At 36.6% G+C, this 57,671-nt stretch carries 51 protein-coding genes (2 of these 51 only partly in view); 33 read left to right on the plus strand and 18 right to left on the minus strand.

Going from position 1 to position 57,671, the window contains the following annotated elements:
• The 12 genes from ACK1I8_RS07595 to ACK1I8_RS07650 form a co-directional block, all read left to right on the plus strand.
• A protein-coding gene (locus ACK1I8_RS07595) for a hypothetical protein (protein WP_412468729.1) crosses the window boundary here: on the plus strand, positions 1-2,561 show its 3' portion. The gene continues 1,045 nt to the left of window position 1, outside the view; the window shows 2,561 of its 3,606 coding nt (coding positions 1,046-3,606); its start codon lies off the left edge, out of view; its stop codon occupies positions 2,559-2,561.
• Positions 2,562-2,573: 12 nt separating this feature from the next.
• On the plus strand, positions 2,574-5,915 hold the full coding sequence (locus ACK1I8_RS07600; RefSeq protein ID WP_412468730.1) for a DUF6443 domain-containing protein: 3,342 nt from the start codon (positions 2,574-2,576) through the stop codon (positions 5,913-5,915).
• A gap of 10 nt (positions 5,916-5,925) precedes the next feature.
• Entirely contained in the window at positions 5,926-6,345 is a 420-nt protein-coding gene (locus ACK1I8_RS07605) for a DUF3805 domain-containing protein (RefSeq protein WP_412468731.1), read from the plus strand.
• 119 nt (positions 6,346-6,464) lie between these two features.
• Positions 6,465-6,917: a DUF4265 domain-containing protein gene (locus tag ACK1I8_RS07610; protein ID WP_412468732.1), complete on the plus strand. Its 453-nt coding sequence runs from the start codon at positions 6,465-6,467 to the stop codon at positions 6,915-6,917.
• A gap of 60 nt (positions 6,918-6,977) precedes the next feature.
• The gene (locus ACK1I8_RS07615) at positions 6,978-7,574 is read left to right on the plus strand and encodes a suppressor of fused domain protein (protein WP_412468733.1); all 597 of its coding nucleotides are present in this window, start codon (positions 6,978-6,980) and stop codon (positions 7,572-7,574) included.
• The gene (locus tag ACK1I8_RS07620; RefSeq protein WP_412468734.1) at positions 7,555-8,325 is read left to right on the plus strand and encodes a DUF2314 domain-containing protein; all 771 of its coding nucleotides are present in this window, start codon (positions 7,555-7,557) and stop codon (positions 8,323-8,325) included. Before ACK1I8_RS07615 ends, ACK1I8_RS07620 begins: the two co-directional genes overlap by 20 nt.
• A gap of 30 nt (positions 8,326-8,355) precedes the next feature.
• Positions 8,356-8,793 carry a hypothetical protein gene (locus ACK1I8_RS07625; protein ID WP_412468735.1) on the plus strand — a complete coding sequence of 146 codons (438 nt, stop codon included), beginning with the start codon at positions 8,356-8,358 and terminating at the stop codon, positions 8,791-8,793.
• A gap of 40 nt (positions 8,794-8,833) precedes the next feature.
• On the plus strand, positions 8,834-9,763 hold the full coding sequence (locus ACK1I8_RS07630; RefSeq protein WP_412468736.1) for a tetratricopeptide repeat protein: 930 nt from the start codon (positions 8,834-8,836) through the stop codon (positions 9,761-9,763).
• 22 nt (positions 9,764-9,785) lie between these two features.
• The gene (locus ACK1I8_RS07635) at positions 9,786-10,472 is read left to right on the plus strand and encodes a hypothetical protein (RefSeq protein WP_412468737.1); all 687 of its coding nucleotides are present in this window, start codon (positions 9,786-9,788) and stop codon (positions 10,470-10,472) included.
• A gap of 325 nt (positions 10,473-10,797) precedes the next feature.
• On the plus strand, positions 10,798-11,448 hold the full coding sequence (locus ACK1I8_RS07640) for a helix-turn-helix domain-containing protein (protein WP_412468738.1): 651 nt from the start codon (positions 10,798-10,800) through the stop codon (positions 11,446-11,448).
• Positions 11,449-11,594: 146 nt separating this feature from the next.
• A complete protein-coding gene (locus ACK1I8_RS07645; RefSeq protein WP_412468739.1) occupies positions 11,595-13,076 on the plus strand; it encodes a MauE/DoxX family redox-associated membrane protein in 1,482 nt (493 codons plus the stop codon).
• 61 nt (positions 13,077-13,137) lie between these two features.
• The gene (locus tag ACK1I8_RS07650; protein ID WP_412468740.1) at positions 13,138-13,395 is read left to right on the plus strand and encodes a DUF6520 family protein; all 258 of its coding nucleotides are present in this window, start codon (positions 13,138-13,140) and stop codon (positions 13,393-13,395) included.
• A 36-nt stretch (positions 13,396-13,431) separates the two neighbouring features.
• Here ACK1I8_RS07650 and ACK1I8_RS07655 read toward each other — a convergent pair whose 3' ends face one another.
• From ACK1I8_RS07655 to ACK1I8_RS07695, 9 genes are all read right to left on the minus strand, one after another.
• On the minus strand, positions 13,432-15,927 hold the full coding sequence (locus tag ACK1I8_RS07655) for a S9 family peptidase (RefSeq protein WP_412468741.1): 2,496 nt from the start codon (positions 15,925-15,927) through the stop codon (positions 13,432-13,434).
• Between the two features lie 2 nt (positions 15,928-15,929).
• Entirely contained in the window at positions 15,930-17,303 is a 1,374-nt protein-coding gene (locus tag ACK1I8_RS07660; protein ID WP_412468742.1) for a RagB/SusD family nutrient uptake outer membrane protein, read from the minus strand.
• Between the two features lie 11 nt (positions 17,304-17,314).
• Positions 17,315-20,401 carry a SusC/RagA family TonB-linked outer membrane protein gene (locus ACK1I8_RS07665; protein ID WP_412468743.1) on the minus strand — a complete coding sequence of 1,029 codons (3,087 nt, stop codon included), beginning with the start codon at positions 20,399-20,401 and terminating at the stop codon, positions 17,315-17,317.
• A 144-nt stretch (positions 20,402-20,545) separates the two neighbouring features.
• Positions 20,546-21,346: a FecR family protein gene (locus ACK1I8_RS07670; RefSeq protein ID WP_412468744.1), complete on the minus strand. Its 801-nt coding sequence runs from the start codon at positions 21,344-21,346 to the stop codon at positions 20,546-20,548.
• A gap of 18 nt (positions 21,347-21,364) precedes the next feature.
• Positions 21,365-22,273 (minus strand): phage integrase SAM-like domain-containing protein, encoded by a 909-nt coding sequence (locus tag ACK1I8_RS07675; RefSeq protein ID WP_412468745.1) that lies wholly within the window; start codon positions 22,271-22,273, stop codon positions 21,365-21,367.
• A gap of 191 nt (positions 22,274-22,464) precedes the next feature.
• A complete protein-coding gene (locus tag ACK1I8_RS07680; RefSeq protein WP_412468746.1) occupies positions 22,465-22,977 on the minus strand; it encodes a sigma-70 family RNA polymerase sigma factor in 513 nt (170 codons plus the stop codon).
• A 524-nt stretch (positions 22,978-23,501) separates the two neighbouring features.
• Complete coding sequence (locus ACK1I8_RS07685) at positions 23,502-23,921, minus strand: DUF1573 domain-containing protein (RefSeq protein ID WP_412468747.1); 420 nt, start codon at positions 23,919-23,921, stop codon at positions 23,502-23,504.
• Positions 23,914-24,588, minus strand: coding sequence for a hypothetical protein (locus ACK1I8_RS07690; protein ID WP_412468748.1), 675 nt, complete (start codon positions 24,586-24,588; stop codon positions 23,914-23,916). The genes ACK1I8_RS07685 and ACK1I8_RS07690 overlap by 8 nt, the downstream gene beginning before the upstream one ends.
• Positions 24,589-24,638: 50 nt before the next feature.
• Positions 24,639-24,845, minus strand: coding sequence for a hypothetical protein (locus ACK1I8_RS07695; protein WP_412468749.1), 207 nt, complete (start codon positions 24,843-24,845; stop codon positions 24,639-24,641).
• Positions 24,846-25,296: 451 nt separating this feature from the next.
• Between ACK1I8_RS07695 and ACK1I8_RS07700 the strand changes: the two genes are divergently transcribed.
• Positions 25,297-25,602 (plus strand): molybdenum ABC transporter permease, encoded by a 306-nt coding sequence (locus ACK1I8_RS07700; RefSeq protein WP_412468750.1) that lies wholly within the window; start codon positions 25,297-25,299, stop codon positions 25,600-25,602.
• Between the two features lie 254 nt (positions 25,603-25,856).
• On the opposite strand, the gene ACK1I8_RS07705 is transcribed toward ACK1I8_RS07700, so the two are convergent.
• From ACK1I8_RS07705 to ACK1I8_RS07715, 3 genes are all read right to left on the minus strand, one after another.
• The gene (locus ACK1I8_RS07705; RefSeq protein ID WP_412468751.1) at positions 25,857-26,528 is read right to left on the minus strand and encodes a DUF6615 family protein; all 672 of its coding nucleotides are present in this window, start codon (positions 26,526-26,528) and stop codon (positions 25,857-25,859) included.
• 22 nt (positions 26,529-26,550) lie between these two features.
• Positions 26,551-27,573, minus strand: coding sequence for a hypothetical protein (locus ACK1I8_RS07710; protein WP_412468752.1), 1,023 nt, complete (start codon positions 27,571-27,573; stop codon positions 26,551-26,553).
• Positions 27,574-27,652: 79 nt separating this feature from the next.
• Positions 27,653-28,453, minus strand: coding sequence for a TIGR02391 family protein (locus ACK1I8_RS07715; RefSeq protein WP_412468753.1), 801 nt, complete (start codon positions 28,451-28,453; stop codon positions 27,653-27,655).
• Between the two features lie 342 nt (positions 28,454-28,795).
• On the opposite strand from ACK1I8_RS07715, the gene ACK1I8_RS07720 reads away from it, so the two are divergent.
• Positions 28,796-29,638 carry a Hachiman antiphage defense system protein HamA gene (locus tag ACK1I8_RS07720; RefSeq protein WP_412468754.1) on the plus strand — a complete coding sequence of 281 codons (843 nt, stop codon included), beginning with the start codon at positions 28,796-28,798 and terminating at the stop codon, positions 29,636-29,638.
• A complete protein-coding gene (locus ACK1I8_RS07725; protein ID WP_412468755.1) occupies positions 29,635-33,015 on the plus strand; it encodes a DEAD/DEAH box helicase in 3,381 nt (1,126 codons plus the stop codon). Before ACK1I8_RS07720 ends, ACK1I8_RS07725 begins: the two co-directional genes overlap by 4 nt.
• A gap of 14 nt (positions 33,016-33,029) precedes the next feature.
• Here the strand turns inward: ACK1I8_RS07725 and ACK1I8_RS07730 are convergent, their stop codons facing one another.
• Positions 33,030-33,815, minus strand: a complete 786-nt coding sequence (locus ACK1I8_RS07730; protein WP_412468756.1) for an XRE family transcriptional regulator — start codon at positions 33,813-33,815, stop codon at positions 33,030-33,032.
• Positions 33,816-33,878: 63 nt separating this feature from the next.
• On the opposite strand from ACK1I8_RS07730, the gene dinB reads away from it, so the two are divergent.
• Positions 33,879-35,030: a DNA polymerase IV gene (dinB, locus tag ACK1I8_RS07735; protein WP_412468757.1), complete on the plus strand. Its 1,152-nt coding sequence runs from the start codon at positions 33,879-33,881 to the stop codon at positions 35,028-35,030.
• A gap of 10 nt (positions 35,031-35,040) precedes the next feature.
• Positions 35,041-38,091 (plus strand): DNA polymerase III subunit alpha, encoded by a 3,051-nt coding sequence (locus ACK1I8_RS07740; protein WP_412468758.1) that lies wholly within the window; start codon positions 35,041-35,043, stop codon positions 38,089-38,091.
• A gap of 12 nt (positions 38,092-38,103) precedes the next feature.
• On the opposite strand, the gene ACK1I8_RS07745 is transcribed toward ACK1I8_RS07740, so the two are convergent.
• Complete coding sequence (locus tag ACK1I8_RS07745) at positions 38,104-39,015, minus strand: LysR family transcriptional regulator (protein ID WP_412468759.1); 912 nt, start codon at positions 39,013-39,015, stop codon at positions 38,104-38,106.
• A gap of 95 nt (positions 39,016-39,110) precedes the next feature.
• Between ACK1I8_RS07745 and ACK1I8_RS07750 the strand changes: the two genes are divergently transcribed.
• The 7 genes from ACK1I8_RS07750 (at position 39,111) to ACK1I8_RS07780 (ending at position 45,045) form a co-directional block, all read left to right on the plus strand.
• Positions 39,111-40,013 carry an NAD(P)H-dependent oxidoreductase gene (locus tag ACK1I8_RS07750; RefSeq protein WP_412468760.1) on the plus strand — a complete coding sequence of 301 codons (903 nt, stop codon included), beginning with the start codon at positions 39,111-39,113 and terminating at the stop codon, positions 40,011-40,013.
• Between the two features lie 2 nt (positions 40,014-40,015).
• Entirely contained in the window at positions 40,016-41,017 is a 1,002-nt protein-coding gene (locus ACK1I8_RS07755) for a zinc-binding dehydrogenase (protein WP_412468761.1), read from the plus strand.
• Positions 41,018-41,258: 241 nt separating this feature from the next.
• Entirely contained in the window at positions 41,259-42,263 is a 1,005-nt protein-coding gene (locus ACK1I8_RS07760; protein WP_412468762.1) for a PDDEXK nuclease domain-containing protein, read from the plus strand.
• Positions 42,264-42,560: 297 nt separating this feature from the next.
• Positions 42,561-43,112 (plus strand): hypothetical protein, encoded by a 552-nt coding sequence (locus ACK1I8_RS07765; RefSeq protein WP_412468763.1) that lies wholly within the window; start codon positions 42,561-42,563, stop codon positions 43,110-43,112.
• A 13-nt stretch (positions 43,113-43,125) separates the two neighbouring features.
• Positions 43,126-44,289: a DUF3289 family protein gene (locus ACK1I8_RS07770; protein ID WP_412468764.1), complete on the plus strand. Its 1,164-nt coding sequence runs from the start codon at positions 43,126-43,128 to the stop codon at positions 44,287-44,289.
• A gap of 32 nt (positions 44,290-44,321) precedes the next feature.
• Entirely contained in the window at positions 44,322-44,804 is a 483-nt protein-coding gene (locus ACK1I8_RS07775; RefSeq protein ID WP_412468765.1) for a hypothetical protein, read from the plus strand.
• Positions 44,805-44,916: 112 nt separating this feature from the next.
• Positions 44,917-45,045 (plus strand): hypothetical protein, encoded by a 129-nt coding sequence (locus ACK1I8_RS07780; RefSeq protein WP_412468766.1) that lies wholly within the window; start codon positions 44,917-44,919, stop codon positions 45,043-45,045.
• Between the two features lie 406 nt (positions 45,046-45,451).
• Here ACK1I8_RS07780 and ACK1I8_RS07785 read toward each other — a convergent pair whose 3' ends face one another.
• Entirely contained in the window at positions 45,452-45,964 is a 513-nt protein-coding gene (locus ACK1I8_RS07785) for a hypothetical protein (RefSeq protein ID WP_412468767.1), read from the minus strand.
• A 205-nt stretch (positions 45,965-46,169) separates the two neighbouring features.
• On the opposite strand from ACK1I8_RS07785, the gene ACK1I8_RS07790 reads away from it, so the two are divergent.
• The 7 genes from ACK1I8_RS07790 (at position 46,170) to ACK1I8_RS07820 (ending at position 54,993) form a co-directional block, all read left to right on the plus strand.
• The gene (locus ACK1I8_RS07790) at positions 46,170-46,757 is read left to right on the plus strand and encodes an RNA polymerase sigma-70 factor (RefSeq protein WP_412468768.1); all 588 of its coding nucleotides are present in this window, start codon (positions 46,170-46,172) and stop codon (positions 46,755-46,757) included.
• Between the two features lie 10 nt (positions 46,758-46,767).
• On the plus strand, positions 46,768-47,730 hold the full coding sequence (locus ACK1I8_RS07795; protein WP_412468769.1) for a FecR family protein: 963 nt from the start codon (positions 46,768-46,770) through the stop codon (positions 47,728-47,730).
• A gap of 100 nt (positions 47,731-47,830) precedes the next feature.
• Complete coding sequence (locus tag ACK1I8_RS07800; RefSeq protein WP_412468770.1) at positions 47,831-49,885, plus strand: hypothetical protein; 2,055 nt, start codon at positions 47,831-47,833, stop codon at positions 49,883-49,885.
• 954 nt (positions 49,886-50,839) lie between these two features.
• Positions 50,840-51,712 (plus strand): DUF1963 domain-containing protein, encoded by an 873-nt coding sequence (locus ACK1I8_RS07805; RefSeq protein WP_412468771.1) that lies wholly within the window; start codon positions 50,840-50,842, stop codon positions 51,710-51,712.
• 354 nt (positions 51,713-52,066) lie between these two features.
• Positions 52,067-53,164 (plus strand): M91 family zinc metallopeptidase, encoded by a 1,098-nt coding sequence (locus tag ACK1I8_RS07810; RefSeq protein ID WP_412468772.1) that lies wholly within the window; start codon positions 52,067-52,069, stop codon positions 53,162-53,164.
• A 15-nt stretch (positions 53,165-53,179) separates the two neighbouring features.
• Positions 53,180-53,764, plus strand: a complete 585-nt coding sequence (locus ACK1I8_RS07815; RefSeq protein ID WP_412468773.1) for a hypothetical protein — start codon at positions 53,180-53,182, stop codon at positions 53,762-53,764.
• A gap of 104 nt (positions 53,765-53,868) precedes the next feature.
• A complete protein-coding gene (locus ACK1I8_RS07820) occupies positions 53,869-54,993 on the plus strand; it encodes a Mur ligase family protein (RefSeq protein ID WP_412468774.1) in 1,125 nt (374 codons plus the stop codon).
• A gap of 42 nt (positions 54,994-55,035) precedes the next feature.
• Here the strand turns inward: ACK1I8_RS07820 and ACK1I8_RS07825 are convergent, their stop codons facing one another.
• The 3 genes from ACK1I8_RS07825 to ACK1I8_RS07835 all read right to left on the minus strand — a co-directional run bounded on the left by ACK1I8_RS07825 (position 55,036) and on the right by ACK1I8_RS07835 (position 56,362).
• Positions 55,036-55,164 carry a hypothetical protein gene (locus ACK1I8_RS07825; RefSeq protein WP_412468775.1) on the minus strand — a complete coding sequence of 43 codons (129 nt, stop codon included), beginning with the start codon at positions 55,162-55,164 and terminating at the stop codon, positions 55,036-55,038.
• Between the two features lie 13 nt (positions 55,165-55,177).
• The gene (locus tag ACK1I8_RS07830) at positions 55,178-55,726 is read right to left on the minus strand and encodes a DUF6252 family protein (RefSeq protein WP_412468776.1); all 549 of its coding nucleotides are present in this window, start codon (positions 55,724-55,726) and stop codon (positions 55,178-55,180) included.
• Between the two features lie 81 nt (positions 55,727-55,807).
• Positions 55,808-56,362: a DUF6252 family protein gene (locus ACK1I8_RS07835; RefSeq protein ID WP_412468777.1), complete on the minus strand. Its 555-nt coding sequence runs from the start codon at positions 56,360-56,362 to the stop codon at positions 55,808-55,810.
• A gap of 140 nt (positions 56,363-56,502) precedes the next feature.
• Here ACK1I8_RS07835 and ACK1I8_RS07840 point away from each other — a divergent pair, with 140 nt between their 5' ends.
• Positions 56,503-57,093, plus strand: a complete 591-nt coding sequence (locus ACK1I8_RS07840) for an RNA polymerase sigma factor (protein ID WP_412468778.1) — start codon at positions 56,503-56,505, stop codon at positions 57,091-57,093.
• A gap of 234 nt (positions 57,094-57,327) precedes the next feature.
• Positions 57,328-57,671: the start of an NADP-dependent oxidoreductase gene (locus ACK1I8_RS07845; RefSeq protein WP_412468779.1), read on the plus strand. The gene runs 637 nt beyond the window's last position; the window shows 344 of its 981 coding nt (coding positions 1-344); the start codon lies at positions 57,328-57,330; its stop codon lies beyond the right edge, outside the window.

Here is a 57,671-nt window from a genome sequence, read left to right on the forward strand (position 1 = left end):
CCAAAAAATTGACATCAATCAAGGTTTTTAGCAATCAGCAATTAATCAAAGAATACGATTTCAACTACGATTATTTTATTGCGACTGATAATTTAGAAACCAGCTCAGTCGCCACTTGGTTAGGCGCACCCAACAATAAAATATTTACCCATAGGCTCAAGTTAACGGGAATTAAAAATCCGCTGACTAATGAAAATTATTCTTTCGGATATAATACCAATTATAATCTTCCGAATAAACTGAGTTTTTCAGCTGACTTCTGGGGATATTATAACGGCCAACCCAATAGTGATACATTTATTCCAAGTCCGGATAAATATGTCAAAGGCCAAAATGTTTTTAATGTTACTTCTTTTAGTAAAGATTTAAATAATTATTGGTATGAAGCAACAGGAGTAAGCGCGCAATACGGTGACGGGCACTTCAGGATTTATAAGGACTATTCACCTGATGGTAAACACTTTCTTTCAGATCGAAGGGCATCCATGTATTCTCTGGCAGGTATGCTCACCACCATTACTTATCCTACAGGTGGGAAAGTAGAATATGAGTTTGAGCCCAATACCTTTTCCAATTTTCCATTGCAGTCGCTAGTAAATGATAACACCAACCGTCAGGTAGCTACAAACTCTTCAATCAATAATATTAATGGAACCATATATTTCAATAATAATCCTACTAATTTTAGTGTCTCAGGAAATAATGTGAATATCAGACTGTATGGTCATTTTGGATTCTATTATTTATCCACAGCCTCAGATAATGTTAAAAATTCCTATTGGATTTATATCAAGGATAAATCCACAGGTCAGACTATAAAAAAAATATTCAACCCAAACGTTGGATCATTACAAAATAATCTAATTGCTGAGACCATCATTTTGCAAGCAGGCTCTTATGAGATGGGTACGTCCAATAACGGTGATTTTGATTTCGGCAAGATAAACTCTAGCGGAAGCAATGCAGTATTGAATTCCTGTAGCGCAAAATACAATGAGGAGAAAAGCATTATTAACGGTGTAGAACATAATTACAGTTCTGGTGGGGGTATAAGGATCAAAAGCATAAAGGCAATAGAGAAAGATGGTACACCGCCAATTATTAAAAATTATATCTATGACGAAATAACGGATAATGGCACTAAAATAACATCCAATGGGAATTTAGCGGATTTCCCAAAATTCTATGAGATTGAGAATAGATGCTTCGAGGAAAATGTTTACGGAGGCGCCTCTACCCAGTTTCGATATAAATCGAATCCAAACTGTACCCTTACCCCAACAAACTCAAATTCAACACCATTCAAAGTATCAGTGTATGAGGCTACACAATCTCAGGGAGCCTCAACTCTTCCACAAGGAACCCATGTAGGCTATTCCAAAGTCACAGAGCAACAGACAGGAAGAGGAAAAACGGAAAGTTTTTTCCTTAATAATTATACCCAAAGTTGTATTAACATGGCAGCTAGAGGAAATGCCCTACTTATTGGAGATGGAGACATTTTAAAACAGGTCATTTATGACAACGATAATAATAAGGTAAAAGAGACTACTTATTCTTACAAATACAATTATCCGGATAATTTAAATACCTATTCTATTCCATCTTATATTTTAGATCCGATTACTAATTATGTAACTGAATTTAACGGAACTGTTTCCAATGAGTTCGGAAACCTTTCCTATCCACTATTTGGCGGAATTATCCATAATTATTCGATTAATTTGTATAGATCATTATTGGAGGCTACCTTAATCAGAGAATATTTCCCTTCAGGTTCAAATTCATATACGGAGACGAAGATCAATAACTCCTACAGTAATAAATATCTTCTGACCAAACAGTCAACTCTTTTTCCAAACAATATTCAGCAAAGCACAAATTATAGCTATGCCCACGAGAAAGGAAACCAGCTAATGATAGATAGGAATATGGTTGAAATACCGTTAGAGAAATTGATTTCGCAGACATCAGGTAACAATACACAGACCTTATCGCACTATGAAACATTTTATCCTACATCCATACCAACACCACAATCAGGAAATTTAGTCGTTCCATTATCTGAGAAATTGTATGATAAGCTCGGAAATGCTTCTTACATAGACATGACCTATGATAAATATGATACGAAGGGCAACCTTCTTCAATACACGACAGATGATGGCACACCGGTAAGCTTTATTTACGGATACAATGATACCGAAGTCATTGCAAAGGTAGAGGGAATGAAATATGATGACCTGGTTGCAGCGGTATCACCGGCTACCATAATTTCCGCTTCCAATGATGATGCATCAGACCCAACCAAAGAAAATCTTTTACTTGATGCTTTGAGTAATTTTAGAAAAGATGATACACTGAAAGGAAAACTGGTTACTACCTATACCCACGACCCTTTGATCGGGGTAACATCTGTTACTCCGCCATCCGGCATCAGGGAAGTCTATCAGTACGATGATTTTGGCAGGCTGAAAGAGGTAAAAGTCCGGGAAAAAGATACAACCGGAAACTATGTGCTGCGCACTATTAAAAACTACAATTACAACTATAAACAATAACGGAAGCATACGATGAGAAAACATATTATCACAACAGTTTTATCTGTATTCAGCTTTTTTTGGGCGGGTGCTGCCTTTGCGCAGACTTCTGCCGAGAACTATGTGCAGTCGAAAACCTGTCTGAACGCAGATTGTTCGAAGATATCCGAGACGATCACATACTTTGATGGCCTGGGCAGGCCAAAGCAGGTCGTTAGTGTCAAAACTACCCCAACCGGAAAAGATCTGGTGACTCCTATTACCTACGATGGATTCGGAAGGCAGGTCAAAGATATTCTTCCTGTTCCGGTAACGACCCAAAATTCAAACATACACAGCAGTATTACTAGCGAAAATGCTGCTAATACTTACTACGGTGTTTCCAATGCGTTTGCGGAAAAGGAGATTGAAAACTCACCGCTGGACCGGGTTAAGCAGGTTGCTGCTCCCGGTGAACCGTGGAAGCTTCAGTCCGGCCATACCAGGAAATACCAGTATGAAGCCAACGCAGCCAATGAAGTAAGGAAATTTGTTACATCTACGTCTGTTAATACCGTAAATGGTGTTTCCAATACCGTATCTGCGCTGTCCATTTCTTCTGACAATAGTGGCTATTATCCTGCGGCGGTACTTTATAAAAATACGGAAACGGATGAAGACGGCAATCCTGTGGTGACCTTCAGGAACGGAAACGACCAGACGCTTTTAATCCGCAGGAACGATGGCAGCCAGAATATCGATACGTACTATGTGTACAATGAATATGACCAGCTTGCGTTCATTATTCCCCCAAAAGCAGTAGAACAGATCTCTCAGAATGGAAACAGCATCGCATCTTCCGTTTTAGATGAGCTGTGCTACCAGTACCGTTATGATGGCAAAGACAGGGAGGTGGAAAAGCATATACCGGGTAAAGACTGGGAATATACCGTTTATGACAAACAGGACAGGGTGGTTCTTACACAGGACGGTGTACTAAGAGGGACTGCCAATAACTTTGGCTCTAAAGGTTGGATCTTCACGAAGTATGATCAATTCGGGAGAGTGGTGTATACAGGATTCTTCTCCAATACGGCTAGTAGACAGGCAATGCAGAATGCCTTGAACAGTATGGCCGCCAATCCATACAATAATGAAAAGAGAAGCAGCAGTTCGTTTACGCTCCAGGGCCAGCAGGTGTTTTATGATAAGCAGGCTTTTCCTACCGGGAGCATGACCTTACTTACGGTTAATTATTATGACACCTACCCGAGGGAAATCAATACTATCCCTGCACAGGTTCTTGGAGAGTATACCCTTCAACAATCATTAACTAGCAGTGAAGATCCATCTACCAAAAGCCTTTTGACAGCATCATTCGTCAAAAATATAGAAGATGACAACTGGACCAGAACGTATCACTTCTACGATACCCGGGGAAGAATTATCCGGACGATAGCCAATAACCACCTTGGCGGTCATACCAATTACGAGTATAGGCTCAATTTCTCCGGACAGCCTTTAGTAAAATTTACCTATCATCAAAGATCGGCCACTTCTCCTGAAGTGCTGGTGAAGGAACGCTTTATCTATGACGATCAGGAAAGATTGGTGCAGCAATATCACCAGTTCGGAAACAACCCTGAAGAACTCATCGCCGACAATACTTATAATGATCTTGGGCAGCTGGTCAACAAGAAGACAAGCAACCAGTCCGGGACCCCGCTTCAGTCAGTAGACTATACCTACAATATCCGGGGATGGCTGTCTTCAATGAATAATCCAAACACAGCGGCTGGGAACGGGAAACTTTTCGGTTTTGAACTGAAGTTTGAAAATCCATCAAGCAGCAACTTTGCAGCGGCAAGATATAACGGAAATATCTCTGAATTTGACTGGAGGACTACCAACGATAATATACTGAAGAGATATGCCTACCAATATGACAGGCTGGACAGGATGAAAAGCGCCAGCTATCTGGAACCATTAGCAACCGCTCCTATAAACGATGCTTTTTCCGAATTGTTAACATACGATACAGGTGGAAATATCAAGACGCTTAAACGGTATCAGAAGTACGGCACAACTCCGGTGATGATTGACGACCTGGATTACCAGGTCTACCAGGGTAACCGTTTAATGAAGGTTATTGATAATACAGGTAATGGTTCAGGTTATGCCGTAGGTGGAAATACCATCGCCTATGACGTCAACGGCAATATGACGAGCCATCTGGATAAAGGCATCGAAAACATAAGCTATAATTTCCTAAATTTACCAAAGAAGGTAGTTTTCCAGCAAAGCGTTCCTAATATTACCAACAGCCTGGATTTCCTATACCGCGCGGATGGCGTAAAAGTTAAAAAGGCTTATACCTACTACGAACCGAGATCGGGAGGGGTGCGTACGGAGGGTACGGATTACCTGGATGGCTTTCAGTACGTAGATGAACAGCTTCAGTTTGTACCGACAAGTGAAGGGTACTTTGATGCAGTATGGAACCGTTATGTCTATAACTACCAGGATCAGGTAGGAAACGTAAGGCTGGCGTATTACAGGGATGGTTTTAACGCGACAGCCGTTGACCGTGTAACTGATTACTATCCTTTTGGGTTGGAATATCCGGCAAGTGGAGTTTGGACACAGCAGTATTATTATCGCTATGGCTTCCAGGGACAGGAGAAACAGTTTGAAACCGGATGGAGTTCTTTTAAATGGCGAAACAGCATCCCCGAGCTGGGTAGGTTTTTTAATATAGACCCGCTAAGTGAGCAGTATGCGTACCAATCCCATTATAACTTCTCTGAAAATGCAGTAGTTGCCCACAGGGAACTGGAAGGTCTTGAAAAGCGATATGTTTTGTATACGCCATTTGGTGTTATAACATACACATCAGCAGCGGCCGGAAGCCGAAGCCAGGCAGGAATTTATGAAACCGCCAAAAGTAATGCGATCAGCAACTATAATGGTTTAGTAAGAATTGCGGGCAATAATTACAACATCATTAAAGGAAGTATTGTTGCTGGTGTAGCGCTAACTGAAAGAGTGTTAAACAGTGAAGGTGAGAGCAAAAAAGAAAACGGAAATAGTGACAGTAAGAAAGTTAGAAATCCAAATGGCGCAAAGGGAAAGCCAGATCATCAAGCCAAAGTAAAAGAACTTGAAGAAAAGGCTAGAGCAGAACATCCCGATAAGGATGTTGTCACTGAAAAAAAGATTAAAAAAGAGGGTTCAAATAGACGTCCAGATGTTCAAGTAGTTAACCGCGAAACCAAAGAGACAGAGCAAATCTATGAGGCAGAAAGAAAGCCTAACAGTGCCAGAAATAAAAAACGTGAAGCGGAATATAAAAGATTAAACATTCCTAACGAAACTCATCCTGTAGGAGGAAACTAAAAATAATATTATGAATTATAAAAAATTTAAATCCAATCAAGGTTGGCTATCATTTGAATATCCTTCTAGCATGATCCAAATTGAAGAAGATGAAGGTACCTATTTATTTTATACTGAAGATACAGGAAGTTTTAGAATTACTCCGCTATTATTGGAAGGCAAAGGAAATTTTGATACTGATCAGTTTTTACGTAATCGTCAGCGAGAGTATGGAGGAGTAATTAAATTAAATGGTGCTCAAAATGAATATTTATATTACAAATCGCTTGATGAAGATGACGATCTGATCATCTATAATTGGATTTTTGCCAAAAATGATAAAATCATCTATTGTAGCTACACTATTGACGTTGACACGGAAGAACAGGAAAAAATTATTATTGAAAAACGCGAAGTGCTGACAATTATAGAGAATCTGAATTTTGTATAACGAAAGCTAGAATTAAAGGATAAAAAATTTAAAAATATCAGGAAAGAGATATATAATATTAGAACTACTGTAATCCCTTTAAATGTACAACCTGTAACAGAATCCATAATCAATTAAATATGGAAAACGAAATTAAAAGTATAAAAGTAGCCTTTGTGCAAAAAGTAGGAGACGATCAATACGAAACAGAAACAATGTGGTGTGACATTGTAGATAATAATAACTATAAGATTGCTAATATTCCGGCTATCGTAAAAAATGTTTCATTGGGAGATATAATCGAGGTCGAGTACGATACTGATGAAGAACGTTTTTATTTTGAGAGCCTTATTTTGGCATCTGGTAATTCAACTGTACACATATTCGTCTATAGAGATGAAGATGTAGACCCGGCAAAAATATGGTTAGAGGATAATAAATGTGAAACAGAAATATTGCGACAACGCAATATTATTGCGGTAAACATTCCAAAACAGATTAATTATTCTCCTATTAAAAAATACCTACATGAGGGAGAGGAAAAAGAAATTTGGACTTATGAGGAATCTTGCTTAGAACATGACTATAATTAATTCTGAGTAATTGCACTGTCACACAATATTTTTCGTATTTCCAAGGATATTTGATAGAAAATGGAATTAGTAGAACACATAGAGAAATACTTAGGTATAATCAATAAGGGAGAATCAATAAGCAATGAGGAAGACCAAAAATTTCTATTTGCAAAGTTTAGAGATCGACCTATTGAGAATGTTACAACATATACATCTTTAGGGTTAAGCAATCATGTACTTGCCTTTAAAGATGATAAAAATGTAAGAATCGAAATCCTATTTAGTATTTATACTGAGCAGGAAAGTGAGCGAGTAACTGACCTTTTATTTTATGTAGCGAATAAAATAATCGATAAACATAAGTCTCCTTTACGTGGTCAGATTATTGATATACCGGAAAGTATTCTAGAAGATAGCTCTCTAACGTCATTATATGTTAGCATACCCGTGTTTTTTGACGAAAATTTTGCTGTGCTAAAAGGTACAAATCCAGATACTGTTTTTGCTTGGCAGTTTCCAATTTATAAAGAGGAAAAGGATTTTATAGTACAACATGGATGGTCTAAGTTTGAAGATATCTTAGAGAATGTAGAATGCGACTTCTGGGACCTAAAAAGAGAAAAAATAGATTTATATAAAAGAGGTGGATCTCATAATGGAAACCAAAAGCATTAATATAAACAGGGAATACTTGTATTACCTATATAAGGCAGAAAAAAGTAAATGGTTCTTTATTGAGGCATTGGCTAATAGAACAAACAATTATAAGTCTGTAAAAATTTTAAACAGTGATAACGTCTTAATATGGTTAGAAGATCTTACCATAGATGACAACACAATTCAGGGTTACGGCAGTGAAGATCATCAATTAATGAGGGTTGAAATAAAGGATATAGTAGATTGGATGATTGTTGATAACAATAAGCTAATTGGAGGATATACAATCCGATACTATAGGCAAACTTTAAATGATGATGATCGTACTAATTTTGATATCGAATTTGGTTTAAAGATTGATGATGGCAACGATTTTTTCTATCCTGACTTTTCAACACCTGAAGGAGTAATAATTCAATTGGAGATGGCTTACAATGCTAAGTCAATTGAAGGTATTTTAGAATGTAAAGACTTGATAATGGAAGCTAAAAACGTCTTGAACTATACTAATTATGAAATAAGCGATGACCTATTATCTGAAACTGCTGATCTTCTTAAAACGTCTATAATTGAAAATATAAATCATTATGGTTTTCCTGAATTTACAGATGTGGAAAGGAGTTTTACATTGCTTGATGTAAAAGATTCAGGTAAACAAAAATTAATTTCTGAAAAATTAATTTTTTCAGATGGAACCAGCAAGACCAATAGATTTTGGGTTGGTTTGAATAAGAATGATGAGTGGAAAGTATTGGACTTAGTTGAATAGAAATTATAATGGAAATTAAACTTTAAGTATATGAGTTATGATCGAATAGATTGGCATTACCATGGAGAAGGCTTTCCTCCAAATGCTGGACCTGAACAGGGAGGGACGCACATAGGGATGTTTTTAGCTTGGATTATCGACAATGATTTAATTGGACAACTTTACAAAGAATTATCGATGGATTCAATACATAAAGTTAGAAGCCGGGAAATAACAGGAAGGGATTTTTTGATCGAAGAGTGTGATGGTAAATTTTATGATGAAATTGTAAATGAAGACGGAAATGAATTTATAAAATATTATTACGATGTGGAGGATAGCATTTATTTTGGTGACTATGTTGATGTGTTCGATTATTATGAAGGTATTTACGATGTCGAAAATTCATGGGAAAATTATGATAAAATAAAACCTGTCATCGATATGCGGTATCAGGAATGGAAAAATAATAGGCGTAAATCTTATTGATGAGACTCTATCTGAATTGAAAAATAAAATCAACTAATGGATGAAAAGTAAAATTCTAATTTTTTTGAGTATCCTAAATGTATTAACGGCTTGCGCACAAGACAAAATGGAACAGAAATATTTTACCTGGCAAATGTTTAGCGATGGTTTTGGCAAAGAAATGGTCGCTGCTGATGACGTTTTTAATAAGATGCTTAAAAGCGGTCTAAGGGATAATTGCCTTACGAGAATGGACTTTACATTTATTTCTGATAAAAAGGAAAATTTGCAGAAACTTGGGGAATTTATAAGGGCTCATTATCCATATGATATTAAAGAAATTGAAAGATCTGAAGGACTTTGGGAGATAAACGGTGAAACTAATGAAATTCCTATTACCAGGGAGAACTTACTTTATTGGTGTTTAGATATGTATAAGCGTGGTTATGAGTTTGATTCTAAGCTTGATGCTTATGGCGGGCCTTTTGACCCTAAAGACCAGCAATTTCCCGAATTGAATATCTCAAAAGCCAATGTTTATTTTGATAAGGGACTTGAGTGTTATAACAATGAAGATTTGAGCGGCGCTTTAATTAATTGGACATTAAGCATTCAGATTGATCCTGCAAATCCTGACGCATACTATTCGAGAGCAATAGTGAAAAATGAACTTTATACCTGGAAATCTGCACTTAGAGATTACGACAAAGCGATAGAAATCGCTCCGGACTTTTCCAGCGCCCTGCTGAATCGTGGGAGTGTTAAAGATGAAAATGGTGATTATGCCGGCGCAGTTGAAGATTACAAGAAAGTGCTTACTTTAAAAAATGTTGATTTGGAAGATGAGCAAAAAGCCTATTACAATCTTGGAAATACTAAATACAACTTAGGAGATAAAGATGACGCATGCCGGAGTTGGAAAAAATCTTTTGATCTAGGTGCTGATTATGCATACGAGCGTATTCAAAATCATTGTGAAAATTATCGATAAATTTAAATTATCTTGAAGAGGCATGGCAATAGATATTGAAACTAAAAAGAAACTAGCAGAAGACTGGCAGAACGCATTTCCACATTTATCATTGTATAGCAGAAATAAGTTGTATAAGGTTGTTGGACCAATAGTTATTGGGCTGGAACTTATTAAATTGCCATATGATGATGAATATAGACCTCATTTTGTAGCATACCCACTTTGGGAGAAGAATTTAAAAGAATGTTTTGATTATCCTTTTATTTTACAAGAGTTTCATAATGATAAGAATCTGCAATATAATATTCCTTATAAAGAGGCAGGTAAAACATTATTGGGCGACGTTGTAGAAAAAATTAATATACAGTCTCCAATAAAGTTCAATGGTGATGTGTCTATACATTTTCTACTTCATCGATTAAACCAGTATGCAGAAAAAGCTCCAATGCTATCAAATAAAAATACACTGTCATTTGGTCATTTCCTTGAGGCAAAAATGAAAATAGCATTATATGTAAATAATGAAGTAGCCAATGAGATTCTGACAAAGATAAAAAATCACCGTTGGGATGGTGATCATTTCAAAGTATTCAATATTGATGTAGAAACTTGGTTAGCTGAGCTTTCAGAAGAGGCCAAAAATCCGGAATCTTTTTTTCAGAAAATTCAGATGAATAAAGCAGAGAGAAAAATCAGCAAGCTGAAGTCCTCAGGGATTATGATTTAGATAGATAAAAAGTCAAATTTTGAGGCTAGCAAAAAAAATAAAGTTAAATTTTGTTATGAATGAGTGACCATGTGTTGCCCCGAAGCGGTTGAATAATTCAGCCGCTTCTTTTTTAGGTAGGCAGAAATCAGATTTCGATTAATATGTTTTATTACCAAAGTTTTTTTTTACATTGGCTTTTGACCTAACCTATAACAACGCTCTCATGACCGCCTACCTTTTAAAAATTATTAACAACAGCATTGAAAATGCTATCATTAGATTTTCAATCTTGGGGTCAAATACCTCCCTCTTCACCCAGAGTAGTACGATAAGGCTTTGCAAATTGACTACACTTCTGCTATCTACTTACGATAGATTCTTTAAGAAAACAGGTTTCGGGTTCAATGGCTATGAATTTGTACAAGAGCCGATTTGCCTGGAGCAAAACGAACCAATTATTGGTGGTTCTGACTATACTACACTAAATACGTATCTTCATAACATCAGTTCAGAAATTACCGAAACCACTATCATACCTATAAAAATCCGCTATAATCAATCTGGGAACACGTCCTTTTACGTTGGCATAGGATACCAATTAGCGTGTACGAATTGCTATTACATGCATCACCTGTGCTTACCGGATTGCAAATTAAAATTCACGCCACTTTATTATCAATATTTGGATGAGCTAATGAACGCTGATCAATTACAACATTGCAAATCGGTTAGAGAGTTGGCTTCAGACTGTGCTATAGGTTATCAACGGTTCCAGGATGACTGTAAATTCTACTTCAGAGATACTTTTCACCAGTTCCTGAATAAATTGAGAATGCTGAAGGCATTAGAAGACATAGTGCTAAGTGATCTATCGCTTAAAGAGATTGCATATCATAACCATTTTACAGGATATAACAACATGAGCTTCCTATACCGCAGGTACCAACTGAGTCTTCCGACGATACCAAGAATATTCGATCAATTCAGCCTGTAAATTTGGTGCCATAACTTTTTAAAGTACAACCTTAACTTTTTCGAGTATTATCTATACTTTCTAATGTACAACAAGTACCTTTTCGTACATTAATTACCATTTATTATCGTGAGCTTTATCATACAAACACGTATGTAAAACTTGTGATGAAAACAAATCTTTCCATTTGGACAAAAGTTGTATCTTATCTTTATATCTTATTGTTTACCTATGCCAGCGTAAGTAAAATACTCGATTTCGAAAATTTCCAAGTTCAAGTTGCTCAGTCGCCTGTGTTAAGTGCATATGCAGACTTTATTCCCCACAGCGTCATTATTATTGAACTGCTGACGGTGTTGCTGATCTGTTTCGAGCGCACCCGTATTTATGGAATGTTCCTCTCATTTTGGCTGATGGTGGCGTTTTCGGTCTACATTTACATCATTATCAATTACAGCGATTTTGTACCATGTAGTTGCGGTGGCATATTGGAAAAAATGGGATGGACAACACACCTCATTTTCAATTTGGTGTGTGTAGTTGCCGCGGCAGCGGCCATTATTATGCTCAAAAGGAAACGGGAAACGAATCTGATCGGTACTTACGCCACAATGGTCATCATAACCGTCTGTGCCTCTTTTACCATAGTTATATTGTTTCTTTCGTCAGAGCATGTGATCAAAAAAGAAAACAACTTTACAAGAAGGTTCCTGCTTCATCCGGTAATTGAAGATAAAAAACTGGACCTCCAACTAAATTCCTTCTATTTTGCTGGAGCTGATGATAGCAACATCTATCTTGGCAATGTTACTGCACCATTGTTGTTCACAAAGTTGGATACAGGGTTACATTCCGTTGCTTCGATGAGGGTTAGGCTAGATCGATCGGATTATAAATACCGTAACCTACAGCTAAAGGTTAAATCACCCTATTACTATTTATATGATGGCAATGTGCCTGTAATTTATAGAGGTCATATTAAAGACTCAATTGTAAGTACCATTAGTCATAACGATGCTTATTTTACTCAGTTAGCAGTGATAGACACGGGACGATTTGCAATTCGTACACAAAGCAGGGTAAATAAGGAGTATACTTTGGCCTTTCTTGATCTAGCAGATCCAAAAAAAATCTATTTGAAACCTGATATACTGGAAAAGCAAATTGACGGGGTCTTTGACTCTGACGGGAAGCTGATTGCCAATCATACCAATAATCAATTTGCTTATACTTATACATACCGCAACCAATTTATTATAATGGATTCTAACCTTAATGTTTTGAGGCGGTTGAATACAATAGATACCACCAGCTTAGCGAAAGTATCTTCTACGGAACTATCTGACGGAAGGCATAAGATGAATGCCCCTCCTTTAAAAGTAAATGTAAATTGTGTGCTTGCAGGCAATCTATTGTTTAACGAATCGAACCTCATGGGTAAGAACGAATCACGTGCTTCATGGCAAAAAGCGTCGATTGTCGATGTATACCGAACGGATCAGAAAGAGTACATCGGCAGCTTTTATATCTATCATAAAAATAAGCAAAAAATGAGGGGGATGCTGGCAACAGATCAATACTTATATGTTCTCTTGGGTAATGATATAATTCGTTATCATTTTAGAGATAATATAACTAAAGAGCTTTAAAGCAGGGGATGCTGAAAACCTGTAAAAAAGAGTAGGCATAAATATTTAAACTGTTTTGATTATGAAAAGAATGATCATTCCTGTAGCCATCGTTTTAATGGGTGCAGGTGCTGCCTTTGCCACTAAAGCAGCAAAAAACGCTCAGGTGAATGTAGATGCTTATCGCATTGATGGCGCAGGACAATGTGTTTTCGCAGACCAACAATGTAGTACCTCAGGAACTGAGGCTTGTACCTGGGCGGGCGACAATTCAACCCCATTGTCAGATGCACCAATTTCTGCAACTATGTGTGGTGATCCGCTGTTTAAAGTGCAGTAAAAAGGTATAACAAAGGGGGCTAACTAGCCCCCTTTGTTATAATTGTTTATTGATCCACTCAATTCCTTTTTTATCTTTTAAAAAATAGTCCCACCATTCAAGCACCCTGTTATACAAATCCTTTCTTTCTTCACCATTTCCCAATGCATGTCCACCATTAGGATAGAAAAGTGCAATCACGTTCTTCCCGTTTCTTTTCAAGCCCACATAAAATTCCATCACCTGGTCCCAAGCAATATTTTCATCTTTTTTACCCGCCCATAATAAGATCGGAGCATTTACTTTTTCAACATCATATATAGGGTTATTTTTAAAGTATAGTTCTTTTTTTTCTGAAAAAGGGATATTCATTTCATATTGTCCATTTTCAAATTGCCAATAGAAAGGACTATTAAAATTATAGTTGTAAGAAAAGTAGGAACGTACAATATCGCTGTTTCCTGCTCCTGAAATATATGCTTTAAATCGAGAGGAATGTGTCGCTATAAAATTTGTTTCATAACCACCATGAGAGTGCCCCATCAGTCCAATTCTATTTACATCAATATTGGGATTGTTTAAAACAGCATCTAATGCGTTATTTACACAATCCAAAGCTGATAACCCAGTTCCAATCTCAGTAAATATTATGTCGGGCATATATACAAAGTAGCCCCTTCTTAAAAGTGCACGAATATCAAATCCTACAGGATTTTTATAACCAGGAATTTGATATTCATTTCTTGCATTGCTCTGTATCTGATAAATACGCACGATCATTGGATATTTTTTATCATTCCGGAAATTTTCAGGATAGTATAATATTCCCTTTAAGGATTTCTTTTGTGAATTAAAATATTCAATCGCTTCCTGTTTTATAGAATGTGAAGTTTTATCAAGGGTTTTGTCCTCGAAAAGTACCTTTTTTGTAATTCCATTGGTTGAAGCTAGATATAACATTGGAGGCTTATTGTAGTTTTCTTCAGTAAAAAAAATATTCTTTACATGTTCATCCGCCTGTATTTCTTTTAAATAATTTACTGTAGGGTTGACAATAGTGTTAGCATGACCGTTTTGCCATTTAATAATTAATGTTTCCAGATTGGATACGTTTACTGCTTTTACAAGCAATGGTTTTTGTACATCAAAAGTCTTCAATAGAACATTGTAACCTATGATCAAAGAGATTCGTTGGTAATTGATTATTTGGGTACTCAATTTCCCGGCTATTTTTAACTGTTCTAACTTTTTTGTTTTTATGTGATACCTCCAAATATCATCATCACTTTCAAAAAAAATTTGGGTGCCATCTGATGAAAACACCGGATTTTGCAACCTTGATTTAGTAATCACTGTCTTGTTCAAGTTACCCAATTCAAATAGCGTCCAGTTTTCTCCGTTTTCACTTCCTAAAACAAACTGACCGTCAGGAGAACAAATAATCTCCGGAGAACCGTAGTATACCCCTTTGAGGTTAGTAAATTTGCTAAAAGTTTTTTGTTGTATATCATATAGGTAGGCGCTAAATTGTGGTTGTTGTGTTACATAGTTGTAATTATCAAATGGATTAAATGCAAGAAAGTACCGTTGGCTATTCAGAGAACTAATTGTTTGATGCTCGTCATTTGGTATGGTGAGTAGTGCATTAGCTGTAGGTTGCCAATAGTAATATTTACATTTCCCAACCCCTGATTTCTTTGCCTTTAAATTTCCATCATTGCCATACCATATATCCACCAAAGTTTTTGTTGATGGAGGTGTTACTTTTTCGATATTAAATAAATACCCTTTTCCGTTTTTAATTTCAGTCACTCTCAGAAATTCATCTCTACCCATCATTATTTCTTTAAGCGTTACCACTTTTGCAATATTGGTATCAATTGCCGTTAAAAATTGAAGTGAAGTTGCCGGATTTAGTTCAGTAATGAAAAGTTGATTCCCTGAATTGCTTAATACCATTTGCTTTACCTCATTTTCAGTACTATGCAAAACCGATATTCTATTAACTTGTAGACTAACAATTTCATTAGTGTTGCCCTCTTTACGGTTAAGATACAGGCGTTTGTTCCCATCAGTTATGTAGACGTTCTGTACTCTAGTAAATGTATGATTAGGCTGACCATTTATATCATAAACGGTTAGTGTACCATTTTTATCCAATATGCAGTACTGATTTATTTCTTTAAGAACATCCGCTTTCTTAGTGCTAACATAATGTCGTTTCGTATTAGTTCTAAAATTCCAAAATGTAGCGGTGTCAGAAGCGATCGATAATAATGCCCCCGGGTTTAAAAATGACCTATTGTAAGATAAGCCCTTGATACTTCCAATAGGTTTTAACGGGTTTTGGCTGTCAAAAACCATTATGGTATCGTTGTTCTGGTCATAAAATTTGTTTGCTGCAATCCATCTGCCATTTTGCGACACTTCAATATTACCGATATGGTAAAATTTAGATATCCAGGCTTCCATAGTATCATTAGGAGATTGGCATAAATACAAACCGCTTGATACCATCAAAAAAGTGCCCAGTATTTTTATAAATGCATTCATTGTTAGTATCCGGGATTTTGAGGATTTAGGTTAGAGTTAAGTAATAGTTCTTTTTGAGGTAGCGGCCATCGGTTGTGATAAGTTTTCCAGTTGGGCTTTGCAGATGTAAGATCACTTAATCGTCCATAACGCTTTAAGTCTAAAAATCTATGTCCCATTTCTGTAAAGAACTCTTTACGGCTTTCCAGTAGTATTTCATTCAATAATGTAGACTGGGAATTTACGTTAATGAGTGTTGTTAAGCCAGCCCTTGATCGTGTTGCATTAACATACGGCAATGCTTCAACTAATTTATTTTGTTTTACCAGTGTTTCTGCCAACAAAAGATATACTTCTTCTAAACGGAAAACAATCGAGTATTCTGTATTATTATTGGTTCGATTTTTATACTTGTTGGCCCGATACCATGTATTCGAACCAACGGTAACCGAAGCCATCCAGTTTATTTTTCTTAAATCAGTGGCAGCAAATATATTGAGAAGATTTTGTGACAACGCGTAACCACTAGGCGCCGCTCCTGAAAAATAATATGTTAAAGCTTCCTTGGTCGGATCACCTGAATTTGCTGGCTTTAGCTGCCATAAGATATGCCCACCTGTTTTAAGAAACACTTTATTGATGTCATTTTCAAACTGGTACAGCGGGCTTTGCACAATATTTTTTAATACACTTTCGGCATCAGCATTACGATTTTGCAAAAGATAGATTTTAGCTAGCATTAACTCGGCTACTTTTTTATTAAGATAAATACGTTCACTATTACGGTACGCGTCTGCAAGCAGGGCTACGGATTGATTCAGGTCATTTTCTATTTTGGGTAATACATCAGTTTCAGCAGTTTTAGATAAAGATTTATTGATTTGATAATCGGTAATGGTTACATAGGGTATGTCGCCATAAATCTGGTGTAGGTAAAAATGTAAAATCGATCTTATTAGCAGCGCTTCGCCCTTAATTCTGTTTTTGTCGTTTTGCGGTATAGCTATTGAAGTTTCAATCCCTTCTATAATAGCGTTGGCTCTGTAAATAAGCTGATAGGTCGAAGCCCAATAGGATTGAAGAATTATATTGGTGTCCAATTGCTGGTTTTGGAAAATATCATATACACTATTTGCTACAGGAGAAAAACTGTCCAAATCATCTGTATAAGTTCCGAGTAGTGCGCCAGTTGAATTTGCTGTTCCTGCTAATGGAGCAGTATCCCTTAGTCCTGCATAGAGGTTTGCCAATGCAGCATCAGCCGTTTGGGTGTCCTGAAAAACCTGAGAACTTATAATTTGGTTGTTTGGCAATTCAACTTCGATTAGCTTTTCGCAAGAGAGGCAAATCGTACATAGTAATATTAAACATATGCTTATATGTGCTTTAGTATTCATTTTAAATAAATTTAGAGGTTAATAGTTACACCAAAGGCAAAAGTCTTAAGTGGAGGTAGGAAGCCCATACCTAAAAACTCAGGATCTATGCCGAAATATTTTGTCCAAGTGACTAAGTTCTGCCCTTGAAAGTAGATGGTTACTTCTTTAAATACATTGCTAACCACAGGAATTCGGTAAGATAATTCGACATTTTTTAGCCTTATGAACGAAGCATCTGAAACCACTGCAGTACTGCTTTGAAATAATGTAGTAGCAGAGCTACTTCCAGTAGTGTAGGGCATGTACGTTCCGTCAGGATTCTGCGGTGACCAAACATCTAAAACTTGTACAGGTTGATTATTCATACTACCCGGCGTCGTAATAATGCTGTTGTAGTTCCTGTTTCTTTGTTTTACAAACTGTAGCAAAACCGAAAAGTTCCAGTTTTTATAACGCAAGCTAGTATTCCATCCACCAAAGTATTTTACTCCTATATTCTCAATTACTTGGTTGTCGGTAGGTGATGAAATTTTACCGTCTCCATTAAAATCTGTAAATTGATATTGTCCGGTCTGCGGGTTAATGCCTTCAAGCTGGTACAGTTTGATGATGGAGGTCGGCTGGCCTATGACATATTGATTAGCGTAAGAAGATCCCTCTAATCCTGGAAATGAAAGCAGCTTATTTTTAGGAAAACTTAGGTTAAATCCCATTTCCCATTGAAGATCAGAAGATGAAATTAGTCGCGCATTACCATCAAGTTCCAGACCGGTGTTATCTATTGTGGCCGCAAGATTTGCATTTACTGTGCTAAAACCTGTCATTGCCGGCAACTGGTAACCTACTAATTGGTTACTGGATCTGTTTTGATACCATGCAGCGGTAATATTAAGACGGTTTTTAAAGAATCCCAACTCTAAGGCCAATTCAAGTTTTTTCGTTTTCTCCCAACTGAAATCTCGATTGTATAGTTGGGAAGGGTTCAACCCTGTAATTCCATTATAAACCGAGCTAGATACGGTATAGGTGTCATAAAATTGATAGTCACCAATATTGTCACTCCCTGCAATCCCATAACTACCCCTCAGTTTTCCAAAACTCAGCCATTTGAAATAATTCTTGAATAAATCCTCATTTGACATTAACCAGGCAGCTCCCACAGCACCAAAACTTGCATACTTTTTATTTGGACCAAAGCGGCTGCTACCGTCTCTACGTCCTGTTACATTTAAAATGTACCTCTTTTTGTATTGATAGTTGATTCTGCCAAATAAAGCGGCATAGCGATATTCGGTTTGTACTTGATCAGAGATGATTTTTGTCTGCGCTGCCCCGATATTTTCAATAAAAGCATTACTCTGAAAGCCAAGTCCGGTCATAGCCCCAGTTTTATTAACGTCTCTTTGAAAAGTTCCTCCGGCTATAACATCCACTTGGTGCATTCCCGTTTCATATTTCCAATTTGCCTGTGGTTCAATTATAAATGAAAACCTATCCTGATTACTTTGTGACATTCTGGATGTAGCACTAGATTGGCCATTCACGGAGGTAGGATTATACATGGTGTTAGGCTGAAGGGAAATCTCATCAAAGGTCTGATAATTGATGCCTCCATTAAGTTTGATACTGAATTGAGAAAATAATTCATATCTACCATTTATATTCATTAATAGCTGCTTATTATTATTGGAATAGGTACTATTATAAGCTGCGATAGGATTATTAAAAGTGTTGCCAGCCCAATTAATACTCCCATCGTCATTATATAAAGCAGGTGCGTTAGGTGCAAGGATATAGGATTGGCGGGTGGCATCTGATCTTACAATGTTATTATCCTGAATGGAAAATAAATTTGAGATATTCAATTGAAAGCGATTATCTCTTGATTTATGAGATACACTATTAGTGATATTGTTTGTAGAATATTTAAAATTGTTACCAAATGCGGTTGTTTGTTCATTATGCGACAAGCTCAACAAGAAGGTAGTTGTTTCATTTCCACCTGATATAGAAAGCTGGTTGTTGGACTGTACAGCTACATTGCCAATTAGCACTTTTCTCCAGTCTGTGTACCTGTTTTGATCCCATGTCCCATTTACATCATACGCACTGGCAGGATATACAGAAATACCATCATTAGCAAAAGCCTGTTTTCGCATCTGAATATACTGTTCCGTATTCATCATTTTGAGCCTATTCGGAACTTTACTTAAACCGTAGGATGTATTAAATGCTAATCTTGCTCTACCGGACTTGCCTTTTTTTGTCGTTATCAGAATAACGCCATTAGCACCTCGCGATCCGTAAATGGCTGTTGCATCAGCATCTTTTAATATTTCTATACTCTCAATGTCATTCGGATTAATGCTATTTAAGGGATTGATACTTCTGCCAGGAATTACAACGCTGGAATAAACTGAGGTCATTTCTCCGCCTATAGGTACTCCATCAATGATATATAAAGGTACATTACCGTTAATGTCACTATTGTTAATTGTTCTCAAACTATTGCGACCTCTGATCTGGATATCGAAACCTCCACCTGGTACACCTGAGTTCTGCGTAATACTAACACCAGCCATTCTGCCTTGGATCGTTGACAAGACATTACTCACTGGCTGGTTTTCAATATCCTTGGCCGTTACCTTAGCGATGCTTCCGGTGAGCTCTTTTTCCTTTACATTGTAGTACCCTGCATTGAGCACAACCTCTTCAATTCTGGTTTCTTTATCCCGCAGTTTTACCGTGTCCGCAGAGGATGCAGGAACAGGGGATAAACCTTCATCTGCGGCGGCCAGCTTTGGGGATTTGGAACGGATAATTACAGTATTTTCATGAATCACCGTTTCAAACGGCAATCCCTTAAAAAGTTTGTCGAGGCAGCTTTTTACGCTTTCATTGTTACATTTCGTAGCTTGAACTTTATAATTGCTTAAAGCTTCCTCCGAATAGGCATATTGCCGAATCTTATTTTCGGAGAGGAGACGTTTAACTGCCTCCACTGCCGGGATGGCCCCAGCGTTGTAGTTGACCTTGATTTCAGTCTTGAGTTGTTGTCCACTCAGTGGAACATAGCTGCATAAAAAGAAAATGGCAGCCGTGCAAAGATTTTTCATAATTTTGCATTGTATTTGAAATTAATATTCAGTAAGACGTTTCATTATTTTCTAAGTACGTCGACCGATGGGTGCAACCATCGGTCTTTCTGTACCTAATGGCGGCTATCGGGGATCATCGCAGGAGTCATGAGACACCACAGCTTACTTTTCCAATCTATAAATGTTTTCATTGTGTTGTTTAATGGTGAGACCAAGCTGAAGTGCAAGCGTTTCCATCCATAGTCCGGCGTCTGCTTGCGGAAGCTTGATTGTTATTTCCTGATTTTCCACTTTAGCAGGATATTCTACCGTAATGCCGTAGGTGGTTTGCAAAACCCTGATGGCATCTTTAACTCTGCATTGCGTAAACGCAAGGGTAGGGGTAGGGAGCTCCTTTCTATCTGCGCCTTTATCCGTTGCATCCACCGCTGCTATCGCAGGATTGCCAAAGTTGGTAAACTGCTGTTTCGGCTTTAAGATGTACGCTTCGTGATGATCTTTCCTCGTAACCGAAACGCTGCCTTCATACAGATCAACCTTAAATGTTCTGCCATTTTGTAACACTTTAAAAACCGTACCCATCACTCTAGTGTCGTAGCCGTTACCGTGTACAATGAAGGGATGTTCTTTGGATTTCGCTACGTGAAAAATAGCATTTCCTTCCAGGGCTACTTCTCTGGTGTCGTCAGGAAAAGATTTCTCAATGGTAAGCTTCGCATCTTTCAATAATGTAATGGAAGTGCCGTCCTTAAGCTCTACTTCCATAGTGCCTTTATCTGCCAAATATATATTTGGCGTGATGTAGGTTCGGTAGCCGATTAGGCAAGAAAATATGAATAGCACCGTAATTGCTCCATAAGCAATATTTCGACGTCTGCGTTTTCTGTGTATTCTGTCAAATACTTTTGTCCACACTTCTTCATTTTCTTCAGCTGTTAATGGTAGATGGTCATGATCTGTCACTTTGTATCTGGTATTTGTTTAAACTGCGTTCTCATATTGAAAAAAGGGATGGTTGTGCAGGAGCTGTTTAGCATTCTGCATTTTGGTCTGGCGGATGTAACGAAAGAATGATTCTTCCGTTTGATGTCCGGTAATTTGCATAATGGGATATACAGAGCCGAGGGGATTTGATAAATACATATTGGTAGCGAAGGATCGTCGCCCTGTACGGCTGCTTACCATTTTCCATTTTGGTTTTAAAGTGAGGGGATGGACCTCATCAATTCCTGCGTTCTGTGCAATCTCCTTAATCGATTTATTGTAGTAATAAAGACTAAAGTCACTCGGTATCCTTCCCTCCGGATACCTGCTAAAAATTTCTCTGATTACAGGATGCAGGGGTATGACCACAATCTCACCGGTCTTCCGCGTCTTAATCTGAATCACATCGTCAACGATATCGCCTTTGCTTAATACAATAACATCCTCATACCGCAAGCCTGTATAACAGGATATTAGAAAGAGGTCTCTGATATGAAGCTTTGTACCGACAACATCAAGCCGTTCAATTTCTTTTAATTCCTCCAGATCTAAATAAATGGCAATGGATTCGCCGTGCGGCACGCGAGTTTTTTTGAGCGCTGTTACATTGACGTCGTAACCGTCATCATGACAGGAATTTAACATCGACCGTAATTTGTTGAAATTATTGTAGACTGTAGTTTGAGCTTGTCCACGTTCTTTAAGGTAGGCTATAAACAGATCCAGCATACTTTTATCGAAGGAGTTGCTCATAAGGTATACATTGAGGTAGCACTGATGCACCTCGAACATTCGCAAAAGCTTATAGAACGAAATCCAGATTTTAGCCTTATCACCTACATTGTGGTTTATGTAGTGCTCGCAATAATTTAGTAATCGGCAACTTGTACGTTTTGGTTTTCTCATGTTCGCACTTTATAATTTAACTTAGAAAAGTCATAGCATTGGTTGGACCAATGCCATGACGTGAAAGCAATTCACAATCTCACATAGTGAGGGGTTCTATATAGTATTATGCAGCTACAGGAAAAATCCACAGGTGTTCACATTATATTTAACACACTTTATGATTTGTTAACTCTTTTTAAGAAAAATCGTTATGATTTACCGCGTAAGAATTTTAACGCCTGAGCAACATGGTTTTCCACAACACGTCGCGAAAGATTGAATTGAAGAGCGATCTCTTTCTGAGAAAAGCCGTACAGTTTGTTCATTTTAAAGATGGTCTGGCGAATAGGAGGCGTGATCAATGCTATTCTTGTCTCCAAAACAGTCAATAACTTTTCTTTTTTTTCAGCCAAGATAAGATCATCTATGGATGTATCTATGCGGTCAGCTAACTCATCATTAAGAATTTGATTTCTGTTTTTCCTTAAAAATTCGTTGATCTTCTGATGGCAAGTGTTAAACATGATGCTCTCCCAGCGGTCAGATTTCATTTCGGAACGATAATTCCAAAGGTGCACAAGAACATCCTGCAACACGTCTTTTGCATTTTCACGATCTTTAATTTTAGAGGTGATTCTTGAAAATAATTGAGTGTTGTAGGTATCAAGAAGCGTTTTAAACTGATACTCCTCGCTGGTAATATGGCGGCGGGAAAATCCCACTTTGTTAATTTTAGATGTAACAAATTTAGTTTTTTTTTAAATACAATGATGTTCCATTGTTGAAAATTTAGTTTATCAAATTAAAATGTTGAAACTTGATAAATTGACGGTAATAAAAAATTATTAAACTAAACCTAGGTAAATATAGGGTAAGAATTTATTCACCAAATCTTGCGGGTGTAAAAGAACCAGATTTATCACATAGTACCGATTACTATTACATAGAAATCTAGCTAAGTACCGATATGGAACTTAAAGTTTTAAAACAACTTAAATTATCTTAATGTTCGCCTATCTGAATATAATATTTTCGATTTGCCAATTAAACTGTGCGAGTCTCCGAAATTTTGTATAAATTTTTTTGGTTAAACCTGAGTTAATTTTTTTTCTGAATAAGTAACTTTGTTGCTAGTAAGTGGGCTGAGAAATCAGCTGCTTTTTTTATGATGCAGTTTTGGTTATTTCGCGAAGTAAAAAATGTCTTGGGAAAGCACTTAAAACTTCAGTTTATACCTTGGCATATCTCATTGAATATTGCCTGTCAAAATCAAAGGATACAGGGTATCATATTTTGAAACCTGCTGGTTCGTAATAAGAAACATTTTTTTAACTACCAGTCCCGAATCATTATATTTAGTTGGGTTATATTTCACCATTATAGATATAGTATCGTTCATTTTATAATTTCCTGTCGCAACCATGCTTTCTGTACAATCACATGCATCTTTTACGCCGTAAATCCTTATCGAAGGATATTTTATATTGACATATTTAAAAAGGCAAGTGTAAGTTTTTACATTGCCTGCTTTTATGGTACCAAAGTGATGAACCAGTCCATCTTGTTTATTTCGGAAAATTACTCTATCTGAAGTTTTGTAAGTAAGCAGACATATAAAGGCAAAAATTAAAATAACGATAACAATGTACAACTGTTTTTTATTCATGTTTCTTTTTTCTTTTCACAAGCACATCAATACCGACCATAATGTTGGTATAACAATTATTTTTATGGCAGAAATTTGGTCCGTATCCCCATTTACCATTATCAAATCTCGTGTAGGTTAATCTTTCATTAAAGTTCGTGAGCCGCAATGCGGGACCTGTTTTTTTGTCAAAATCTTTAGTTGGAAGCCATTTTACGGCAACAAATACACCTTTTACAGGAAAAATAATTTTATGATTTGCTAAAGGAATTCTGACATTACCCTTTCTTTTATTCTTTGGGCTGTAGATTATTGCTGATTTATTAATTTTAGTGCCGGGCTTTCCGGTGAGGGAATCAATATTATAAAAGTTTATTTCAAGATCAGATACTTTATCTTTTGCATCAGTTTTATAAAGGAATAAGGTAACACCATTTATCACGCCTTTTTTATTAAGTGTATTTCTAAAAATCATCCCCATCTCAAAACCAATATTTGGATTGACCGATTTAAGACCACTATTAATTTCTTTTTTTAATGCAAAGGAATAATCAATTTTCTCATAATCCCTGTCATCAAAAACTATAGCCTCAATGTTTCCGTTTTTTGAAAAAATGGAATCACTATTTACCTGAGCGTTAAGCGTTAAATGTATTAAAACCGCAAAAAAGCTTACTGTATTTTTCATTTTTAATTAGGACTGCCAGTACAGCAGCCCCGGTAATTATTTAATTAGTATTAAGCAAAGCCGCTACCGCATCCGATCAGTCGCGGTTCACTGTCCCAGGTAATCAATCCCCATAAAATAGTGTGCGTTACCACTTCATAGTAGCAGCCTTGGTCATCAATGTAAATCTGGCCTTTTTCCTTAGCCTGAACCTCTGAGCTTGTGAGAGAAGCTGTTGCAAAGAATGCAAAAGCAGTCATGATAATTAGTTTTTTCATCGTGATTAAGTTTTTAATTTATGGTAGTAAATATAAGAATATTCCATTTTATTAACATACTCATTTATAAGTAATTGCGCAGAATTCAATATGGCAGGTTATTTTTGTCATAAAAGCATAATACCCGCCTGGGGTGGCCTTGTCGTTATTAAAATTTCTAGAACTTTACTTTTAAAAATATTTCCCTTAAATATTTTTGACAATGGTGTGTAAGCCATATCCCATTTCTGGGGTGGCAAAAATCCGCCTAATGTTGCAAGTAAAATGCTTTCGAAGTCATCTGTAGCTTCGATCATATGTAACATCGTTACAGAGGTGTCTTTGGGAAGTGTAATGTCCCTCTGGAGTTCTGGCGCATACTGATCTGATATTGGAACGTCGCCATATTAAACCAAATAATGAAATTTATCTGCAATATTTTTTTTAAATTCATACCACAAAAACGCTCGCTATGGAAACACAAATTTTTGCAGTTATCATATTCATCCTCGGGTTACTCCTATACTTCTTCATCCGCAAAAGAAAATTTAACCGTCGTAATGTTGCCGGAATTGAAACATTTTCAAGCTATGAAAAGTCAGTCTTTATTCGGCTTCTGGAATTGATAGGTAGGATACTATCTTTTATCTTGATTGGTTTGGGAATTCTTTTGTTCTGGGCATCTTATACCCAAGAGAAAAAGAGGGAAAAAACCAGGCAGGCTTTTATATTTCCCATTATGGATCAGAACTCTCTGTTTGAACCAACCCGAATTTGAAATTTTGGATTAAATACCCTCAGAATTTCCTCTTCCTCATCTTTTTTTTGTAGATCGAAATTTGAGCTTTCAATATTGATTTGCTCATTTACTGATGTATAAATTTCACCTCTTTCATATAAAATATCACCTTGATGTTCGGTAAGGATAGTTGGTAAGGTAGTATCAAGGATTTTCCAATTCTCTAATGATGGCAATTGGTTGCTGGGCAGTAATTTAATATTGTCCTTATCATCTTGTAATAATAGCTTTTTTTATATATCGTTTTCTGTAAGTTTTGGAAAAGTACAGATCAATTCGTGCCACGGTAGTGCTGTTTTGGCGTGCAGATCCGTAAATTTAACTTTGTCGCTAAGATTACCATCCGAAGAGGTATGATTTGCTTTTAAGTATTGGGCAGAAATAATTGTGCAGCCGTACAATGATGGATCTATGTGAGGCTCAAACTTTCTGCCCGCATAATTATAAAGTAGGTAAAGTGGAGTATAACCGTTATCGCCAGCATATTTCATTAGCAGATCAATTTGCTTTTTTCTGGTCTTTCCTTTTCCTACCCAGTGTTTCAATTTTTGATAGTGGCCATCTTGTAAATCAGCTACCCCTTTGTTTCTCCTATGGTAAATAATCTTTGATTGAATGGCATAAGTATAAACATTTCCATCATCATGTACTACACTTAACAGCAAATCATCACCATGCGCCTTTTCATCCGTTGATTCAAATAGCTCGAAATCAAGTTCCGGATGTTTCGCTTTAATAAGATTCATTTCATAGACAAGATTTTGAGAAATGAATGTTTCATGAATTTTTAATCTGGGTGTTTTGCGGCTAAAATAAATTCTTGCCCAGGTATCCTTAGCCCCCGCCTTGAACAGTTCACATATTGTCGGATTCTTGGGATCAGCGATGTAGTGTTCTAAACTCATTAGTTATCAGTTGCAATTAAAATTAATCTTTTAATTTGTCAAGAATTTCTAATATGTTTTCAGGTAATTTACCTTCAAAATATTCAAGTATAAGAGGATTCCCTGTTAAAAATTGACTAACCAGACTAACCCAATCCTCTACACTTATTTCGCCATTTATTTTAAATAATTTTTGGGAAAGTGTTTTTAAGTGTAGACTATTCTTATTGTTATAATTAAAGTCATTATCTCTCCTCAGATAGTATTCATTTTCTGTGTAAAAATGAATAGCACCATCAAAATGCCTAAATGTCCCCGCGTTTACATCAAATTCTGCATGAATATACTTGACAGGATAATATTCCTTGTCATTTTTATAAATCCTTTTTTCTTCATCTTTAAATTCTTCAGCTTGAAAAACCTTAATACCATTTTTTGAACTCCATTTTATATCCAGAGAATATGTACTTGCGAAGAAAAATTTTATAAGAGATGGTTCAAGTTCAAGAGGTGGCCTTAGTTTTATGATCCCATCCTCAATGTCCGATATAGTATTTAGAAATTTTGCTCCATACCAGGTGTCAAATTCCATGTACATTCTGTTAGTAACATTTATTCTGACCCGATTATTATCTATAGCGAGATATTTTTTATTTTTTGCTGTATTGTAATCTGAAAAAAAATCAATAAATCTAGGAGCAAAATTTGCATTTTGAGAATGTCCACGTCTAAAGTAAGGATGTGCCATCACCATGTATTTATCAGCATAGTAATATCCTGCAGCAAAGCATTTAGTGTTAAATTCTTTTTCAAGAATATCAACTTCAATCAATTCCTCTTTATCTAAACAAATTTTATCATTAAGAAGGCTTACAATATTTGGGTATGAAGCAACGATACCAATAGTTTGGATATAATCAAAGTTGTTTTGAGTAAGCTTAATCTTTTTATTTGCACAATATTCTATAAAAGATTTTATAAGTGCTTCACTGTCTTGCAATTGTTTTTCGCGTTCCTCAATCTGATTTTGAAGATATTTTTTTTGCATTTCGGTAAGATTATCCATGTCTTTTTTATTATTATTAAATCATGATCTCCAAAGAATTATTCCTTACAAAATTGTTATTTAGACTATAATTTTTGTTTTACTTATAACCCGTCTTGAAAGTATTATCGAGTTTATTTTGAATAATTGTAGCAATAACTAATACTTCAGTCATTTGTGTTAGTTGTGTATCTTCCAATAATTTTGGATTATGGGCTTTAGGATTTCGGTACATACTGAAAAATCCTTTGCAAAAATTTCCAAAACCTTTATGCTCACTCTCATCACTTGGCGTCTGAAGCATATTAAAAGCAAGCATTGGTTTTTTATCCTTACCCAATCCAAAACATTCGTCGACTAATTCTGAGCCGTCTGAATGATAGCCACTTAATCCCCTAAGTCTTTCTGCAACACTTTTAGTAATTTCTAATATTGCATGAAAATAATTTTCTTTGAGCCACTCTGATTCGCAGTATGGCAGAATTTCGGGATGTACTCCAATACCATGAACTTTTTCTTTTATTTTAAGAGATCGTGCTTTAGCTTCAGAAATCGTTTTTACTTTATTTACAACTCTTGGTTGACCAGCTTTATCAATTTCTAAACCTTCATAAGCAAGTTTCTCGTTAATAGCAGTTCTATGGGTTTCAAAAATATTTTCTTCACTATATCTTTTAGGACTTAATAGCCTAACAACGAAAGCAATTATATTGTTACCACATTTATCCTGTTCTTGTTTAGCTTTTAATGCATAAAAAATTCTATCTGTCTTATTACTTCCTTGATTCGATTCTGTAATTCCAGCACCAGCTAAATGTTCTGATATTTTTGAGTGTGTTAACATATCCGATATTATATCAGAAAGATTTCTTAACGTAATGTCGTCAAAAGATTTAATCATTTAAATTATAGTTTTAAGGGGAAATCAATTAATAATTTATATCTATTAGATTATAATTTAGCAAGACACAAAATTATTCTCATTTTATAATTATAATTTTGAAAAGATATAGAATATTTCCTTTTACTTGATGAGTAGTTAGGCAGAAATTTATGGCACCTTATACGGATAGTCAAAAAAAATCTCAATACTAACTGTTTTTCTTATTCATTGACGAGTTCTAAAACAAAATTTGATTTTCTATAGCGACCATCATAATAGTAAATTTATTATTTTTTAAACGTTAATCTCTTCGAAATAATTAACTTTATAAGTCTAACCTAATAACCAATATTTATATTAATGCTTTCTCAAGACGAAATTTTAGGATCTCACCCTATAGCACCCAATTTTTTTGAAAAATGGTTTGATAGTGAAAACGTAAAGCGTACTAAAGATCATTGTCATAGAGCACTTTCAAGTAGACTCGCATCGAATGATTCTGAGCTTATCTCCTGGCTTGCTGATAAAATAATTGAACATCACTATAGTCCATCTAAGCTGAGACGGCTAAGGAGAATGTATAAAAGCATAGGATTTCCAGCTTATGCAAAGCAGCATAGACAGATTCCGAATGCAGACCGCACTATGAAAGGAAATGCTACTGAAATAATTTTGATTGAATACATTTTAGGTTGTAATTCAGATCGACCTCTTATAAAATGCTTTAAATTTCATTATAATCCAAACGTCGACCAGTCAATGAAAGGTGACGATGCATTAATAATTGATGTAATCAACGATGAGGTTGGAAAAGAGGAAATAAAGGTTTTTCTTGGTGAAGCCAAATTTAGGACTAAACCGGATCATGCGGTGCTGTCCGAACTTACAAATTCGATAGGCAAAGATAAGTTACCACTATCTTATACTTTTTTATTGGATCGCCTTTACGATAATGATCATACTGTTCCCGTTGCAGAGTTTTTGGAGAAATTCATTTTAGAAGAAATAAAGTCAAAAGGTAATATGAAATATGCAGGACTTCTACTCAGCAATACAAAAACATCTGCTTTTATAAAAAAGAATTACACAAATGATAATCCTGATTCAATTATAATTTCAGTAGGAATAGATGATCCAAAGGCGTTAATTTATAATGCTTTTAATAAAGCCAATTATATAATCAATAATCCAACTATTATATGAATAATGAACTAATCGATAGTAAATTAAAACGATTGGACGCTGATACTACCATTCAAAATTATTTTGCGCAAGCCAATGCTAGATATATTTTGCTTAATACAGAGGAGAATAGAGAAAATTTTCCGTCATATACTATTAATGATGACCAGCTTAATTTATTAGCGTTACAATATTTGCATTTAGGTTGTAGCTATGCTGAAAACGAAGCATTGGTCAATGCCAGTATTCCTCTTGAAAAAGGTGCTTCGTTACTTGAAGTAATTCATGGCGCAAAGGCAAATAGGAAGACTGTAAGTGATTATTACGGATTGATCGCATCATTAGCATATTATGTAGCATTTGAATATTCGAAAGCATTTATATTAATAAAGAAATTTGAGGCGACTACAATTATCGCTTCAATGTTAGGGCTTTTTTTACAACGTAACTTTACACAGCTTAATGAACAATTGTATTCTATACTGATGGATAGCGAATACCTTGATGATAGAATTGCAGAGAATAGCGAAGAGGAAGGTAATCAAAAAATCTATGAAATTACCATTGCAAGAGCTTTAAATGGCTTTATTCAATTCTATATTTCTGGAAATCAACAAGCCTTGGAAGATGCCAGATTTTTACTTAGAAATTTAAAGGAGATTGCAGAATTAGAGGAGGACGCCGGTATCTGGTGGGTTATAAGGCTATTACTTTTAATTTCAAATGGCTTCAATGAAGCTTCAGTTTGGCATGTTCTTCCTAAGTATTTTAATATTGAAAATATTCAGGTTAAAAATTATTTACGATCACTAGTTTATTTGCAGCCAAGAGGACATTATGAGCTATTTATTACCCAGCGTGCAGCGTTAGATCAAGTTATAAATAGTGAGTTTGGATGCGTAGTTAGTATACCAACCAGTAGTGGAAAAACTAGGATAGCAGAAATAGCAATTTTACATTCTATACAATCTAACCCGGATGGAAAAATTCTATATGTTGCTCCTTTTCGATCTTTAGCATTCGAAATAGAGAATAGTTTAGAAAAAGTTTTTCAAAGTTCCGGCATCGTGGTATCACACCTGTATGGAGGAAGCTTATTTAGCAAACTTGACGAGTTAAATATCATGGAAGCTCAGGTAATTATTGCTACTCCTGAAAAAGCGAAAGCATTATTTAGAGCAAATACCGATATAATAAATGATGTCACATTGACTATTTTAGATGAAGGACATCTTTTGGGACCAGATAAGAGGTTAGTAATGAATGAGATTTTTTATGAAGAACTTCGATTTTATATGCAACGAAATTGGGGTCGATTTCTTTTGTTGTCTGCCGTTTTACCTAATGCTCAAGATCTTGCAAAATGGCTCATAGATAATGATGAAGCGATATTTAAAAATAGCTGGAGGCCTTCTGATGAGCGATTAGGAATATTGGAATGGCGAAACAATAATGTTAGTTTAAATTGGGAAAGTCAGGATCATGAGAGAAGTTCATTTAATCCTTATTTTATTACTTCAGAAGAGGTTTCGAGATACAAGTACCGTGGTGAAGAAAAGATAAAATATTTTCCGGGTGATAAAAATGAAGCAGTAGCAACAACTGCATACAAATTAAGAACATTTGGGCCGCTACTTATTTTCGTTGGTTTAAAAGATTCTGTTTTCGTGATGGCTGAAGCATACTTAAAGGCTATGAATGGTTATGGGGCTGCTGATCATCAATGGAAAAATAAATCACTATGGAGAATATTTCAATTATCATGCACTGAAACATATGGTCCCGATAATAAGTGGCTGCAGTTTGCAAAAATGGGTATCTTATGTCATAATGCAGCATTACATAGCGATGTTCGCCTTCCATTAGAGCGTATCATGAGGGAGGAGAAACCATTGGTAATTATTTCAACTTCAACTTTAGGTCAAGGTGTAAATCTAGGAGTTTCTACAGTCATTTTTTCAACCCTTTATCAAGCAGGAGATCCAGTCAGAGCAAGAGATTTTTGGAATATTGCGGGAAGAGCTGGACGCGCTTTTGTCGATCATGAAGGTAAGATTTTGGTAGCAATTGATACGAATAATAAAAGTCAAAAATCTAGATTGAATTCATTCAATAGCGTTCGAGAGAACTATTTTAGTAAAGAAAAGATTGATTATGCAGAAAGTGGAATACTCTCGTTAATAAGTGCTTTGAAAAGTTATGCAGACAGTATTGATGTAGATTTTAGTCTTCTTATAGAGCTGATAACAGAAAATAATATTTCAGCTATTGGCGAAAAGGCAGATGCAATTGATGAAATTCTAGATTGGGTAGATGATACCCTACTTTCATTACTGTTAATTCACAATTCTGAAGGTGATATTAGTATTTCTTGGGTTGAAGACTTTTTCTCAAAATCGTTGGCATACATTCAAATCTCCTCGAATAAAAATATATCACATGATGAATTTCTGGATTTTATTAAAGCCAGAACAATTGGTATTGTAGCGAAAGTAAGTAAGGATAGAAACAAATGGAGGTCAATTGTTGGATCTGGTATTCCTCTTAACAGTGATCTGATCATTGAGGATAATATCGATGAGCTAATTTCGAATGTTGACGAGTACTTATTAACTGAAGGTACATTTGAAAATTTATTGGATTTACTAGAATCCATTGAAACAACTATTGAAGGTTTACCAGTATTAAATGAAAAAGGTCAGTATTTGAAATATCCTAATGTTGCTCAAGTAAGAAGATTATGGTTAGGTGGAGATGATGCATATAAAATCTTTCAAATAGAGAGAGGAGCTGAAATTGTAACTGGTGTTTACTCATTCTCATTACCATGGATCCTTAATGGGATAGCGAAAAAGTTTAAAAGCAGAGATTTGGATACACAGGCTACAATCTTAGAAGAATTATCTTTATTTGTGGAAGTTGGCTTACCCTCGATAATAAAGGTCAAAATTTATCAGGCAGGTATCAGGTCAAGATCGGCTGCTAATGAATTGGGAAATTTTTGTATGGAATTTTCTGGCAACGAACCGATTTCAACTATTAAAAGAATCTTAATTGCCAATACCGATAGTTATTCATTATTTGTTAGTGAGGCTACTGAAGAATGGCTAGCAATACTTAGAAAAGCATCTACGCAAGATCGATTAAAGATAAAAAGAGTTTCAAATTTTGAGTTTGGAAAAATTCATGAAAAAACTGATGTTCTAATTGCTCAAATTATCAACGGAAAGAAATTTCTAATCAGCCCTGACGTAGGATTTGTATATCAAGGATGGGGTAGTATCGATTTTATGCCTGCAGTTAATAAATCTGGAATCATATTTAGATATGATGAAAGTGATAATTTGTGGTTTATGGAGAGTTTAAATCCATACATCGAAATTATAGATGATGATTAAATCGAAGGAATTTATTACTTTCCTTTCAACTCCTCTCTCATCTTCTTCATATCTTCCTTTAACGATAAAAACATATCCTTAACCACATTATCGGTAAGATCAATTAGTTCGTATTCATCGGTCAACGCTTTCACAAATTTCCATACTTCCAAAATTTCACTGAATAAAATGTCGTAGGTTTCATAAAATGTGTTCTTAGAGCGGACTGTAATGGAATCAGGATTGATTTTTTCAAGAGATTTATAAACGAGACCACCTTGTGTAACAATAAGGTACGTTTTATCTACCTTTAGTTCGGATAGCTCCTCTACAAATTCACCAATAATATAGGTTCCGTCTTTAAATGGCGGCATAGAATCACCTTCCGCAGGAAATGCCCTAAACTTTCCGTTTCTAAAGAAAGGCAAGGACATATATTGAAGGCTCTCAATATATTCTGGATCAGCATAACCATTAATATACCCCATTGAAGCCTTGTAAGGAATAATCTCAATTTTATTTTCCCCGGTTCCATCAACAAGTATCGGTAATAGAATTCGATTATCAGCCATCTGCAAGATATCGTTTAGTGGATATTTGCTCAATTTTACCGTCAAAAGTAAATCGGTACTCACATGATAGTAACGAGAGATTTTTAAAAGTAAATCTAATGGCGGTTGTGATACACCTTCTTCATATTTGGAATAGCGCCCTCGCGTTATGATCAGATCATCGGCTACACGCTGCTGAGAGAGGTTTTTTAATGACCTAAGGTGACGAAGATTTTCTGCCAGGATTAACATTGCTATAATTTTTCGCAACAAAGCTAAATCTTTTTGCTAAATAATTTAGCAATTTTGTTGAGTACTTTAAATAATACTGGAATGGATCGGGCAATTGTGCATATGGATATGGACACGTTTTTCGTGTCTTGCGAACGTAGGACGAATAGTGAACTTATTGGTAAGCCAATAATAATCGGTGGTGGCGACCGTGGGGTAGTAGCTTCATGCTCCTATGAGGCAAGGTATTTTGGCGTACGTTCAGCCATGCCCGTAAAAATGGCTTTAAAGCTATGCCCGGAAGCGAAAATCATTCGTGGGGATATGGATTTGTATTCCCGTCTATCACATGAAGTTACTGAAATCATCGAAGAGAAAGTTCCTTTAATGGAAAAGGCCAGCATTGATGAGTTTTACCTTGACCTATCTGGAATGGACCGATTTTTTGGGACATATCAGTGGACACAGGAACTTGCCGCCAAGGTTAATAAAGAAACGTCACTTCCAATCTCTTTCGCATTATCCAATAACAAAACCGTTTCAAAGATTGGCACTGGTGAAGCTAAACCAAAAGGACATATGCAAATACCGGATATAATGGTTCGGCCGTTTCTTAACCCATTATCAATCCGTAAAATCCCAATGGTAGGCGAAGTGACATTTCAAACATTATCCCGGGTTGGGATCAGGAATATCCAGACCCTGGCCGACGTTCCTGCTGATGTCCTTGAAACACTTATTGGGAAAAATGGTATCGATCTATGGAAAAAAGCCAATGGACTTGATGACAGGCCAGTATTGCCTTATTCAGAAAGAAAATCGATATCCTCAGAGCATACCTTTAATAACGATACCATTGATATGATCGAAGTGAAGGCGCTGATCAACGGTATGGCGGAAGATCTGGCCCACCAGTTAAGAAAGGAGAAATGGCTCACCTCCACAGTAGTAGTCAAAATACGGTATTCCAACTTTGATACTGAAACCAAACAGGTGAGGGTTAGCTACACGTCTGCCGACCATACCATCAGCAAAACTGCTTTAGAATTATTTGATAAACTGTATACCCGCAGAATGCGTCTGCGATTGGTTGGCGTAAAGCTTACAGGATTGGTTCATGGAGAGTATCAGATGAATTTATTTGAAGATACCCAAGAGATAATGAGCCTGTACCAATCTATGGACAAAATTAAGCTCCGGTTTGGTCAGCACGCTATTGGCCGTGCCTCTGGTTTCAGTTTCCCAAACAAATAAATCAATTAAGATGTATTTAAATTGCCATACCTTCCATAGCCTGAGATACGGAACATTATCTGTTACTAAGCTTATTGGATCAGCTCAAAAAGCTGGTGTAGATACCCTATGCTTAACGGACATCAATACCATGACTGCGATTTATGAATTTCTAAAAGCATGCAAAGGAAGTAATGTAAAACCTATAGTAGGTATGGAATTCAGGGATGAAGAAAAATTGCTATATATCGCCCTGGCCAAGAATGGAAGTGCGCTGGCGGAAATTAACCAACTGCTTACAGATCATCATTGTGAGGGTCTGCCTCTGCCGAAACATCATCCGGAGTTCAGCCAATCCTTTACCATCTATCCGATGGAAAATATGCCGGAAGATTTGCTCGATCATGAATATATCGGAGTAAAACCTGATCAGATCACCTTTCTCTTTCAAGACCGTTTTAAACGACACCTTTCAAAAATGGTCATTTTACAACCGGTTACCATCAGCAATGAAGAAGAATATGAATTGCATAAAATTTTAAGGGCTATTGATTTAAACACCTTACTTACGCTCTTACCAGAGCATCAATATTGTGAACCTGACGAATTCTTTTTACCACATCACACCCTTATTGAGGCTTATGCTCAGTATCCGCAAATCATCATCAATACCCGAAAGATCCTTGATGAATGCGGCTTTGATTATGATTTTTCCTATCCGAGGAATAAAAAACATTATACACGCAGCAAAGCGGACGACATTAAATTATTGACCTCATTGGCATACGCCGGATTGACGAAGAAGTACGGTGACCATCATAAAGAAGCCCGGCAGCGTGTAGAAAAAGAGCTGAAAGTTATTGATGAGCTGGGCTTTAGCGGGTACTTTCTTATTACCTGGGATATCATTCGATATAGCAACAGTATGGGCTTCATGCACATTGGTAGAGGAAGTGGAGCGAACAGCATTATTGCCTATTGCCTGGGCATCACCGATATCTGCCCATTGGAATTAGACCTTTACTTTGAGCGTTTTTTAAACCTGAACCGCAAAACACCTCCTGATTTTGATATAGATTGGAGCTGGCAGGAACGGGATGTGATTCTGCAATACATCTTTGATCGTTACGGGAAGGAATACGTTGCCTTCTGCGGAACCAACGTAGAATTTAAATACCGATCGATCTTGCGTGAAGTAGGCAAGGTTTTCGGGCTGCCGAAGGAAGAATTGGATGCCCTTACTACGCAGTCTATGGAATTTCATGATAATAATCAGGTAGTAAAGATGGTACACCAATATGGTAAAATGCTGGATGGGTTTCCAAATCAAAGAAGTATGCACTCATGTGGCATTTTGATCTCTGAAGAGCCGCTTAATCGGTACACCGCGTTGATCATGCCACCAAAGGGATTTCCGATCGTGCAATTCGATATGCGTACGGCAGAAGAAATTGGTTTTGAAAAATTTGATATCCTGAGCCAGCGTGGATTAGGCAGTATTAATGATGCCGTATCGTTAATCAGGAAAAACAGAGGCGTTTTTGTCGACATCCGTAATACTGCTATTTCCATTAATGAAAAGTCTTGTAATGAATTCCTCAGCATTGGTAAAACTATCGGCTGCTTTTACATAGAGTCTCCAGCAATGCGCGGTTTGTTAAGGCGGTTAAAATGTAATGATTATAAGGTACTTGTAGCCGCTTCTTCTATCATTCGGCCGGGAGTAGCGCAGAGTGGAATGATGAAAGAATATATTTTCAGGCACAATAACCCGGGGCAGTTTGAATATTTTCATGAGGTTTTTGAGCAACAGCTTGGTGAAACTTACGGCATCATGGTTTATCAGGAAGATGTGATTAAAATTGCCTTACATTATGGCGGGCTATCTCCTGCAGACGGCGATGTGTTACGAAGGGCAATGAGCGGAAAAGGGCGCTCATTAGCTGCACTGCAAAAAGTTAAGAATGATTTTTTTGTATCGTGCAAGGCTCTCGGGCATCCTGAAGCATTAAGTACGGAGGTTTACCGTCAGATCGAATCTTTTGCAGGGTATTCTTTCTGTAAAGCCCATTCAGCATCCTATGCTGTAGAAAGCTACCAGAGTCTTTATTTGAAAGTTCATTATCCCATCGAATTTATGGTAGCGGTAATTAACAACCAGGGAGGCTTTTACAGGACAGAGGTATACGTTCATGAAGCTCGAATGTCAGGTGCCAACATACTCAATCCCTGCGTCAATAAAAGTGAATATCAAACAACATTGTATGGCAAGGATGTATATATAGGTTTTATGCACCTGGAATCATTAGAGCAGAACATTGCTGAACAGATTGTTCACGAAAGGCAACGGGCCGGTGATTATACCTCTTTAGAAAATTTTGTAAAGCGTATAACGATCGGCATAGCCGGAATTCAGATTCTTATTTTCATTGGCGCATTCAGGTTTACAGGAAAGCAAAAAAACGAATTATTAATAGAGGCTAAAATGATGTTCAACGATGCGAAGGTAGAACGTCACATGGACACCCTTTTTGATGAGCCTGCCAAGGAATATCAATTGCCTATGTTAAAGCGAAATGTTTTTGAAGATGCCTTTGATGAAATTGAGTTTCTTCAATTCCCGGTCTCCGTTACGCCGTTTGATTTACTAAAAACGAAGTATCGTGGCCACGTGATGGCTAAAGATCTTCCTCATTGTCATAAAAAGCAGGTAAAAATGCTGGCGTACCTGATTTCAAGGAAGCATGTCCCCACCAAAAGAGGACAAATGTTCTTTGGTACCTGGATTGATGTAGAAGGAAACTATTTTGATACTGCTCACTTCCCAAATTGCCTGGAAAAATATCCCTTCCAGGGCGGAGGCTGCTATCTCCTTTTGGGCAATGTGGAAGTAGATTTTCATTTCCCGACGATCACCATTTTACAGATGGCAAAGATGCCGTTTATACCTGATCCGCGATATGCCGATGATGAGAAGAAATATGACGCCCATCAGCGGATTAAAGAAGATGTGAGCATGACCTCAAGAAAGCCTTATCCGCAAGCGCATGAGATTAATTTGCCGAGAAGAAGGATGACATGATGAAATCTGATATTATGGAATCAATAAGTTACTATTTAACTGAAATTCATTTTTCAGTATTTGTGCTATATATGCTATTTCACTGGCATGAAGGGTTCTTTTTCGCTGGCCGAAATAGATTGTATTCTCTACGTTCACGTATCCCTCCCAAAGCTGTACAATGCTGCCCGCTGCTATAGTCTCTCTGCAAAGAAAATCGGGGAGTATCGCCAAACCATTTCCTTCGGACAGGCATCGCGTGATGGAAAATTTATTAGGGACAATATAATTGGGTACAAACTCGGGGCGTGCATCAAAATTTGCTTCCCAAAATCTGCTGAGGGTTTCCATATCGGCAGCAGTACTATACCATATCTGGTTTTTAAGCCATTCTTTCAATGCCGCTTTGTCTGAATATTGAAAGCCCGAGGTATCGGTTTTCTTTCCTGATACCAAAATAAATTTCTCCTTAGTTAGAGGTTTCAACAATAAGCTGCTGCAACTACTGGTTTCTGTTGTTAAGATCAGATCTACCGAGCCATGCTCCAACAGGTGTAATAAGTGTTTGTTGTCTCCGAACTGAATCATCAGATTAAAGTCCAGCATTGGTATATGTTTTTCCAGAACGTGCTGGAATGTTTCCACGCACATGCCAATGCTGACGGTGGCACTCGTGTTCCCGGATTTCTGCTTGAAACGTTGCTCTATATCTTCCAGGCAATGGAGTGAACTGATCATCTGTTTATACAACAGTTTTCCTTTCTCTGTTGGGATCATCCGCCGTGCCGTACGCTCAAACAAAGGAAAGCCGGTATAGGCTTCCAATGCGTTGAGATGGAGTCCAACACCAGGTTGTGATACGAAAAGCTCTTTTGCCGCCCCGCTCATAGTGCCGGTTTCATAAATAGCTCTAAATGTCCTAAACCACTCTAAATTGCCTTGCATATATAATTATTATTATAGTAAGTTCAAATTTATGTTATTTTTATTATACTTTAAAACGAGATAATTTTGAAAGGAAATTCAAGATTATTTAAAACATGAAAATATTTGTAATCAACGGCGGGCAGCATTTTGCTCATTCAGGCGGAAAGTTCAACAGAACATTGGTAGAGCTGGATCAGGCATTCTTTACGCCAGAACAAGGCTTTGAACTTCAACTTACAGACATCAATGAAGATTATGATCCGCTGGAAGAGGTTCAGAAATATGTGTGGGCAGACGTAATCATCTATCACTTCCCGGTATGGTGGTTCTCTATGCCCTACCGGCTAAAAGAATATGTAGACAAGGTTTTTACTGCCGGACACCGAAAGGGAATGTTTTACAGTGATGGAAGAAAAGCCGATAATCCCGATATCAACTATGGCACGGGCGGCACGATGCTTGGCCGACGATATATCGCAACCACGACCTGGAATGCGCCTGAAACAGCGTTTACCCTGCCGGGCGAATTCTTCCACCAAACGAGTGTGGACGATGGCGTGTTGTTTGGGTTCCACCGGATGAATGCGTTTCTTTCCCTTGAACGTATAGAGGGTATCCATTTCCACGATCTGGAAAAGAACGTTACCCAGGAACGCGTAGACAGTTACAAGGAAAGATATCTTCACCACCTTAAATCTATTTTCCAAACGGACGCTGAAGCGAATGACCAGGTTTACGTTACCGCTATCGTCAGAGGACGTCAGGAATACCGCAGTGAGTTAAAAGGCATTCTTGACCATCTTGTAAATGCGAGCCATAAAGAAGTGGCCTGTCTGCGCTATGATCTGCACCAATCAACTGATGATCCCGATACGTTTACTTTCTATGAAATATGGAATGATGATAAGGGCTTGCAGGAGCATAATGAACAGCCGCATGTAAAGGCATTCGTTTCCATAATTGACATCATGCTCGTTGAACAACCCATAATTCTTCTTACAAAAAAGGTAGATTAAAGATGAAAGCAATAGCAATAAACAGTTTCGGAGCAGCAGATAAGGTATTTAAAACTATAGAACTGCCTCAACCTGAAATCAATGATGAGGAAGTTTTGATCAATGTAAAAGCAACATCCATCAACCCCATCGATTATAAAATAAGAAGCGGTTTTTTACCGCATTTGGTTCCGAGCTTCCCGGCTATCCTACACGGGGATGTATCTGGCATCGTGGCTAAGGTCGGCCCCAATGTCACCGCGTTTCAAGTTGGAGACCGGGTTTACGGTTGTATCGGTGGAGTAGCAGGGATTAACGGGGCTTTGGCCGAATATACAAAAGCAGATTACCGGTTGTTGGCCAAAATGCCCGACAACCTGGATTTTGCCGCCGCGGCCGCTATCCCTTTAGCGGGTATTACCGCTTACGAAGCCATTCTTCAACGGGCAAACCTACAACCCGGACAAAAGATACTGGTATATGGTGGAGTAGGCGGAGTTGGACATTTCGCAATACAATTCGCTAAGGTGCTGGGCGCGCAGGTGTATGCAACAGTCTCCAACGAACAGCAAGCTGCAGTGGCGAATGAACTGGGGGCGGATTATACCATTAATTACGAGAGGGAAGCCGTTGAGCATTTTGTAGATCAATACACCGAAGGCAAAGGTTTTGACGTAGTCTTTGACACGATTGGGAACCAACATTTACAGCAAAGCTTTGAAGCAGTCAAAAGAAAGGGAGCGGTAGTTACCACGGTATCGCTGGCTACAATGGATCTGTCACCTATCCACGAAAAGGCATTGGCTTTCCACACCATATACATGATTCTACCCATCCTTTATCATGATGCAGCAGGAAAGCAGCAACATGGACAGATCTTACAACATATTACCAAACTCGTCGAACAGACTCGGGTTAAACCTTTAATAGACAATAGAAAATTTACATTTGAGCAGATTGCTGATGCGCACCATTATGCGGAAGACGGTGGCAATGGAGGGAAGATTGTATTAACAATTGGATAAACGTGATATCCCAAATGACGTAAGATGATTTTTTGACTTAAATAAAAAGGGTAATTACCCTCAAATTAAATAATATTATTTCATTGAAATTAATATGCCGGACAATATTATTAACATAAATAAAATTAAATTAGATCTAGTGATTAACTATTAAGGCCACTAACAGCCAATAAAGGCTAGCCAACGCCAGATTAGTCAATACCCTGCTACTCTTACTCATTATTGTGCTCAAAACAACTTTATGAGTACTGGTCAATCCTTTATATTATTTGAAAAAGTTAAAAATATTGTCACCGATACGCAGCGCGCAGTAGTTCGGAATGTCAATGCGGCGATGGTATGCGCTTATTTTCAAATCGGTAGGATGATTGTGGAAGATGAGCAGGAGGGTAGTGAGCGGGCTTATTATGCAAAAGAAACCCTTGTGAAGTTGAGCCTTGCCCTCAACCAGGAGTTCGGCAAAGGTTATTCTGTTTCTAACCTGGAATACATGAGGAACTTTTATCTTGCTTATCAGGACCGAATTTCCCAGTCAGTGACTGGGATTTTTCAAAGTCCTTTTTTATTGAGCTGGACGCATTATGTGCAGCTGCTGAAAATCAAAGATAATGATGAACGAACCTTTTACGAGATTGAATGCGTGAATAATAATTGGTCGGTTCGGGAACTGCAAAGACAATTTAACAGCGCTTTATATGAGCGCATTGCGTTAAGCAAAGAAAAGGATGAAGTCAGGCAGCTCTCTCAATCAGGCCAGGTTATAGAAAAACCAGCAGATATTTTAAAAAGTCACTATGTACTTGAATTTCTTGGGCTTCAAGAAAATGCAAAATATTCTGAAAGCGATTTTGAAGCAGCGATTATTAATAAATTAGAAAACTTTATGCTCGAATTAGGCAAAGGTTTTTTGTTTGAAGGTCGCCAAAGAAGATTTACTTTCGATGGCGATAGTTTTTTTGTTGACCTGGTTTTTTATAACCGATTGCTCCGTTGCTTTGTATTATTAGATCTTAAGATCGGCAGACTCACCCATCAAGACATCGGTCAGATGCAAATGTATGTGAATTACTATGACAGAAAAATCAAACTTCCTGAAGAAAACCCTACAATCGGCATCGTCCTTTGTAAAGAAGAAAACCGCACGGTGGTTGAATTCACTTTACCGGAACATAATGAACAGATTTTTGCAAAAGAATATAAGGCAGTCTTGCCAAGTAAAGATGCTTTGAAGAAACAATTGGAGTAAAATAGAAAGAGCTTTATGAAAAATTGTCTTAATTCTTTTTTTCTTAGAAATGTATCATTAAACGCCATCTAAGTAAAAGGATTTAGCCATTTATACCCCTAATAACTCATATTTTTTGTCTTGCTAAATATAAGTTTCTTGAATTTTAATCGGTCTGAGGTTGATGTAATCTGTAAAAAAAATATTATGTTTATTATCAAGGAAGGGTACCTGTTTTTTAACCATTAAGGAAACTTAGTGTAAAAAACTTTCTCCTTAAAACCAAACAATCTAATTTAAACTAAAAACCAAAATTTTATGCTCTCTAATTCTAGCACTCTCAAACAAACAGTATTTACATTTTTTTTTATTTTTTTAATTCTGGGCATTACATCTTGTGAGAAGCATCTCCAAGATTATGACCTACCAACACTCGATGAGTCTGCAGATCAATTCACGAAAGATCTCAATGATGTTTTAATGACTTCAAACAAGACAACTCATTTATTAGATGCCTTAAATCGTGGCGACCATTTGGACTGGAGTAAGATAGTTCTCCGAATTTCCTCAGACTTGAACGCCAACATTAACTATTGCATACCAATAGTAAAACCGGGAGGAATTTGCGATGATTTCGTTGAAATATCACTATCAGGACCTAAGACTGCATCTAATATTACAATCAAAAAATATGATTCCAGTATAACGGTGAATAAAAGTAATCGCATGGAAATAGAACGGATTAAAAAGGTACTTTATAGGTTTGCGCAAATGGGTCTTAAGGTTTCTCCTCAACTCGTTGAACAGCAGCGCATAGTTATACAGGAATTTGACAAAAAAAAAACATGCTTCATTACAAGATGTACGTAATAAGAACAAGGTGATGAACACTCAGAAAACTAAGGGAACCATACAAAGAGTAGGTCCACCGGAAACTGTAGATTGTTTTACAGTAGTCAAATTTGAATTCTATTATCAGTTTACAGGTTATCCTGGATCAAATCCTACAGCCTGGAACTATCAAGTTACGACAACTTTTATAAATCAATTTTATTCCTACCTTAATTTTGATTCACAGTATTACAGCACTAATCCAGACGGTTCATTGACCTTTTATAATATGCCAGATGGGGAGAATCATATCAACAGTATAATTTACAACGCCCTATATTATGCTAAAAACTTTTGCACGGCAAGTTTTAACTTAACTGAGTCAGATCTTATTACTTATTTCTTTTATGCACAGTATTCGACTTGTAACACAGGCCCAGGCGATGGAGGAGGATCGCTAGCAAATGGTCTTGTTGTTGAGGACGCTCCCGAGGAACCTGAAATCATAAATAACATAGATATAAACTTTGTTGATGACAACTTTGGTACTCCGCTGCGTATCATTGGATATACTCAAGATAGAGGGAATACGGAAGATCTGGAATATGGGACAAATGGAGATGTCAGTTGGGCGCCGCCCTATCTTCAAAATTTATTAGACGATCAGTACTTTTTTTCAATGACAGATTTATTTGAAAAATGTACAACATTTGATAGTGGATTAAAATCAGTTGGTCTTGATATGATTGATAAATTTCGGAATGGAACAGGTGCAGATTATGGTAATATAATATTAAATCAAAGGGCTACAGGAAGCGTTCAAACATTAAACTTTTTGAAAGAATTTGGAGCAACATTTAATCAGCAACTGCTGCAAGCTAATATGAATCTTAACAATGTGGCCCCAATAAATATGGGAGGTAATAGACCAAAATATGATGGACTATATAATAAGTTCCACGGATTGCAAATTCTCGTTAATGATACAGAACAATCAAAGATTTTCTTAGAAAGTTTTACACCATTGCCAAACAACAAATGGAAGGCCGTAGTACAATTAGAAATAGTAGATCATTTTGGTTTAGATCTTCATGATGCACAAACATATCAGGATTGGCATGATGGTTTTCCGTCTTGGTGGATTTTACAGCATGAAAGAAATTATCGTCCATTTAAAACAAAAATTTGGGTCAGACTGGAAATGTCGGTTAAGTAATTCACCATTCACTTTAATTAAGTTAAAATACTATGAAAAAATCACAATCAGCCTTTCTTATTATTTCCTTTTTTCTGTTTGCATGTAGCTGTGCATCTAATCAAAAGCCGTTAAAATTTGTGAGGCTTGATCAGTTTAGTAATGGAAATGCGAAGGTAGATTCTTTATCGCTACCAGGAGACTATACTGAATACTTTATAATTTCAAATTGGAAAGACAACAAAGAATGCAGCCAACAGCTAAATGAGTTTGTATTGAAGAGAATAAATCAAGATGTTTTTAAATACATTAATTTCAGTATGTCATTTTATCTCGAATCAAACATTACAAATGTTCAACACTTAAAAACAGATCCGAGAGATTTAGACAGATATTCAAATGATCATGATCGAAAATTTACGTATAGCTGGTCTAAGGGACAATTCCTGTCTATTTTTGAATTCAAGGACGGGATGATTTCAGGCGGAGAACATATTACCATTTCAGAAGCACCGCCTTTGAAAAGTAAAGATTAATGCATGCAAAGTGTGTAAATAGGAAAAACAATTAGAATGAGGATAACAATTTCAAAATTCTTGGAAGTGATGGAGTTGCTGCCCGATGGAAAAAAAATTACCTAATAGAGCCATGCACATGGTTAATATTGCAGATCCTATGGCTGAAATACCGCGTAGTTTTTATACCGGAGAGACCGATATTACTTTGATGTGGAGTACAGGGCTCAATGAATGGACTTTAGAATTAGCAAATATTTAGTAGCAAAGTGTGAAATGTTGCCAGAACTCATGACGGCAGCTAGAGTTGAGGCACTCCATAGCCTAAGCTTTTATCTGCGCAAGTAGTGGTATACGGGAAATTCAAATAGATAATAATATGATTCCCACAAAAATAGAATATCGATAAAGGATAGTAGAGGTTTGAGTGGTTCTTTGGTTAGAACTCTCGTTTTGAATGATTAGTAGCCTGTGAAAACAGCAATATTACAATGATGACATGATTTACTGGCAATAAAGGTGTTAATTGAAAATCAAAATTTGCAAATCGTTCGGATAAAAGCAATTAAAAGACAAAAAAACGGCGTCAATGTTCACTGCCGCCGCTTCCACTACATTGTTCAAAATAAATGATTTCAGAACTACTTGTTCTAGTTACTGAAATTTTATCATCCGAATTTGTAAGTCATAGTAAGGCCAAGTACCGACGATTTATTACTAAACCGATCAAATTTCAGTCCAGCCCCAAACTGTTTCGATATTTTGACGCCTACGGCTGGAGAGTAGACGAAATATGCTCCACCATCAGTGGTCGAAAGCGCAACACCGGCCTGAGCTCCAACATAGAAACTCTTATTCAGATCATACTGTATTCCTGGTTGAATAGAGATTAGCATCTCGTTTTGTATGTCCTTAAGATTATAGAAGAACCGGGTTAATTTCGCTGAGCCTGTGGCTTCTAAATTGCGTATTAGATGTTTGTATAACGTTAATTCTCCACCTAATACAAATTTGGAGCCTGCGCTTCCAACCGAAAGCCCGGGATTGATACTGACACCGAATTCCAGTCCATGTGTATTAACTGGAAGTTCTTGTTTAATTACAGCAGGATCATTAACGTTTTGCGCTCTTATAAGAGTTCCTGTCGATAAGATAAGAATCGTAAATAAAATCTTTTTCATATTTGTTTTTAGGTTAAGACACCTGAAAATATTTAAACCCTTATCTTAACAAATAAAAAAATTAACCTATTAAATGATGAACTCCTATAACATTGATTTAAATCCCGGTAAAATGCACATTTTATTTTTTTTTCCCATAAGGGTAATAGTACACTCTGTTGTCTAAAGGTTATTCAAGTTTAATATTTACCTAAATATCGCGGTATTGCCGACTAAAAAAATTAATAAGACGCCTGATAAAATGTATCCTAATTCTTTTTATCCTGATTTTGACACTATATACCTGGATAACTACTCAGCTTTACATCGATATGCCTATATAATTTTAAGTGATAAGGAGATTGCAGAAGAAATGGTCCATCAGGTTTTTTTAAAGATATTAGAAAGCAACGAACCAATGGAAATCCGTACTTCGATGAAGGCTTATCTGTTTCGCGCCGTCTACAATGAATGCCTCAACTACATCAAGCATCAAAAAGTCAAACAAAACTATCGTTCATATGCATCTACCGAATGTGAAAGTCGACCGGAAACCCCATCATCAAAACTGAGCTATAAGGAATTGGAATATCAGATTATAAACGCCATAAACAATTTACCGGAACAATGCCGAACAATATTTCAGTTAAGCAGATTTGAAGAACTCAAATATGCCCAAATTGCCCAGCAGCTCGGGATATCTATTAAAACAGTAGAAGCTCAGATGAGTAAAGCGCTGAAACGGTTAAGAGTAGAATTAGCGGATTATCTTCCGCTGTTTATTTGTCAATTGATCATTAGTTTGTGGAATTAATATGCAAGAAATGGAAATGAGCGACGATTTATTAATCAGTTACCTTTTAAAGGAGGTATCTGTGGAACAGGCTAGAATAGTTGAAAACTGGCGGCAGAATACTTCTGAAAATGAAATAAGGTTCCAACGGTTTCAGATATTATGGGACATGAGTAAGAAACTGGATACTGGAGAGACTTTAGATCCAAATCATTCGCTCTCCGCATTAAAAGAAAAGATAAAAAACCAACAAGAAAAAAAACTACTCACTCTAAAGTATAGGCCAACACATGTATGGATGAAAGTGGCAGCAGCGTTTATATTGATTGCTGCGGTTGCCTGGATCTACAGTTTTTACCAATCAGTTAGCAATCTGCAGGCTGTGAGCGGACAAATGGTCAAAATAGATACACTTAGTGATGGCTCTGTGATAACCTTAAATAAGCAAAGCATTATTGAGTACCCTTCTGAATTTAAAGACAGACAGCGACAGGTGGCACTCACTAAAGGAGAAGCGTTCTTTAATGTAAAGCCGAATAAGGAAAAACCATTTTTGATTCAATCAGGGGGCACGACTATACAAGTCGTAGGCACTTCTTTCAATGTGAAGCTCAAAAATGGTGATGTGGAGGTAATTGTCGAATCAGGCAAAGTAAAGGTAAGTAAAGGTGGAAAGAGTATCTTTCTTGAGCCGGGTGAAAAAATAATTGTTCCGAAGGTGGCGAAAAGTTTGACCAAAGTCAAGAATCCAGACCTATTGTACAATTACTACCGCACAAAAATGTTTATTGCTGATGACACACCTCTTTGGCGCATTGTAGAAACATTGAACGAGGCTTATAATAGGAACATTGAAATTCACAATCCCACTATAAGGAATCTTCCTCTTAATACGACTTTCAAAAATGAATCTTTAGAAAATATTTTACAAATAATCAGTCGTACATTTAAAATTACTATTGATATAAAACGAGACCGAATTATACTAAAATAGAGTTACCTTATTGCCCATGTTTCATAACTCGCCAATCTTTCGTCTCATTATCCTATTAATATTTTTTACAAATGCCCACAATTATATATGGGCTCAGAGTTTGTTAGAAAAAACTGTCAGCATCAATGCTACCAAACTACCGGTCTCCCGGGTACTTACCGATATAGGCCAGAAGGGAGGTTTTTTTTTCTCGTACAGCGGGAAGACAATTGCAAAAGACAGTGTGGTTACTATAATATGCAATAACCAAACTGTTTCTAAAACGCTAACCCATTTATTTGGTAACAGGTACCAATACGAAGAACATAACAATTATATCATCATTACACCAGCGCTAAAGCGACTGTCTTTTAGTAACATAGATGTAACTTCAGATAATAATAACTACTCCATTAGCGGTATCATTGTAGATGAAAGTACAGGTGAACGGTTGATGAACACCAGTATTTACGAGAAAATGCAGCTAGTGTCGACCTTAACCGATGAGCATGGATATTTCAAGCTGAAGATGAGGTCTGCCCGTCTAAATGAAGCTTATCTTACTGCTAGTAAGATCTTGTATCGCGATACTTCCCTAAACATTCTAAATGTGGATGTAAAATTAGACCGAAAAGAAGGAACTATCTATCAGCATAATAATAAACACGTTGAATCCACGGCGCTCGGTAGGTTTTTAACAACTACGGCACAGCGGCTACAGAGCATGAATATTCAGAATTTCTTCGCTAATCGACCTTATCAAATATCATTAGCTCCTGGTTTGAGTTCCCATGGATCAATGAGTTCGCAAGTAATCAATAAGTTCTCTTTAAACTTGGGTGGAGGCTATACAGCTGGAGTCAATGGAATGGAATTTGGCGGACTTTTTAATGTTAACAAACATAATACTAAATATTTACAACTAGCGGGGGTATTTAATGTTGTGGGTGGAAATGCAACTGGATTCCAATTTGCTGGTGTGAGTAATGTGGTTTTAGATACTCTTAAGGGAGTTCAAATTTCCGGTTTTATCAATACAACAAATAAAAGGGTTGCAGGTCTTCAAATTGCGGCGCTAAACAATAAGGCTCACATATTAAAGGGGGTACAGATAGGCGTTGTCAATATAGCAGATACATCTGGTGGTGCCAGTATCGGGCTGATTAATATTATACGCAATGGTTTTTATAAAATTTCCTTGTCGGCAAACGATTTGTCAAATACCAATATTTCATTAAAAACAGGTACACATAAATTTTATAGTTCCTTATTATTTGGAGCGAACATTACTGCACATAATAAAATGTATTCATTTGGTCTGGGCGTTGGACATGATTTTATGTTTACTGACCATATATACCTATCTACTGAAGTTGCTTACCAGTTTTCTTTTACTGGTGCTATGGATGATAGATGGGCACAAGCTAAGCTGCTATTTAATGTGCAGTTAGCAAAAAACGTAAGCTTTGTAGCGGGGCCAACATTCAATAAATACTCTTATACCGGCAGCTCTGAAGGATATCAAAATAAATTTAAATTGCCTGATGATTATGGAGGTTATGGCAATCCGGTCAAAAGATGGATCGGCTGGGAAGCTGGCCTTGCATTGAACTCCGTTTTTAAGCCTGCGTCTAAACTTAAAAAGACGCGCGTGTCCCGGGATCTCTTTACTGGAATTGGGACTATCGCAGGATGGGGATGGGGGCTCCCGTCAACTTACGTTTTGGGTACCGAAGGTTTTATACAAAAAAATTTCAGAGGGTCAATGTCTGCCACATTCTCTGCAGGATATGTTCACCAGCACATTAACAGTGATATTTCTGCTACTTCCTATTTTACTCATCCTAACGGCCAGGTAGATGAATATTTCACAGTCGGATACCAAGCTATTCCATTAAAAGCAGGGGTAAGGACTTACACTGGTAAAAGACTATTCTTCGCAGGAGAACTTGGCGCTTCTCTGGGAATAAACAAATACAGTATATTGAAGATAACCTACACTAACGGGAGTGTCGATAAAATTCAGTTCGGAAGAGAAAATTCGTTCTTATATGCAGTATCCGCAGGATATAGTTTTGATAATAACCTGGAGATTGGTATTAAGTTCGAAGATTTTGCTAATCTCAGCCACATCAAACAGTTCAACTTACGCTTTGCTTACCGCTTTAATCTCTGAACAGCATTCAGGCATCAATTAACTTTATATGGATTACAGGGCTGAATGAATGGACTCTTGAGTTACCAGGGAAAAGGAAGTAAACATTTCTATTGATACTAATATTGCAAAACAATGTAGTAAAGTTATTATTGGATTTCGATCTGATATCTGAAAGCCTACTTTTCAACTGACCTGATCGGGTGCTAAAAATAATATGACCAAATACAAAACTTCAATATTATTTTTAAGTTTGTTTCTAACTTTTTGTACAAAATCTGTGGTTTTCGATCTTCAAATAAATCATTTCAGCGAAGGATACATTAAAAAAAATCCTACATCGGTTGAAGCGACAACAATGTTATTACGAAATGATAAATTCACGGTATATCCACCCTTTAATATGATGCCGCCAGATGCGAGGTATTACGAAATTCCTCACTATATAAAATTTTATACTAAAAACTTGTAAACCTGCATTTAGACGGGTTATTTATAAAAGTATTACCAGTAGAATTAAATGAACTACCAAATTTGCAGAATATCTCTTTTTCTATAGGTGATGCAAGTTCTGTGTCCCAAATCGTTAATGTTTTAAAATCTTGTAAAAAACTTAAAGCATTACACTTAATGACAGCAATTATGACTAAAACACAATTAAATAAGCTGAAACATGATCTGCCTGGCATATATGTTTCTATTGAGCCTTGATATTTGTAAGCAATGCTTACGCATCTGTTGTTTTAATTGGATGCAATTTACATATGTTAACAAATGAGTAAAGTTGCTTAAAGAGCTGCCCAAGCTAATAGGGAAAATACGTTTTACAAGAATGGCGCATTAAATGGTTTGGCAGCTCGAATGTAGAAAAACAAGGTTAACCATTACGCATATGAAAATAGTTTTTTTAAGAAATTAGATAGTTAGTAGTAATCGATCACAACGTGAAGTAAATAATTACTTAAAGGTTTAAATATGCTAAGTTTAAAAAGTTTGATTGATAATAAAATAAATGAGTTATTCAATGAGCAGGCAAGCTTAATTTATCGGTTAATCTCGCCAGCTATAGGCATACAGTTGCTGGACCAGAATTTGCCGGGAATGGTTTCGAGAGAGACAGTTCAAAATTTCGTTAAATCTAAATTAGGTGGAATGCCTGATGTAGCAGATGATTTTAAATGGCCAGCAGTAGATGATTTACCTTTAACTTTTTTAGGTCAGATAAATCTTTCCGAGACCTCGGTCTTCAGTAGTGAGCTACCGCGTACAGGCGTTTTATATTTCTTTGTTGCCAATCGTAAATCTGAAGCTTACGAATCATTAATTAGCACTTTTGCAATCATTTATGCAGAAAGCGATGAGCTGAAAAATAAACGTCACAAAAAAGATTCAGAAGATAACGGCTCATATTTTATTAAATTTCAACAACACTATACGCTGCCATCCTATCAGGAAAAGATCATTCAGGATTCAAACTTTTATACAAAAGTACAGGATAAACTGGAAGAGCTTAAAGATTATATTTCTGAGCTAACATCTGGTGACGGTGATTATTGCAATAGGCATCATATGCTGGGTGAACCAAATGCCATTCAGGGAGCGGTAAGAATGTTCTGGGGAGCGGCTATTGCTAGGCCTAAGGATATTTACAATGAAGAACTTCATGCGTATATGGAATTGGCGGAGCAAATTGGTGATGAATTTATTCTGTTATTACAGGTGGATCTGTGCGATAAACGTATTGACCTTCCTAATTATGGTGACAATACTTTGTATTTCGGTATTCGTAAAGAAGATTTACTAGCAAGAAACTTTGGTAATGTAAAACTTGTTATCCAAAATACTTGAAGTGAAAAGTGTTGATTAGCTATAATTTTACTTTAAATATTGATAATAAAAGAGAAGTTCCAAAACTTGCAGCTTATGCCATATTACTTGTGCAATACCTATTTAACATATCCTTTCAATAAGGTTTCTTAGAGTAAATTATTTTTAATTACATTATATTGGATTTATTGATAAAAAAAATTAATAATGAGCGTTCTTTATAATCTTCATAATGTTAAAAAGATTGCATATGATCAAAGTATATTATATATTTAATTGCTAAATAAATTAAACGTTCTCAATCTAGCCAATCAGGTTGCTCAGAATTGCGTTTGTTTATTGTTGTAAAATTTCAACATTAAACTTCAACATACCATGAAAAACAAATCTAAACCAATTCCAAATACCAATAATTTGGAAGAAAATCAGAATTCAGAACTCCATCATATAAACGAGGGAAACAACGATCAGAATGTCTTACCTTATTCGTCAAACTCATCGATTTCGCCAGAGGAACAACAAATGCTTGTTTTTGCGAGTGGCGAAGAAATACTGGATGGGTCAGAGGAAGAATGGGATATTGACGAATTGGTTTCAGACAATTCCGAGGATGATGGAACTGAGTTCATCCATTTGAGAGAAGGTGGCGAAGATGGTGAACCAGGTGAAGATACTGAAGAAGAACCTGGAGAAACGTTAGAAGAAGTAACAGTTATTGAACATGTTGAAGTTGAAGATCCTGATGAAGACCCTGTGGAAGAAGTTATAGATCACGAATCGGGAGAAGAAGCAGAAGATCCAGATGAGTGGGGTAACCCAGAAGAGCCCACTCCCGCGGAAGACGCAGTAAGTGACTTTATGGATAAAATTACATTACCGGCGAATAATTCGGTATTTAAAGCTAATTTGTTAGCTGCTTTGACGGCTATAGCTCAATCTGAAACTGGACTTAAGCTATTAAATGCTTTAAATGCAACGAGTGAAACTTTCATTTTTAGTGATCAGAATCAAGCTTCGGCTTACAACGCATCTACCAATACATTTAGTTTCATAAACTTAGCACTACCAGCGTCAGACTTCCCCGATAATTATATGTCACTAACTCTAGGTCATGAACTTTTCCATGCCTACCAAGATATTTCAGGAGACACCCGAGTAGGGAATAATTATATGTCAACTGAAATAGATGCATTTTTATTCAGCGCTAGGCTTGCAGCGGAACTTGATATTGACTTTGCTACAGATTATTCGCTCCTTAGAGATCCGGACAATGAAGATAATCCTGAAATAAAAGCGGAAATTATTAAATTTAATAATGCTTGGGATGATATACTTGAGAATGGTTTTAATGTGAATAGCTTCAATGATCTAATAGACTCATTTGAAAAAGGTACAGCGAGTGGCTCAAGTTACGATGGAAGAAATACTGAACATATTACATCTTCAGATGACGTTAAATTCAATAAATTATAAGATATACTAATAAAAATGAAAATTTTCTCCTTGCTATTGGCATTTTGGATCTGCAGCCTGGTAACACATGCTCAAGTAAAGAAATTTGGAACGGGTTGGCATGCCAGCATTATAAGAGAGAAAATGGGAGGATGGTATAACTCCGGTCACAATTTCACAGCCATAAAATTGGCAAATGATTACGTTTTACCTCGGGGGCTTGTAAAGGGAGCAAACATTTATGGTAACGCAAAATTTTTAGATATCCTCGATTCAACCGGACGCATCCTTTCAATGAAATTGGTGTCATTGGAAATTTATAACGGATCAGGTTATAAAATAAAAGACAACGTACAATTTGTATTTGATGATGAAAATTCGAGGCCAATTCGTATAGGTATCACATTAGACTCTCTGGATAAGGTAAAACTAATGCCTGAGACGAGTGCAGTTGCAAAATGGCTCTTATCTCAAGAATTAAAAAACAGAATATTTAAGAGGCTTCCGGTTGTAAAAACTAACACTACACGTCCGCAAAAAGATATTAAAAATATTAATGAATTCTATCACATCACTAATTTTAATATCTCAAAATCACCAATTGTTGTAACGAAAAAATAGACTGAAGTTACATGTTAATGGAGTATGTTGCTAGTCGTTTTATTTAAATCATCCTTGTGCAATTAGATCAAAGCAACTTATAGTTATTGACAAACCCTTAATATATGATTAACATCTCAGTAATGGGGTCTGTTGGCAAAAGTACAACATCCCATGCGCTTGCCTGGTATTTGGCAAATTTTGGGCAAAGTTATTTTTGTGGATTAGGGAATTATCCTAAACATGTGTCTGCTGCGAAAAAGCGTGCAGATGCGACGCGGCCTAATTTTTGTGTTTATGAGGTTTCAGGAGCTGCATTAATAAAAGGATCAACTAAAACGATAGGAGAGAAAAGTAATGCCATTATTAATCCCGATGTTTTACTGTTCACAACCATCGCTCCTGCTCACTATTCTTGGTGCGGATCTCTAAAAGAAATTGCAAGACGCAAAATGGAAGCATTTAAGAAAATAAAGAAAGGAGGTGTACTGATCTTAAATGCAGATAGCAAAGAATTTGAAACTCTGAAATCGGGCTGGCCTGCCTATACGACACTTTTGACCTATGGTACCTCGGACCACTGTCAGATTTGCTTTGATGTTTATGAAGGTACAATAAAATTCAGGGGTTTATCATTTGACATTAAATTTCCTTTATTTTTTTCTGCTTACGAAAAATTAAACATTGTTGGATGTGTATCGGCAATTTTGTCCATTGTGCCTCTAATTAATCTACCAAAAACCTTCGACTTTTCAAAACTCCCTACTTTAGATGGTCGGGGAAAGTTATATAAAAATGTAAAATTATTCAACTTCGAAATCAACTTAATATCCGACTGTTATAATTCGAATCCAATCAGTATGCAGAATGGATTGCATAAATTTTCAAAACTAAATGTTTCGGGCCGCAAGATCGTAGTAATTTGTCAGATGAAAGATCTCGGTTCTTTAGAGATAGTTGGACATGAAACTGTTATAAGGACAGCTTTGAATCTTAAATTTGATTTAGTAATTGCGATTGGAGAACTATACCACGTTGCAATAGAGCAGCACTTAATAAGCTGTAAAATTGAAAATCTGGACGAAATATTACGAAATAATGTAAGAAATGGAGACACGCTGTATTTCAAAGGGTCTCATATGTATGGTTTATGGGGGTATGTAAATAATCTAGTAGGCAACAAAAGTAATCTTAAAGCCAAGTTTTATGAATGCCGAGAGCCTATCGAGCTAAATGAGTCTTTAATATGAAATTATATTTATCAAACAATTAATTAAAGCAATGATAGTTTTTTATGATCCGAATACCTGCGCCATAGCGTCTGAAAAAGATGTGTTGGTTTCTGGTGCCTGCGCTTTTACAAAAAATGACGCAAGCGAAAATAGGGAAATGAGTATTCCCTTAAGAGCGTTTTTTATCATAGGTTAAAAATTTTTACAGTTTAATATCAAATCTTCCCTCCCTTATTTCTACTTTTTCTCCTCCATCACTTATAGCATCAAACCAAAAGGTTCCAGATACAACATACTGATCAAAGTAGGTGATTTTTATATTTCCCGTTACCTGGTCATTTGTATTAAAATAGGTTCCAAAGGACTCTTTTGGACCTCTAGAGTTATAGATTCCATACGATTTTTCGTTATTTTGGTCACGCTTTGTAAGTGAATAATTTTCGCCTTGTTTAATTACCGAAGCTCTAATCAGCAGTAAAATATCCCGCGAGCCAGAGTTTTCATTATTGCGAGCACTTATACTTAAATACGATCGCCCATTATTTACATCATAATTTACCTGAAGTGCGCCCAAAGGCCCGGATTTAACCTTAGGAACAAACAATTCCCCGTTAACCAGACATCCAAAAGTGTTGGCCCCGGTTGTAGTAACTGGCGGTAAATCGTCGATAGGATTTTCGCTTTTTTTCTTGCAAGCCAAGCCGGCAATTATAAGGCATATTAAAATAACTGCGTTGAATTGTAATTTCATTGTATGATTTGGTTTGTTAGGATAAATAAAAGTTGGTACTTTCTCTCTGTTTGATTTTTAAAATAGAAACTTCCTGATTTTTTAAAATTTAATATCAAATCTTCCCTCCCTTACTTCCACTTTTTCCCCGGCATTACTAACAGCATCAAACCAAAAGGTTCCAGATACAACATACTGATCAAAGTAGGTGATTTTTATATTTCCGGTTACCTGGTCATTTGTATTATAGTCGGTGCCATAAGACTCTTTAGGGCCTCTATAATTGTATATTCCATACGATTTTTCGTTATCTTGATTACGCATTGTCAATGAGTAGTTGTCACCTTGCTTGATACTTGATGCATTAATAAAAAGTAAAATATCACTTGAGCCAGGATTCTGATTATTTCGAGCGCTTATACTTAAAAATGGCCTTGAATTATATACATCATAATTGGCCCGAAGTGCACCTAATGGCCCGGACTTAACCTTTGGAATAAATAGTTCCCCGTTAACCAGACATCCAAAAGTGTTGGCCCCGGATGTAGTAACAGGCGGTAAATCGTCGATAGGATTTTCGCTTTTTTTCTTGCACGATAGGCCTATGATGATGATGAGGCATACCAATAAAATGACAGTGGAGTTTTGTAATTTCATGATCTGATCCGGTTTGAGCTACTAAAATAATACATATCACCGATTGGTGTATATTAAGTTTTTGTTATGTAACTTGTCAATTGTTAAATAATTACATCTCAAAAAAAATAAATTCCAAGCTTTTTATTTAACTTTAAGTAATGAATGCCAAGCAAAATAATAATCTCGATGAACTGCTTTTACGGTTACAACATGGAGATTACGCGGCGTTTGAAATTATTTACCATACCTATAAAAAAAGAATTGCAGCAAACTTATACAGGTTGCTCAAATCGTGGGATGCTGTAGAAGATATTTTGCAAGAATTGTTTATCAGGATTTGGCAAAACCGCAGTACCTTACAAACAGACAAAAAATTTGAAGCCTATATTTTTGCAATTGCTGCAAACCTGGTGAACGATCATTTTCGTAAAGTGTTTAAAGATCAAAAACTTTCTGAGGAACTTTGGAACCGTTTGAGCGAGATCTATCATCCCTTTGATGAAGGTAGCGCGGTTGCAGCTGATGAGGAACTGTTTCGGAACATAGATCAGTTACCTCCGCAACGCAAAAAGGTATTTGTATTGTGTAAAATAGAGGGCAAAAGCTACGCCGAAGTAAGCCGCCTCTTAGAAATATCAGAAGCGGCCGTCAATGATCATATTACCAAAGCCAACAGATTCCTAAAGGCAAATTATGACAAAGCTATTCCATTTGTCGTGTACTTATTTTGGCACAACCTTCTCGAGTAATAGCCATGCACAGCTACTTTTTTTAAAAAAATGCGGGTATCTCCATTATACAGTCAATAGATAAAAAGACTGTGCTCACCAGCTTAGGATGCAAAGACCTTAGCTAGTTGCTATCAGTTGATGGACGCGAATACGAGGTCTAATAATTCATTGGCGTTTTGGCTAAAAGAAAACGTATTACAACTAATTACCTGCTGTATACACATTATAACTTTGTAGCACAAAATGAAAGTTATGAAAGTAATTAGAATCAATAGCTTTGGAGGACCCGAAGTTTTACAGATTGAAGAGGCGCCTATACCAGTTCCAGCTTCAGATGAAATTTTAGTTGAGGTTTATGCCAGTGGAATAAATCCCGCAGACTGGATAGTAAGGCGGGGCGGAAATGAGTTTTTACGTCCATATCTTAAACTTCCGATCATATTAGGAATGGATGCTGCAGGAATAGTGGTGGAAGTTGGAAGTGCAGTGACACGTTTCAAAAAAGGCGATCAAGTTTATGGCCTCACCAATTTTCCTGGTGATGGAAGTTACGCAGAATATTGTGTAGGTAAAGCCAGCCAGTTTGCTCTTAAGCC

This window comes from Pedobacter sp. KLB.chiD, from assembly GCF_047040275.1.
Lineage (GTDB): Bacteria > Bacteroidota > Bacteroidia > Sphingobacteriales > Sphingobacteriaceae > Pedobacter.

Coding starts and splice junctions, on each gene's coding strand:
- ACK1I8_RS07720 (WP_412468754.1), top strand. CDS start 28,796: ATGCTTTCTCAAGACGAAATTTTAGGATCTCACCCTATAGCACCCAAT.
- ACK1I8_RS07635 (WP_412468737.1), top strand. CDS start 9,786: ATGGCAATAGATATTGAAACTAAAAAGAAACTAGCAGAAGACTGGCAG.
- ACK1I8_RS07650 (WP_412468740.1), top strand. CDS start 13,138: ATGAAAAGAATGATCATTCCTGTAGCCATCGTTTTAATGGGTGCAGGT.
- ACK1I8_RS07725 (WP_412468755.1), top strand. CDS start 29,635: ATGAATAATGAACTAATCGATAGTAAATTAAAACGATTGGACGCTGAT.
- ACK1I8_RS07620 (WP_412468734.1), top strand. CDS start 7,555: ATGGAAACCAAAAGCATTAATATAAACAGGGAATACTTGTATTACCTA.
- ACK1I8_RS07830 (WP_412468776.1), bottom strand. CDS start 55,726: ATGAAATTACAATTCAACGCAGTTATTTTAATATGCCTTATAATTGCC.
- ACK1I8_RS07740 (WP_412468758.1), top strand. CDS start 35,041: ATGTATTTAAATTGCCATACCTTCCATAGCCTGAGATACGGAACATTA.
- ACK1I8_RS07625 (WP_412468735.1), top strand. CDS start 8,356: ATGAGTTATGATCGAATAGATTGGCATTACCATGGAGAAGGCTTTCCT.
- ACK1I8_RS07695 (WP_412468749.1), bottom strand. CDS start 24,845: ATGAAAAAACTAATTATCATGACTGCTTTTGCATTCTTTGCAACAGCT.
- ACK1I8_RS07775 (WP_412468765.1), top strand. CDS start 44,322: ATGAAAAAATCACAATCAGCCTTTCTTATTATTTCCTTTTTTCTGTTT.
- ACK1I8_RS07710 (WP_412468752.1), bottom strand. CDS start 27,573: ATGGATAATCTTACCGAAATGCAAAAAAAATATCTTCAAAATCAGATT.
- ACK1I8_RS07765 (WP_412468763.1), top strand. CDS start 42,561: ATGCTCTCTAATTCTAGCACTCTCAAACAAACAGTATTTACATTTTTT.
- ACK1I8_RS07655 (WP_412468741.1), bottom strand. CDS start 15,927: ATGAATGCATTTATAAAAATACTGGGCACTTTTTTGATGGTATCAAGC.
- ACK1I8_RS07795 (WP_412468769.1), top strand. CDS start 46,768: ATGGAAATGAGCGACGATTTATTAATCAGTTACCTTTTAAAGGAGGTA.
- ACK1I8_RS07745 (WP_412468759.1), bottom strand. CDS start 39,015: ATGCAAGGCAATTTAGAGTGGTTTAGGACATTTAGAGCTATTTATGAA.
- ACK1I8_RS07825 (WP_412468775.1), bottom strand. CDS start 55,164: ATGATAAAAAACGCTCTTAAGGGAATACTCATTTCCCTATTTTCGCTT.
- ACK1I8_RS07755 (WP_412468761.1), top strand. CDS start 40,016: ATGAAAGCAATAGCAATAAACAGTTTCGGAGCAGCAGATAAGGTATTT.
- ACK1I8_RS07700 (WP_412468750.1), top strand. CDS start 25,297: ATGGAAACACAAATTTTTGCAGTTATCATATTCATCCTCGGGTTACTC.
- ACK1I8_RS07705 (WP_412468751.1), bottom strand. CDS start 26,528: ATGAGTTTAGAACACTACATCGCTGATCCCAAGAATCCGACAATATGT.
- ACK1I8_RS07600 (WP_412468730.1), top strand. CDS start 2,574: ATGAGAAAACATATTATCACAACAGTTTTATCTGTATTCAGCTTTTTT.
- ACK1I8_RS07760 (WP_412468762.1), top strand. CDS start 41,259: ATGAGTACTGGTCAATCCTTTATATTATTTGAAAAAGTTAAAAATATT.
- ACK1I8_RS07840 (WP_412468778.1), top strand. CDS start 56,503: ATGAATGCCAAGCAAAATAATAATCTCGATGAACTGCTTTTACGGTTA.
- ACK1I8_RS07815 (WP_412468773.1), top strand. CDS start 53,180: ATGAAAATTTTCTCCTTGCTATTGGCATTTTGGATCTGCAGCCTGGTA.
- ACK1I8_RS07835 (WP_412468777.1), bottom strand. CDS start 56,362: ATGAAATTACAAAACTCCACTGTCATTTTATTGGTATGCCTCATCATC.
- dinB (WP_412468757.1), top strand. CDS start 33,879: ATGGATCGGGCAATTGTGCATATGGATATGGACACGTTTTTCGTGTCT.
- ACK1I8_RS07715 (WP_412468753.1), bottom strand. CDS start 28,453: ATGATTAAATCTTTTGACGACATTACGTTAAGAAATCTTTCTGATATA.
- ACK1I8_RS07820 (WP_412468774.1), top strand. CDS start 53,869: ATGATTAACATCTCAGTAATGGGGTCTGTTGGCAAAAGTACAACATCC.
- ACK1I8_RS07665 (WP_412468743.1), bottom strand. CDS start 20,401: ATGAAAAATCTTTGCACGGCTGCCATTTTCTTTTTATGCAGCTATGTT.
- ACK1I8_RS07750 (WP_412468760.1), top strand. CDS start 39,111: ATGAAAATATTTGTAATCAACGGCGGGCAGCATTTTGCTCATTCAGGC.
- ACK1I8_RS07645 (WP_412468739.1), top strand. CDS start 11,595: ATGAAAACAAATCTTTCCATTTGGACAAAAGTTGTATCTTATCTTTAT.
- ACK1I8_RS07810 (WP_412468772.1), top strand. CDS start 52,067: ATGAAAAACAAATCTAAACCAATTCCAAATACCAATAATTTGGAAGAA.
- ACK1I8_RS07770 (WP_412468764.1), top strand. CDS start 43,126: ATGAACACTCAGAAAACTAAGGGAACCATACAAAGAGTAGGTCCACCG.
- ACK1I8_RS07630 (WP_412468736.1), top strand. CDS start 8,834: ATGAAAAGTAAAATTCTAATTTTTTTGAGTATCCTAAATGTATTAACG.
- ACK1I8_RS07780 (WP_412468766.1), top strand. CDS start 44,917: ATGCACATGGTTAATATTGCAGATCCTATGGCTGAAATACCGCGTAGT.
- ACK1I8_RS07685 (WP_412468747.1), bottom strand. CDS start 23,921: ATGAATAAAAAACAGTTGTACATTGTTATCGTTATTTTAATTTTTGCC.
- ACK1I8_RS07615 (WP_412468733.1), top strand. CDS start 6,978: ATGGAATTAGTAGAACACATAGAGAAATACTTAGGTATAATCAATAAG.
- ACK1I8_RS07605 (WP_412468731.1), top strand. CDS start 5,926: ATGAATTATAAAAAATTTAAATCCAATCAAGGTTGGCTATCATTTGAA.
- ACK1I8_RS07660 (WP_412468742.1), bottom strand. CDS start 17,303: ATGAATACTAAAGCACATATAAGCATATGTTTAATATTACTATGTACG.
- ACK1I8_RS07690 (WP_412468748.1), bottom strand. CDS start 24,588: ATGAAAAATACAGTAAGCTTTTTTGCGGTTTTAATACATTTAACGCTT.
- ACK1I8_RS07785 (WP_412468767.1), bottom strand. CDS start 45,964: ATGAAAAAGATTTTATTTACGATTCTTATCTTATCGACAGGAACTCTT.
- ACK1I8_RS07805 (WP_412468771.1), top strand. CDS start 50,840: ATGCTAAGTTTAAAAAGTTTGATTGATAATAAAATAAATGAGTTATTC.
- ACK1I8_RS07675 (WP_412468745.1), bottom strand. CDS start 22,273: ATGAGAAAACCAAAACGTACAAGTTGCCGATTACTAAATTATTGCGAG.
- ACK1I8_RS07610 (WP_412468732.1), top strand. CDS start 6,465: ATGGAAAACGAAATTAAAAGTATAAAAGTAGCCTTTGTGCAAAAAGTA.